The 55,768-nt window shown below is 65.6% G+C and carries 56 protein-coding genes, 1 tRNA gene and 1 pseudogene (1 of these 58 only partly in view); 22 read left to right on the forward strand and 36 right to left on the reverse strand.

The window, feature by feature from the left end; translation table 11 throughout:
- Positions 1–96: 96 nt before the first annotated feature.
- Positions 97–453: a hypothetical protein gene (locus Q9R14_RS09875; protein WP_306002254.1), complete on the reverse strand. Its 357-nt coding sequence runs from the start codon at positions 451–453 to the stop codon at positions 97–99.
- A 148-nt stretch (positions 454–601) separates the two neighbouring features.
- Between Q9R14_RS09875 and Q9R14_RS09880 the strand changes: the two genes are divergently transcribed.
- Positions 602–1,282 carry a bifunctional 4-hydroxy-2-oxoglutarate aldolase/2-dehydro-3-deoxy-phosphogluconate aldolase gene (locus Q9R14_RS09880; RefSeq protein WP_306002255.1) on the forward strand — a complete coding sequence of 227 codons (681 nt, stop codon included), beginning with the start codon at positions 602–604 and terminating at the stop codon, positions 1,280–1,282.
- A 14-nt stretch (positions 1,283–1,296) separates the two neighbouring features.
- On the opposite strand, the gene Q9R14_RS09885 is transcribed toward Q9R14_RS09880, so the two are convergent.
- The 13 genes from Q9R14_RS09885 to Q9R14_RS09945 all read right to left on the reverse strand — a co-directional run bounded on the left by Q9R14_RS09885 (position 1,297) and on the right by Q9R14_RS09945 (position 15,710).
- The gene (locus tag Q9R14_RS09885) at positions 1,297–1,809 is read right to left on the reverse strand and encodes a periplasmic heavy metal sensor (protein WP_306002256.1); all 513 of its coding nucleotides are present in this window, start codon (positions 1,807–1,809) and stop codon (positions 1,297–1,299) included.
- Positions 1,806–2,207 (reverse strand): hypothetical protein, encoded by a 402-nt coding sequence (locus Q9R14_RS09890; protein ID WP_017504386.1) that lies wholly within the window; start codon positions 2,205–2,207, stop codon positions 1,806–1,808. The genes Q9R14_RS09885 and Q9R14_RS09890 overlap by 4 nt, the downstream gene beginning before the upstream one ends.
- Positions 2,204–2,776 (reverse strand): RNA polymerase sigma factor, encoded by a 573-nt coding sequence (locus Q9R14_RS09895; RefSeq protein WP_017504385.1) that lies wholly within the window; start codon positions 2,774–2,776, stop codon positions 2,204–2,206. Before Q9R14_RS09895 ends, Q9R14_RS09890 begins: the two co-directional genes overlap by 4 nt.
- Before the next feature lie 65 nt (positions 2,777–2,841).
- On the reverse strand, positions 2,842–3,480 hold the full coding sequence (locus tag Q9R14_RS09900) for an EF-hand domain-containing protein (RefSeq protein WP_306002257.1): 639 nt from the start codon (positions 3,478–3,480) through the stop codon (positions 2,842–2,844).
- A 47-nt stretch (positions 3,481–3,527) separates the two neighbouring features.
- Complete coding sequence (locus tag Q9R14_RS09905; protein WP_306002258.1) at positions 3,528–6,452, reverse strand: bifunctional [glutamine synthetase] adenylyltransferase/[glutamine synthetase]-adenylyl-L-tyrosine phosphorylase; 2,925 nt, start codon at positions 6,450–6,452, stop codon at positions 3,528–3,530.
- A gap of 4 nt (positions 6,453–6,456) precedes the next feature.
- Positions 6,457–7,884, reverse strand: coding sequence for an ATP-binding protein (locus Q9R14_RS09910; RefSeq protein WP_306002259.1), 1,428 nt, complete (start codon positions 7,882–7,884; stop codon positions 6,457–6,459).
- 139 nt (positions 7,885–8,023) lie between these two features.
- Positions 8,024–8,695 carry a response regulator transcription factor gene (locus Q9R14_RS09915; RefSeq protein WP_066552560.1) on the reverse strand — a complete coding sequence of 224 codons (672 nt, stop codon included), beginning with the start codon at positions 8,693–8,695 and terminating at the stop codon, positions 8,024–8,026.
- A gap of 84 nt (positions 8,696–8,779) precedes the next feature.
- The gene (locus Q9R14_RS09920) at positions 8,780–10,318 is read right to left on the reverse strand and encodes a Do family serine endopeptidase (protein ID WP_066552562.1); all 1,539 of its coding nucleotides are present in this window, start codon (positions 10,316–10,318) and stop codon (positions 8,780–8,782) included.
- Between the two features lie 108 nt (positions 10,319–10,426).
- On the reverse strand, positions 10,427–10,933 hold the full coding sequence (locus Q9R14_RS09925; protein WP_306002260.1) for a cytochrome c-type biogenesis protein CcmH: 507 nt from the start codon (positions 10,931–10,933) through the stop codon (positions 10,427–10,429).
- Positions 10,930–12,918, reverse strand: coding sequence for a heme lyase CcmF/NrfE family subunit (locus Q9R14_RS09930; protein ID WP_306002261.1), 1,989 nt, complete (start codon positions 12,916–12,918; stop codon positions 10,930–10,932). The genes Q9R14_RS09925 and Q9R14_RS09930 overlap by 4 nt, the downstream gene beginning before the upstream one ends.
- Positions 12,915–13,421 (reverse strand): cytochrome c maturation protein CcmE, encoded by a 507-nt coding sequence (gene ccmE / locus Q9R14_RS09935; protein WP_306002262.1) that lies wholly within the window; start codon positions 13,419–13,421, stop codon positions 12,915–12,917. The genes Q9R14_RS09930 and ccmE overlap by 4 nt, the downstream gene beginning before the upstream one ends.
- A gap of 70 nt (positions 13,422–13,491) precedes the next feature.
- Positions 13,492–14,310 carry a c-type cytochrome biogenesis protein CcmI gene (gene ccmI / locus Q9R14_RS09940; protein ID WP_306002263.1) on the reverse strand — a complete coding sequence of 273 codons (819 nt, stop codon included), beginning with the start codon at positions 14,308–14,310 and terminating at the stop codon, positions 13,492–13,494.
- 44 nt (positions 14,311–14,354) lie between these two features.
- Positions 14,355–15,710: a hypothetical protein gene (locus tag Q9R14_RS09945; protein ID WP_284877218.1), complete on the reverse strand. Its 1,356-nt coding sequence runs from the start codon at positions 15,708–15,710 to the stop codon at positions 14,355–14,357.
- A 165-nt stretch (positions 15,711–15,875) separates the two neighbouring features.
- Here Q9R14_RS09945 and Q9R14_RS09950 point away from each other — a divergent pair, with 165 nt between their 5' ends.
- From Q9R14_RS09950 to Q9R14_RS09970, 5 genes are read left to right on the forward strand one after another with little or no spacing between them, the layout of a single operon-like run.
- Positions 15,876–16,808 (forward strand): ABC transporter ATP-binding protein, encoded by a 933-nt coding sequence (locus tag Q9R14_RS09950; RefSeq protein ID WP_055752805.1) that lies wholly within the window; start codon positions 15,876–15,878, stop codon positions 16,806–16,808.
- Entirely contained in the window at positions 16,805–17,572 is a 768-nt protein-coding gene (locus tag Q9R14_RS09955; RefSeq protein ID WP_055752804.1) for an ABC transporter permease, read from the forward strand. The genes Q9R14_RS09950 and Q9R14_RS09955 overlap by 4 nt, the downstream gene beginning before the upstream one ends.
- Positions 17,573–17,614: 42 nt before the next feature.
- On the forward strand, positions 17,615–18,679 hold the full coding sequence (locus Q9R14_RS09960) for a hypothetical protein (protein WP_306002264.1): 1,065 nt from the start codon (positions 17,615–17,617) through the stop codon (positions 18,677–18,679).
- A gap of 59 nt (positions 18,680–18,738) precedes the next feature.
- Positions 18,739–20,169 carry a metalloprotease TldD gene (gene tldD, locus Q9R14_RS09965; RefSeq protein WP_306002265.1) on the forward strand — a complete coding sequence of 477 codons (1,431 nt, stop codon included), beginning with the start codon at positions 18,739–18,741 and terminating at the stop codon, positions 20,167–20,169.
- 59 nt (positions 20,170–20,228) lie between these two features.
- A complete protein-coding gene (locus Q9R14_RS09970) occupies positions 20,229–20,519 on the forward strand; it encodes a hypothetical protein (RefSeq protein ID WP_306002266.1) in 291 nt (96 codons plus the stop codon).
- Positions 20,520–20,522: 3 nt separating this feature from the next.
- On the opposite strand, the gene Q9R14_RS09975 is transcribed toward Q9R14_RS09970, so the two are convergent.
- A complete protein-coding gene (locus Q9R14_RS09975) occupies positions 20,523–21,434 on the reverse strand; it encodes a TraB/GumN family protein (protein ID WP_306002267.1) in 912 nt (303 codons plus the stop codon).
- 187 nt (positions 21,435–21,621) lie between these two features.
- Here Q9R14_RS09975 and Q9R14_RS09980 point away from each other — a divergent pair, with 187 nt between their 5' ends.
- A complete protein-coding gene (locus Q9R14_RS09980; RefSeq protein WP_306002268.1) occupies positions 21,622–23,691 on the forward strand; it encodes a TonB-dependent receptor in 2,070 nt (689 codons plus the stop codon).
- A gap of 71 nt (positions 23,692–23,762) precedes the next feature.
- On the opposite strand, the gene Q9R14_RS09985 is transcribed toward Q9R14_RS09980, so the two are convergent.
- Entirely contained in the window at positions 23,763–25,526 is a 1,764-nt protein-coding gene (locus Q9R14_RS09985) for a peptide MFS transporter (protein ID WP_371929714.1), read from the reverse strand.
- A gap of 282 nt (positions 25,527–25,808) precedes the next feature.
- Between Q9R14_RS09985 and Q9R14_RS09995 the strand changes: the two genes are divergently transcribed.
- Complete coding sequence (locus Q9R14_RS09995) at positions 25,809–26,960, forward strand: N-acetyltransferase (protein ID WP_306002269.1); 1,152 nt, start codon at positions 25,809–25,811, stop codon at positions 26,958–26,960.
- On the opposite strand, the gene mscL is transcribed toward Q9R14_RS09995, so the two are convergent.
- The 6 genes from mscL to aroA form a co-directional block, all read right to left on the reverse strand.
- Complete coding sequence (gene mscL, locus Q9R14_RS10000; RefSeq protein ID WP_242077964.1) at positions 26,961–27,383, reverse strand: large-conductance mechanosensitive channel protein MscL; 423 nt, start codon at positions 27,381–27,383, stop codon at positions 26,961–26,963.
- 23 nt (positions 27,384–27,406) lie between these two features.
- Complete coding sequence (locus tag Q9R14_RS10005) at positions 27,407–27,697, reverse strand: integration host factor subunit beta (protein WP_242077963.1); 291 nt, start codon at positions 27,695–27,697, stop codon at positions 27,407–27,409.
- A 272-nt stretch (positions 27,698–27,969) separates the two neighbouring features.
- Positions 27,970–29,673, reverse strand: a complete 1,704-nt coding sequence (gene rpsA, locus Q9R14_RS10010) for a 30S ribosomal protein S1 (protein WP_017504363.1) — start codon at positions 29,671–29,673, stop codon at positions 27,970–27,972.
- A 199-nt stretch (positions 29,674–29,872) separates the two neighbouring features.
- Positions 29,873–30,517 carry a (d)CMP kinase gene (cmk, locus tag Q9R14_RS10015; RefSeq protein ID WP_165115386.1) on the reverse strand — a complete coding sequence of 215 codons (645 nt, stop codon included), beginning with the start codon at positions 30,515–30,517 and terminating at the stop codon, positions 29,873–29,875.
- Positions 30,518–30,703: 186 nt separating this feature from the next.
- The gene (locus tag Q9R14_RS10020; protein ID WP_306002270.1) at positions 30,704–30,973 is read right to left on the reverse strand and encodes a hypothetical protein; all 270 of its coding nucleotides are present in this window, start codon (positions 30,971–30,973) and stop codon (positions 30,704–30,706) included.
- Positions 30,970–32,292 (reverse strand): 3-phosphoshikimate 1-carboxyvinyltransferase, encoded by a 1,323-nt coding sequence (gene aroA, locus Q9R14_RS10025; RefSeq protein ID WP_371929787.1) that lies wholly within the window; start codon positions 32,290–32,292, stop codon positions 30,970–30,972. The genes Q9R14_RS10020 and aroA overlap by 4 nt, the downstream gene beginning before the upstream one ends.
- A gap of 122 nt (positions 32,293–32,414) precedes the next feature.
- Here aroA and Q9R14_RS10030 point away from each other — a divergent pair, with 122 nt between their 5' ends.
- Both Q9R14_RS10030 and Q9R14_RS10035 read left to right on the forward strand, forming a co-directional pair.
- Positions 32,415–32,876, forward strand: coding sequence for a TIGR02300 family protein (locus Q9R14_RS10030; protein WP_055752793.1), 462 nt, complete (start codon positions 32,415–32,417; stop codon positions 32,874–32,876).
- A 290-nt stretch (positions 32,877–33,166) separates the two neighbouring features.
- Positions 33,167–33,242 (forward strand) — tRNA-Ala (locus Q9R14_RS10035).
- 165 nt (positions 33,243–33,407) lie between these two features.
- On the opposite strand, the gene Q9R14_RS10040 is transcribed toward Q9R14_RS10035, so the two are convergent.
- Both Q9R14_RS10040 and rsgA read right to left on the reverse strand, forming a co-directional pair.
- Positions 33,408–33,731 (reverse strand): hypothetical protein, encoded by a 324-nt coding sequence (locus Q9R14_RS10040; protein ID WP_055803275.1) that lies wholly within the window; start codon positions 33,729–33,731, stop codon positions 33,408–33,410.
- Positions 33,732–33,811: 80 nt separating this feature from the next.
- On the reverse strand, positions 33,812–34,888 hold the full coding sequence (rsgA, locus tag Q9R14_RS10045; RefSeq protein WP_306002272.1) for a ribosome small subunit-dependent GTPase A: 1,077 nt from the start codon (positions 34,886–34,888) through the stop codon (positions 33,812–33,814).
- 178 nt (positions 34,889–35,066) lie between these two features.
- Here rsgA and Q9R14_RS10050 point away from each other — a divergent pair, with 178 nt between their 5' ends.
- Complete coding sequence (locus tag Q9R14_RS10050; protein WP_055805252.1) at positions 35,067–35,318, forward strand: DUF2171 domain-containing protein; 252 nt, start codon at positions 35,067–35,069, stop codon at positions 35,316–35,318.
- An 18-nt stretch (positions 35,319–35,336) separates the two neighbouring features.
- Here the strand turns inward: Q9R14_RS10050 and Q9R14_RS10055 are convergent, their stop codons facing one another.
- Entirely contained in the window at positions 35,337–35,990 is a 654-nt protein-coding gene (locus tag Q9R14_RS10055; protein WP_306002273.1) for a DUF1345 domain-containing protein, read from the reverse strand.
- Positions 35,991–36,137: 147 nt separating this feature from the next.
- On the opposite strand from Q9R14_RS10055, the gene Q9R14_RS10060 reads away from it, so the two are divergent.
- From Q9R14_RS10060 to Q9R14_RS10070, 3 genes are all read left to right on the forward strand, one after another.
- Entirely contained in the window at positions 36,138–36,281 is a 144-nt protein-coding gene (locus Q9R14_RS10060; protein ID WP_306002274.1) for a hypothetical protein, read from the forward strand.
- A 161-nt stretch (positions 36,282–36,442) separates the two neighbouring features.
- The gene (locus tag Q9R14_RS10065; protein ID WP_306002275.1) at positions 36,443–37,132 is read left to right on the forward strand and encodes a DNA polymerase III subunit epsilon; all 690 of its coding nucleotides are present in this window, start codon (positions 36,443–36,445) and stop codon (positions 37,130–37,132) included.
- Positions 37,133–37,329: 197 nt separating this feature from the next.
- Positions 37,330–37,608 (forward strand): hypothetical protein, encoded by a 279-nt coding sequence (locus Q9R14_RS10070; RefSeq protein ID WP_306002276.1) that lies wholly within the window; start codon positions 37,330–37,332, stop codon positions 37,606–37,608.
- On the opposite strand, the gene Q9R14_RS10075 is transcribed toward Q9R14_RS10070, so the two are convergent.
- The 3 genes from Q9R14_RS10075 to Q9R14_RS10085 all read right to left on the reverse strand — a co-directional run bounded on the left by Q9R14_RS10075 (position 37,605) and on the right by Q9R14_RS10085 (position 39,071).
- Positions 37,605–38,243 carry a recombinase family protein gene (locus Q9R14_RS10075; protein ID WP_306004142.1) on the reverse strand — a complete coding sequence of 213 codons (639 nt, stop codon included), beginning with the start codon at positions 38,241–38,243 and terminating at the stop codon, positions 37,605–37,607. The two genes, Q9R14_RS10070 and Q9R14_RS10075, sit on opposite strands and share 4 nt — an antisense overlap.
- Positions 38,244–38,329: 86 nt before the next feature.
- Positions 38,330–38,803, reverse strand: coding sequence for a GNAT family N-acetyltransferase (locus Q9R14_RS10080; protein ID WP_306002278.1), 474 nt, complete (start codon positions 38,801–38,803; stop codon positions 38,330–38,332).
- Positions 38,804–38,834: 31 nt separating this feature from the next.
- Positions 38,835–39,071: a hypothetical protein gene (locus Q9R14_RS10085; RefSeq protein WP_306002279.1), complete on the reverse strand. Its 237-nt coding sequence runs from the start codon at positions 39,069–39,071 to the stop codon at positions 38,835–38,837.
- A gap of 548 nt (positions 39,072–39,619) precedes the next feature.
- Here Q9R14_RS10085 and Q9R14_RS10090 point away from each other — a divergent pair.
- Entirely contained in the window at positions 39,620–41,074 is a 1,455-nt protein-coding gene (locus Q9R14_RS10090) for a hypothetical protein (RefSeq protein WP_306002280.1), read from the forward strand.
- Between the two features lie 15 nt (positions 41,075–41,089).
- Here Q9R14_RS10090 and Q9R14_RS10095 read toward each other — a convergent pair.
- Positions 41,090–42,025, reverse strand: a pseudogene (locus tag Q9R14_RS10095) (IS3 family transposase); the annotation flags it as partial.
- Complete coding sequence (locus Q9R14_RS10100) at positions 42,010–42,276, reverse strand: IS3 family transposase (protein WP_003170335.1); 267 nt, start codon at positions 42,274–42,276, stop codon at positions 42,010–42,012. The gene Q9R14_RS10100 and the pseudogene Q9R14_RS10095, both read right to left, overlap by 16 nt.
- Before the next feature lie 65 nt (positions 42,277–42,341).
- On the opposite strand from Q9R14_RS10100, the gene Q9R14_RS10105 reads away from it, so the two are divergent.
- Positions 42,342–43,805 (forward strand): hypothetical protein, encoded by a 1,464-nt coding sequence (locus Q9R14_RS10105; protein WP_306002281.1) that lies wholly within the window; start codon positions 42,342–42,344, stop codon positions 43,803–43,805.
- Positions 43,806–43,843: 38 nt separating this feature from the next.
- Here Q9R14_RS10105 and Q9R14_RS10110 read toward each other — a convergent pair whose 3' ends face one another.
- Both Q9R14_RS10110 and Q9R14_RS10115 read right to left on the reverse strand, forming a co-directional pair.
- Entirely contained in the window at positions 43,844–45,082 is a 1,239-nt protein-coding gene (locus Q9R14_RS10110; protein WP_306002282.1) for a Y-family DNA polymerase, read from the reverse strand.
- Positions 45,082–45,456: a S24 family peptidase gene (locus Q9R14_RS10115; protein ID WP_306002283.1), complete on the reverse strand. Its 375-nt coding sequence runs from the start codon at positions 45,454–45,456 to the stop codon at positions 45,082–45,084. The genes Q9R14_RS10110 and Q9R14_RS10115 overlap by 1 nt, the downstream gene beginning before the upstream one ends.
- A 78-nt stretch (positions 45,457–45,534) precedes the next feature.
- On the opposite strand from Q9R14_RS10115, the gene Q9R14_RS10120 reads away from it, so the two are divergent.
- The 5 genes from Q9R14_RS10120 (at position 45,535) to Q9R14_RS10140 (ending at position 49,120) form a co-directional block, all read left to right on the forward strand.
- A complete protein-coding gene (locus Q9R14_RS10120; protein ID WP_306002284.1) occupies positions 45,535–45,798 on the forward strand; it encodes a hypothetical protein in 264 nt (87 codons plus the stop codon).
- 3 nt (positions 45,799–45,801) lie between these two features.
- On the forward strand, positions 45,802–46,659 hold the full coding sequence (locus Q9R14_RS10125; RefSeq protein WP_306002285.1) for a hypothetical protein: 858 nt from the start codon (positions 45,802–45,804) through the stop codon (positions 46,657–46,659).
- A 100-nt stretch (positions 46,660–46,759) separates the two neighbouring features.
- Positions 46,760–47,134 carry a hypothetical protein gene (locus tag Q9R14_RS10130; protein WP_306002286.1) on the forward strand — a complete coding sequence of 125 codons (375 nt, stop codon included), beginning with the start codon at positions 46,760–46,762 and terminating at the stop codon, positions 47,132–47,134.
- Positions 47,135–47,168: 34 nt separating this feature from the next.
- A complete protein-coding gene (locus Q9R14_RS10135) occupies positions 47,169–48,119 on the forward strand; it encodes a hypothetical protein (RefSeq protein WP_306002287.1) in 951 nt (316 codons plus the stop codon).
- Between the two features lie 263 nt (positions 48,120–48,382).
- Positions 48,383–49,120 carry an HNH endonuclease gene (locus Q9R14_RS10140; protein WP_306002288.1) on the forward strand — a complete coding sequence of 246 codons (738 nt, stop codon included), beginning with the start codon at positions 48,383–48,385 and terminating at the stop codon, positions 49,118–49,120.
- Positions 49,121–49,142: 22 nt separating this feature from the next.
- Here Q9R14_RS10140 and Q9R14_RS10145 read toward each other — a convergent pair whose 3' ends face one another.
- The 4 genes from Q9R14_RS10145 to Q9R14_RS10160 are packed head-to-tail and all read right to left on the reverse strand — an operon-like array spanning position 49,143 to position 55,579.
- Positions 49,143–49,883: a SprT family zinc-dependent metalloprotease gene (locus tag Q9R14_RS10145; protein ID WP_306002289.1), complete on the reverse strand. Its 741-nt coding sequence runs from the start codon at positions 49,881–49,883 to the stop codon at positions 49,143–49,145.
- On the reverse strand, positions 49,883–52,930 hold the full coding sequence (locus Q9R14_RS10150) for a type I restriction endonuclease subunit R (protein ID WP_306002290.1): 3,048 nt from the start codon (positions 52,928–52,930) through the stop codon (positions 49,883–49,885). The genes Q9R14_RS10145 and Q9R14_RS10150 overlap by 1 nt, the downstream gene beginning before the upstream one ends.
- Entirely contained in the window at positions 52,927–54,090 is a 1,164-nt protein-coding gene (locus tag Q9R14_RS10155; RefSeq protein ID WP_371929715.1) for a restriction endonuclease subunit S, read from the reverse strand. The genes Q9R14_RS10150 and Q9R14_RS10155 overlap by 4 nt, the downstream gene beginning before the upstream one ends.
- Positions 54,080–55,579, reverse strand: coding sequence for a class I SAM-dependent DNA methyltransferase (locus tag Q9R14_RS10160; RefSeq protein WP_306002292.1), 1,500 nt, complete (start codon positions 55,577–55,579; stop codon positions 54,080–54,082). Before Q9R14_RS10160 ends, Q9R14_RS10155 begins: the two co-directional genes overlap by 11 nt.
- Before the next feature lie 82 nt (positions 55,580–55,661).
- Here Q9R14_RS10160 and Q9R14_RS10165 point away from each other — a divergent pair, with 82 nt between their 5' ends.
- Positions 55,662–55,768, forward strand: partial view of a hypothetical protein gene (locus Q9R14_RS10165; protein ID WP_306002293.1) — the 5' end (the start) only. Its footprint extends 490 nt past the window's final position; the window shows 107 of its 597 coding nt (coding positions 1–107); its start codon is at positions 55,662–55,664; the stop codon falls past the right edge of the window.

Below are 55,768 nucleotides of genomic sequence, written 5' to 3' on the forward strand. Positions count from 1 at the left end.
AATCAGACCCGGCGGCGAAAAATGGAGTCTAATTCGTCTAATTCGTATGAAATCCCCCGCTCCCCTCCCTGACAGATGGGCTTGAGCGGCGAGGCTTCAAGAGGGGCGGTCGGCGCGCCAGATGAAGACGAAGTTGCGGTGTTCGGCCCAGGTCTGACCCTCGACATGATCGCCCGCAAGGCAGGCCGCCGTGTGATAGGGGCCTGCGCCGTCGGTCGTTCGGAACGAGACGCACAGCCGGCCGTGCTGGCGCTTCCATCGACCCGCCTCAATCCGGCTGTTGTAGAAGTCGCCCGTCACGACGCCGTCGGGTTGGAGCGTCAGGTTCATGGGCTGGCGATAGGGCTGGGCCGGATCGGTCGCCAGATCGACGGACCAGACGCCGTCCATGTCGGCGGCGGGCGGCGGGTCCTGAACGGTCAGAAGGACGACGACGGCGAGGGCGGCGAACATCCCGCTTCTCCAAAAGAGGAATGAGCGAACAACGGTCCGCCTTTCGTCACACGCCGTCAAGAGAACACCCGCGCTAACGCGGTTTGACTTGACCTTGCGTCCGCGACAGCGGAGGTCGGACGCGAACCTATCGCAGAGGAACCCGTCCATGGCCCATGATCGCGTCAGCGTGCTTCAGGCGCTTCAGACCCAGGGCGTGTGCCCGGTCTTCTATCATCCCGACGCCGAGGTCAGCCTGAACGTCATCCGCGCCTGCGCGCGCGGCGGGGCGCCGGTGGTCGAGTTCACCAATCGCGGCGACTTCGCCTGTGACCTGTTCGGCGAGATCAATCGCGAACTGATCAAAACCGACCCCAACGTCGTCCTGGGCATCGGTTCGGTCGTCGATGCGGGCACGGCCTCGCTTTATCTGAACCGGGGCGCGCGGTTTGTGGTCAGCCCCTGCCTGATCCCCGACGTGGCCAAGGTCTGCAACCGCCGCATGGTCGCCTATTTCCCCGGCTGCGGGTCGGTGACCGACATCGGCGAGGCGCACGAACTGGGCTGCGACATCGTCAAACTGTTCCCCGGCTCGTCGGTCGGCGGACCGGACTTCGTCAAGGCGGTCAAGGGCCCGATGCCCTGGGTCAAGATCATGCCCACCGGCGGCGTCGATCCGGACGAGGCGTCGATCGCCAAATGGTTCGGCGCGGGCATCGTCGCGGCGGGCATGGGCTTCAAGCTGGTGACCGATGACGCCGTGAAGTCGGGCGACTGGGCCGCCATCGAGGCGTCGGTGCGCTCGGCGGTGAACGCCGTCGCCGCCTTCCGCGCGTCCAGGAAGGGCTGAGCGCCCAAGCGCCGTCAGCGGGGCGCGCGGTCGTCCGGCTGACGGTGATCCGGCCCGTGGGCCGCGGCGCGACGAGCATTGCCCTTACGCTGAAGAATCGGGGCCAAAGCCTTGCGCTCCTCGGGCGTCAGCGTCGCCAGCACGGCGACCGCGCCGCTTTCCAGGCGGGTGCGGCCCCGCATCTCGGCGGCTCTGGACTGTTCCAGCAGGCTTTCGACCCGGGCTGCGTCCAGGGTCGGCTGACCGGCGATGTCGATGGCCTCGCGCCGGGCGGCGCGGGCCGCCTCGAAATCAGGACGCGCCGCCAGGGCCGATTCTCGCAGCGCGGTGCGCACGCGCTGGCGCACGGCCGGATCCAGATCGGCGAGAACCTCGGCCAACGGTCCCTCGCGGCCCGGACGGCGTTGATCCTCGATCCGACGTTCGATCCGGTCGCGATTGACGACATAGGTGACCCCGCCCGCCACGGCGAACAGGTTCAGGGCCACCGAGACGGCCAGGGCGATCTTCAGGCTTTTGGACGTCATCCCAGCAGTTCCGTGTCATCCACGCCCGTCAGCGAGGATTGGTAAAGCACCGCATCGGCGCGCGCGTCGGCGGTCAGATGGGTTGTCAGGCCGACACCGGCGACCACGCCCGCACAGGCCGCGGCGGCCCAGCCGGCGCCCAGATACCAGATGGCCTTGCCCAGACGGCTTTTCGCCCGGGGCGCAGCCGCAAGGATGCGCGCGGTCAGGGCCGCGGACGGGACAGGTCTGGGCGCGGCGTCGAGCAGAGCGTCCAGCGCGGCCGCGTGATCCAGCACCGCCTTCAACGACAAATCGGCGGCGATCAGGCTTTCGGCGAAGGCGCGCTCGGACGCGGGCCACCGACGCAGGTCGGCGCCATAGGCGTCCGCCAGTTCGTGCAACCGTTCCGTCTTCATCGTCCGTCTCCTTTAATCGACCTCGGACCGATGTCCGAAAGGGCCAGACGCAATGCGCGACGACCGCGCGACAACAAACTCTCCAGCGCCTCGACGCTGATCTCCATCAGGGCCGCCGCATCGATATTCGACAGCTCCTGATAATGGCACAGGACGATGGCCTCGCGCTGTCGGTCCGGCAGCCGTTTCAGGGCCGCCGTGACCCGCACGCCCGTCTCGGCCGCCAACAGACCGCGATCCGGCGCCGGGCCTTCGTCTGGACGATCCGGCGGCGTGTCGGTCGGGATTTCGCGCCGACGCCTCAGACGATCGTAACAGAGATTCAGCGCGACCCGGTGCAGCCAGGTGTCGAACCGGGCCTTGCCGGGCGTCCATCTGGGCGCCTGACGCCAGGCCTTGAGCATCGTCTCCTGGGCCACGTCCTCGGCCTCGACGGCGTCGCCCAGCATGCGCTGCGCCAGAGACAGGATGCGCGGCAGCTTGCGCGAGACGAGCGTCTGCGCCGCCGCCGGGTCGCCCTGCCCCACGCGCCGCACCAGATCCTCGTCGGGGTCGACGATCGCGACCAAACCTGCCTCTTCCGCTGCTGACGAAAGGGACCGGTGCGTTCACGACGGCCGACCCCGACACCGTCTTACTCCGAAGCCGGGACGGGGGAAGCGGGTTGTTGCGCCGGACGCTGAGCCTGGCGGGCCGCTCGGCGTTCCTGCCGTTGCTCACGCTGCGCGGCCATGGCCGCCCGGCGCTCGTCGGCGGAGATCACGCCGTCGCGGTCAGCGTCCATCTTGTCGAACCGCTCGCCCAGCTTGGCGGAGGCTTCGGCGATCACCACCGGCCTGCGTTCGCGGCCTTGTCCGCGCATGGCGTGATGTGCGCCGCCGCGACGACCCTCACGATGACCGGCGCGTTCGGCGCGCGGACCGCGATCCGGGCGTGCGGCATGGCCTGCGTCGAACTCGGCGCGGCTGATGGAACCGTCGCCGTTCGCATCCAGCTTGGCGAAGCGGTCGCCCGCCCGCTCGGCGCGACGGGCCTGCATGGCGGCGGCGCGTTCTTCGGGGCTGACGACGCCGTCGCGGTTCGTATCGAGCGCGGTCAGGCGCGCGATGCGCGCATCGACGAACTCGGCGCGGGTGATCTGGCGGTTCGGATCCGCACGCGCATGATGCGGCGCAGGCGCGCCGGCGGCGGGGGCCGGGGGAACCTGGGCGGTCGCGGCGCCAGCGGCGGCCAGAGCGATGACGCCCAGGCCGGTCAGAAAGGTGTTTCTCATCTCGATCATCTCCACGGGCGCGTCTGGCGCCCTTTGACATTGCCCTGTCAGGAGATTGAACGCGGCGTTGCGGATTCTCCGTCGCGGCCTGCTGGAACCGCACGCTCGAAGGCCTTTCGCGCCCGCGCGCGCAGGTCGGTCAGCTCGGTCTTCAGCGTGTCGAAGTCCGGCGCGCCGGCGGCCTCGGCCAGGCGCAGCTGGAAGACGCCGGGTTCGCCCTCCGGATCGACCCGCCCCTCGAAGGCGGCGGCCAGAAGGTGGGCCAGCCGCTGCTGCACGCGCCAGGCCTCGGCCAGGACCGGGTCGTCGTGAAGGGCCTCAAGCGTCGACAGGGTCAAGGGCTCGCCGATGGCGGCGGCCTGAAGCTGGCGGAACTGGGCGGCGAACTCGGCGTCCACCTGCCCGCCGGGCGACAGCTTCAAGTCCCAGAAGCCGTGCGGGCGACGCTCGCGATCCATCAGGCTACGCATCTTTCGGACATCGGCGGCGATATCGACGCCGGGACGCGGGCGACGCAGGGCGACCTCGATGGCGGCCGAAACCTGGGCGCCGAACTTGGGATCGCTGGCCCAGACCACGCGGGCGCGGGTCAGGACCATGAACTCCCAGGTCTCGGCCTCCTTGGCGTAATAGGCGTCGAACGCCTTCAGCCGCACCGACACCGGCCCCTTGGATCCGGTGGGGCGCAAGCGCATGTCCACCTCATAGAGGCCGCCTTCCGCCGTATGCGCCGACAGGGCCGCGATCAGCCGCTGGGTGAAGCGGGCGTAGAAGACGTCGGCGGTCCAGCCCTTGATCTCGGAGGTCGCCTCGGGCGGCGCCTCGTACAGCGTCATCAGATCGAGATCCGATCCGGCCGTCATTTCGCGCGAGCCGGCCTTGCCCAAGGCGACCACCGCGACTGCGCCGGGGAAGGCGCCGCCCAGCCGTTCGGTCTCGGCCAGGGCGGCGGGCGACAGGGTGCGCATGGCGGCGTCGGCCAGGGCGGCGTAGGCGCGACCCGCCGTCTCGGCCCCCGCCCGGCCGGTCAGGGCGTGGATGCCCATGCGGAACATCTGCTCGCGGTGCAGGCGGCGCACGGCGTTCATGGCCCCTTCGAAATCTTCGGTCTCGCCGGCCTCGCGCAGCATCTGTTCGGTCAGACCGGTCTCTTCGGACAGATCGACCAGGAAGCGGGCGTCCAGCACGCCGTCCAGCGCCGCCGGTTGCCGGCCAAGCGTCCGCGCGAGACGCGGCGCGAAGGCCATGACGCCCAGCACCATCTCGAACAGTTTGGGCTGGTTCAGGAACAGGGCCTGGACCTGCACGCCCGCCGCCAGCCCGGAGAAGAAGACGGCGAAACGCCGGAACGCCTCGTCGGGCGCACCGGATCGCGCCAGGGCCTCCAGCAGGCGCGGCGCCAGGCGGGTGAACAGTTCGCGGCCCCGCGCCGTGCGCGTCGCGGGGATGCGGCCGTGGTGCCAGCTGCGGATCGTGTCAGCGACCGACGGCGCCTCGGAAAAGCCCATGCGACGCAGGGTTTCCAGCGTCTCGGGATCATTCTCGACCCCGGTGAAGACCAGGCTGCCGTAGCTGGAGTCCAGATCTTCGCCGCCCTCGAACAGTTCGCCATAGCGGGCGTTGACCCGCGCCAGCAGGGCCTCGACCCGGGCGTCGAAGGCGGCCAGATCGTTCGAACCGGCCAGGGCTGCGACGGCGGCGCGGCGCTCGGCGTCCTCGGGCAGGCGGTGGGTCTGCTCGTCGTCGAGCATCTGCACGCGGTGCTCCAGCCCGCGCAGCTCGACATAGGCGGCGGACAATTCCTCGCAGACCGCCAGGGGCACATGGCGCGCGTCGGCCAGGGCCTTCAACGCCTCCAGCGTGCGCTGTTTGCGCAAGGCCGGATCGCGGCCGCCCAGGATCAGCTGCTGGGTCTGGGCGTAGAATTCGATCTCGCGGATGCCGCCGCGACCCAGCTTCAGATTGGCCCCGGCGGCCTGCAGTCCCTCGCCCGTCTTGTGGACGTGGATCTGTTTCTTGATCGACTGGATGTCGAGCACGGCCGCGTAATCCAGGCTGCGCCGCCAGATGAAGGGGATCATGGCCTTCAGGAACCGGCCCGCCGCGCGCATGTCGCCCAGGACCGGCCGCGCCTTGATGAAGGCCGCCCGCTCCCAGTTCTGACCCACGCTTTCATAATAGGCCAGGGCCATCGGCCCGGCGACGACGGGCGGGGTCGAGGACGGGTCGGGCCGCAGCCGCAGATCGACGCGGAAGACATAGCCGTCGCCCGTCCGCTCGGTCAGCAGGGTGGCGATCCCCTTGCCGACGCGATTGGCGAAGTCCTGCATCTCCTCGCCCTCGCGCAGGGCCAGGCCCATCAGGCGCGGCTCGAAGAAGAGGGAGATGTCGATGTCGGAAGAATAGTTCAGTTCATTGGCGCCGTGCTTGCCCATCGCCAGGCCGAAAAGGCCGGGGATGGGGCCGCGCGGATCGCCGGGCGGCGAGATCAGCCGGCCGCGCGCCCTCTGTTCGGCGGCGACGGCGCGCAGGGCCGCCCGGCAAGAGGCGTCGGCGAACCGGGACAGGGCGTCGGTGACCTGGTCCAGATCCCAAACCCCGCCCAGATCGGCCAGGGCGGTCAGCAGGTGCAGGTCGGCCTTCAGCACGCGTAGCGGAGCACGGACCGCGTCCGGCTCGGCGTCCAGCGCGTCCGTGTCACGAATGATCCGCTCCAGCGCTTCGACCGGATCGGCTTCCAGCAGGTTTCTCAGATGGGCGGGGCGACGCCGCATCAGACCGGCGAGATAGGGCGAGGCGCCGGCGACGGGGGCCAGGGCGGGCCAGGCGGCGTCCAAAGTCTCGCGCCAGCCGTCGGCGTCGGCGGCTTGGATCAGGGCTTCACGCAGGCGGTCGGCGGCGGCGATGTTTGTGACCGTACCGGCGGGCGTGAGGCTGTCAGCCAACGGGATCAAGGTTTCTGGATGGGCCATCACATCATCCGCTCATCCCGGTCGAGGCCGGCGGCAGCACTAACGCCACCCGCAACCCCGGTCCGAAGTCGCCGTAGGCGCCGGGGCCCTCATCCAGCACCACCCGCCCGCCGTGGGCCTCCGCCACCGCCGTCACCAGTGAAAGCCCAAGGCCCGAGCCGGGTTCGGTGCGGCTGTTGTCCAGGCGCACGAACCGTTGGACCACCCGCTCGCGGTCCTCTTCCGGCACGCCAGGGCCGGTGTCGGTGACGGAATATTCGATCTCGCCCGACGAGCGGCGGCGCGCGCGCAGCTTCACCGCCCCGCCGGCGGGGGTGTATTTGATGGCGTTGTCGATGAGGTTGGCCAGGGCCTGGGCCAGGAAGGGCTGGTTGCCCTCGATCATCAGCCCCTTTTCGACCTCGGACGAAAAGTCAATGTCCTTGTCCTCGGCCGCCGGTTCGTAAAGCTCGGCCATGTCGGCGGCGAGGTCAGCGGCGTCCATGACCTTGGGATCGGGCGCCCCGCCAGCCTGCAGCCGCGCGATGGCCAAAACGGTGTTGAACGTCTTCAGCAGATGGTCGGCCTCGTCCAGGGCGATGCCCAGGGCGTCGACCCCGTCGATCTTGCCGGCTTCGGCGTCGATCAGAGCGACTTCCAGCTTGGCCCGCATCCGCGTCAGGGGCGAGCGCAGGTCGTGGGCGATAGCGTCGCCGGCGTGGCGGATCGAGGCCATGGACGCCTCCAGCCGATCCAGCATGGTGTTCAGCCCCTGGCCCAGTTCGTCCAGTTCGTCGCCGGTGTGGCGTACGGGCGCACGGACCTTGAGGTCGCCGTCCTGCACCGACTGAACGACCTGGTTCAGCCCGGCCATCGACTTTTCCACCCGCCGGCTGATGTAGAGACCGCCCGCCAGGCCCAGCAGCATGACCAGGGCCATGGCGCCCCACAGGGCCTGGGTCAGGCGCGCGAGGTAGGCCTCGATGTCGCCGATGTCCTGACCGACGAATAGATGTTCGCCGCCGGCCAGGGTGGTGATCACCCCGATGGAGCGACGCCGCTGCACCTTACCCTGGGCGTCCGTGTCGGTCAGGCGGAAGGTCTCCCAGTCGCTGGCGCCGGCCGGCAGGCTGAGGTCGATGTCGATGGGGGATTCGGTGATGTTGCCGGTGATCGTCTTTCCGGCCTTGTCGGTCAGCAGATACAGATAAGGCCCGCCCCGGATGGAGCGTTCGACTAAGGCCTGGTTCAGGGCGTCGATACCGCGCGTGCGGTGGATCGCCGTCAGGGCGCCCAGCTCGATCTCCACATCCGCCCTGGCCCGCCCCTGAGCCTCCGACGCCGAGGCGAAATAGACATAGGCCAGGATCGCCCCCGCCGCCGCCACGAACAGCGCCAGAAACAGCAGCGTCAGCCGGAAAGGCGTGCGGCGAAGGAGGGAGGGAAGACGCACCTACAATCCTCCCCCGTTCACGGGGGAGGGGGACCACGAAGTGGTGGAGGGGGCGGCTTCAGCGCCGGTGTCTGGGGTCGCCCCCTCCACCGCCGTGCCGGCGGTCCCCCTCCCCCGCATTGCGGGGGAGGATCTCAAGTCACGCCTCCAACCGATACCCCGCCCCGCGCACGGTCTGCAGCATGGCGCGGTCGAAGCCCTTGTCGATCTTGGAGCGCAGGCGGCTGATGTGGACGTCGATGACGTTAGTCTGAGGGTCGAAATGGTATTCCCAGACCTTTTCCAGCAGCATGGTGCGGGTCACCGACTGGCCGGCGTGGCGCATCAGGAACTCGAGCAGCTGGAACTCGCGCGGCTGAAGATCGATCTCTGTCGTGCCGCGATGCACCGTGCGGCCGATCAGGTTCATCTCCAGGTCGCCGACTTTGAGCACGGTCTGCACCCCGCCGGTCTCGCGACGACGCGCCAGGGCCTCGACCCGCGCGATCAGTTCGGCGAAGGCGTAGGGTTTGACCAGATAATCGTCGGCGCCGGCCTTCAGCCCCGTGACCCGGTCCTCAACCTCGCCCAAGGCCGACAGGAACAGGACAGGCGTCTGATCGCCTCCCTTTCGTACCATCTCGACCATGCCGACGCCGTCCAGTCGCGGCATCATCCGGTCCACCACATAGACGTCGTAGCCGCCCTTCTGCGATTCCAGCAGGCCAAAGGCGCCATCCACGGCGTGGGTGACCTCATGCCCGGCTTCGGACAGGCCCCGCACCATGGCGGTCGCCGCCTCGGCATCATCCTCGACCACCAGAATCCGCATCGAAACCCCTCCCGGAATCAAAATCGCCGCCGATGGTAGCGCATCGGCGGCGATTGACGAGTTAAGGCTTGGTCAGAATGCCGATCATTCGCCGGCGGCGAACTTCAACGGCACCGGGCTGGTGCCCTGCGGCGTGCGCACGAACAGCAGGATGCTGGGACGACCCGCCTGTTTGGCCGCCGCCACCGCTGCGCGCAGATCGGCGGCGGACGTGATGTTGCGATCATTGGCGCGGGTGATGACGAAGCCCGGCTGGAAGCCGAGGCGCGCCGCAGCCGAACCCTGTTCGACGTTGGTGATCACGACGCCGTTGACGCTGGCCGGCAGGCTGAAGCGCGAACGCGCGGCCGGCGTGATCGCGGTGACGGCGAGCCCTTCGATCGTGTCGCCCTGACCAGGCTGGCTCTGCCCCGGATTGGCGCTTCCGCCCTCTTCCGACGCAGCGAGCTCCTCTTCCGAAGGACGGGTGCCTGAGCGCACGTTCAGCGTCTGGCGACGACCGTCACGAATCACTTCCAGGCGAATGGTGTCGCCCGGCTTGGCCGCGCCGACCCGACGGGTGGCTTCCTGGCTGTTCGCCACCGCCTGGCCGTTCACGCCCACCAGAAGGTCTCCGACCTGGACGCCGGCGCGCGAGGCCGGGCCGTCCTCGGTCACGCTTTCGATCAGAGCGCCCTTGAAATCCTTGGGCTGGCCCAAGGCTTCCCAACCGTCGGGGCTGAGGGTGCGAAGACCCAGGCCCACATAGCCGCGCTCGATCGACTGACCGCGCATCAGGCGTTCGGTGATCGTCTTGGCGGTGTCCGCCGGAATGGCGAAGCCGATGCCGACCGAGCCGCCCGTGGGCGAATAGATGGCCGAGTTCACGCCGATGACGCGGCCGTGGATGTCGAAGGTCGGGCCGCCCGAGTTGCCCCGGTTGATGGCGGCGTCGATCTGGATATAGTCGTTGTAGCCCGACGGATCGATGTCGCGGGCCTTGGCCGAGACGATGCCCGCCGTGGCGGTGCCGCCCAGGCCGAAGGGGTTGCCGATGGCGATGACCCAGTCGCCCACGCGCGGCTCGGCCGTCTCTTCGAAGCTGACGTATTTGAAGTCGTTGCCCTCGACCTTGATCACCGCCAGGTCGGTGCCGGGATCGCGGCCGATCAGGCGGGCCGGCAGTTCGCGGCCGTCCGACATCTTGACCTTGATCTCGGTCGCGTCGGCGACGACGTGGTTGTTGGTGACGATGAAGCCGTCCTGCGAGATGAAGAAGCCCGAGCCGGCGCCCTGTGTCGTCTGCGGCTCATCATTGCCCTGACCGCCGCGGCCTTGCGGCGGCACGAACTGGAACGGCAGGCCGGGGATCTGGAAGGCGCCGCCCTGGGGCTGGTCCACCTTGACCGTTACGTCGATCTGAACGACGGCGGGCGAGACCTGGTCGAAGATGGTCGCGAAGCTGCTGGGCGCGCCCGGCGGGGGCGTGAAGGCGTCGCCGTTGGCCGGGACCGGGGTGATCCGGTTCACCGCCTGCGGTTCCGCGTGCGCGCCGGGCCAGTTGATGACGCCGCCGGCGGTCGCCGCCGCCGCCAGGGTCAGGCCGGCCGCGGCCCCGAGAATGAACTCCTTGCGCTTCAGCATCGTGGTCCTTGCGATCCTCTTGTCCAGCGCCAGACGGGCGCCGGTTTCGCGATTGATATAGGCCGAACCGGCTTTGCGCCAATCCCGACCGCCGATCGTTGATCTCGACTAGCGCCCGTCGTGAGGCGAGGTTGCGTCAGGATCGCGGCGAAGCTTCTCATTTCGTAGAACTTCGTCCAGCCGGCGTTCCTCTTCGGGTGTCAGGAGAACGGCCTCGACCGGACGACGACGTGCGCGCAAGGCCAGAACGGCGACGGCCAGCAGCAACAGAGCGAACGGGCCGAACCACAGCAGCCAGGTCCCCGCCCGAACCGGCGGGGTGAACAGCACATAGTCGCCGAAGCGCCGCACCAGATCGTCACGCACGGCCTGATCCGAGGCCCCGGCCGCGATCTCCTCGCGGATCAGGCGGCGCATGTCGCCGGCGACGCCCGCCGGGCTGTCGGCGATGGCCTCGTGCTGGCAGACGACGCAGCGCACTTCCTTGAACAGGGCCTGGGCGCGGGCCTCCTGGCTCGCATCCGCCAAGGGGCGGTCCGGTGCGGCGGGCGGTTCGGCCGCCGTCAGCATCAGCGCCAGGATGGGCGCGGCCAGCAGGATTGCCAGGCGCCTCATGCGGTCTTGCGTCGGCGCGCGCCGATCCCGAGCCGGAGACGGCGATCCAGCAGCGACAGCACCCCGCCCAAGGCCATGATCATCGGCCCCAGGAAGATCAGTCGCGCCCAAGGATTCCAGTACAGACGCACGACCCAGGCCGGCTGTTCGGGACTGCCCGCGCGTTCGCCGATCACGACATAGACGTCGTCCAGGCCACGGAAATCGAGGCCGACCTCGGTGGTGGTCTGGCCGCCGGCGGGGAAGAAGCGGCGCTCGGCCGTGACGGTGCTGGCGCGGCCCTGATCGTTCATGGCGCGCACGGTCAGTCGGCCCTGTTCGGCCAGATAGTTCGGTCCCTCGACGACGCGGACGTCGTCCAGGGTCACCGTCCAGGGGCCGGCGGCAACGCTCTGGCCCAGTGAGACGGCACGGGCGGCCTCGGCCTTGAAACCGGTCTCGACCACCGCCCCCAGGATGAAGACGCCCAGACCCAGATGCGCCAGGGTCATGCCCCAAGCGCCCAGCGGCAGCCCCTTCAGTCGGCGCAGCGTCTCGGCCATCGAGGCGCGGAACAGGCGGGCGCGTTCGGCGACTTCCGACAGCGATCCCAGGATCAGCCACAGGCCCAGGCCGATGCCGGCGGCGGCGAAGGCCTTCCTAGGCTCCCACAGGGCGTAGGCCGCCAGGGCGCCGACGATCGCCAGACCCGCCGCGACGGCCAGGCGCTGCATCGCGCCGGGCAGGTCGCCCCGCTTCCAGGCCAGCAGCGGCCCGGCCGGCAGGATCAGGAAGGCGACCATCATCAGCGGGGTGAAGGTGGCGGCGAAATAGGGCGGGCCGACCGAGATGGTCGCGCCGGACGCCGCTTCCAGGATCAGCGGATAGAGGGTGCCCAGCAATACGGTTGCAGCCGCCGCCGTCAGGAACAGGTTGTTCAGCACCAACGCCCCCTCGCGGCTGACCGGCGCGAACAGGCCCCCGCCCTTCAGCTGCGGCGCGCGCCAAGCGAACAGGGCGAAGGCGGCGCCGGCCGTGATCCCGAGGATGGCCAGCAGCATCAGCCCGCGCTGGGGATCGACGGCGAAGGCATGGACGGATGTCAGCACGCCCGACCGCACCAGAAAGGCGCCCAGCATCGAGAAGGTGAAGGCCAAAAGGGCCAGGAACACGGTCCAGCCCGCCAGCGCGCCGCGCCGCTCGGTCACAACTGCGCTGTGCAACAGGGCCGCGCCCGCAAGCCAGGGCATGAAGGAGGCGTTCTCGACCGGGTCCCAAAACCACCAACCGCCCCAGCCCAGCTCATAATAGGCCCAGAACGACCCCAGGGTGATGCCGACGGTCAGGAAGGCCCAGCTGGCCAAAGCCCAGGGTCGGACCCAGCGCCCCCAGGCAGGCCAGAAGGCGGTCTGCGCCCGCCCCTCAATCAACGCTGCGACGGCCAGCGAAAAGCAGACCGAAAACCCGACGTAGCCGGCGTAGAGCAGCGGTGGATGCACGGCCAAGGCCGGATCCTGCAACAAGGGGTTCAGCGATGCGCCCTGGAACGGCGCAGGGTCAAGGCGGGTGAAGGGGCTGGAGGTGAAGACGGCGAAGGCCAGGAACAGCGACCCCAGCGCGCCCTGCACCGCCACGGCCGAGGCCTTCAGCCCGAACGGCAGGCCGCGCGCCCGCGCCAGCGCCCCGCCGAAGACGGTCAGCACCAGACACCACAGCAGAAGCGAGCCTTCGTGGCTGCCCCAGGCGCCGGCGACCTTGTAGAGCATCGGCTTGTCGGTGTGGCTGTTGGCCGCGACGTTGGAGACCGAAAAGTCGGAGACGACGAAGGCGTAGATCAGGGCTGCGAAACTGAGCGCGACCGCCGCGGCCGCTGCCAATGCCGCGCCCTGGGCGGCCCCGGCCAGGACCGGGCTACGCCGCGCGCGCCCAGCCGCCGAAAGCCCCGTCTGCAGGATCGACAGCGCCAGCGCCAGCGCCAGGGCGAAGGCCCCAAGCTCGGCGATCATAAGCGCGTCGGTGCGCTATCGGCCTGCGGCCTGCTTGAGCGCGTTTCGGAGCCGTCCGGCCGCCACTCGCCCTTTTCCTTCAGACGGTCGGCGACCTCGCGCGGCATATAGTTCTCGTCGTGCTTGGCCAGGACCTGGCTGGCGTGGAAGGTGCGGTCGGCGCCGAAGGCCCCTTGCGCCACGATCCCCTGCCCTTCGCGGAACAGGTCGGGCAGGTCGCCGTGATAGACGACGCGGGTCGTGGCGGCGTTGTCGGTGACGACGAAGGCAACCACGCCATCGCCGGTCTTTTGCACGCTGCCGGGCTCGACCAGACCGCCCAGGCGGATGTTGCGCCCCTCCGGCGCCTTGTCGGCGGTGGCTTCGGACGGCGAATAGAAGAAGGTCACGCTGTCCTGCATCGCCCACAGCGACAGGCCGACCGCCAGCGCCAGGATCGGCGCCACGGCGGCGACGACCGACAGGCGGCGACGCGCCTTCGGCGATTTGGGCAGCCAGCTCATGCGACGGACATTCCGGATTCCAGGGACGGACCGGCGGCATATACCGCCGTCGTCGCGCAGGACCAACGCGTCATTGCGCGCTGTCCTTCGGCAGTCGGCGTTCCAGATCCAGACGGCGCGGATCGGCCGGGTCGAGCGCGGCGATCAGAGGCGTCCACAGGGTGCGGGCCTCGACGGCGTCGCCGCGCCGCAACGCGGCCTCGCCCAGGAAGAAGCGCGCGCCGAGTTGGTCGGGGTCCAGTTTCAAGGCCTCGCGGAAGGCGGCCTCGGCGTCGCCGCCGATCTGGTTGTCGTTGGCGACGACCAGGCTTTCGCCCAGCCTCGCCCAGGCCTGCGCGTCGCGGGGGTCCAGGGCGATCAGGCGGCGAAAGGCGGAGGCGGCGCCCAGCGGATCGCCGGCGGCGAAGCGGGCCGCGCCCAGCATGGCCAGCGCCTGCCGATCGTTTGGCCGTTCCTGAACGACCCGCGCGGTCACCGCCGCCAGTTGCGCCGGCTCCAGCCGATCCAGATTGGCGGCCCAGTCGTCGACACGCCGCTCATAGGCCTGATCCGGCAGGCCGGGCGAGCCGGTGAAAACATAGAGGCCGAGAGCGGCCGCGACCGTCACGCCGATCCCGCCCAGCACCCAGAACCGATCGCGAGCGCCGGCCACCGGGGTCGTGGTCGCCGAAACGGCGAGAAGCCGCCGCCCCGCCTCGGCGCGCGCGCCCACATAGGCCGCCTCGTCCAGCAGGCCGCGCGCCTTCAACCGATCCAGTTCCTCGATCTCGCGCGAGCCGGCCCGGGTTTCGGCTCCGGCCGCCGGATCGGCGCCGCGTCGCGCGCCGGTCAGCACCAGCAGGGCGGCCAGGGCCGCCGCCAGTCCCGTCATTATCCAGAACACGATCATCTTCGCCGTCTAACCCATCCGCGAACGTCGGGCGAGGCGTCGTTTCAGCCCAGCCGCGCCATTTCCGCTGAGGCTGCGCGTCGCCTGACCGCGCGCGCCGCCTCCAGCGCCTCGATCACGGTCAGGAACCGCGCCGCGACCCCGATCAGACGCAGCACATGGTCGGGATTTTCGGCCTCGCCGTCCGACAGACTGTTCAGCGCCTCGTCGGACCAGGTGGAGAGGTAGTCGGTCAGGTCGGCCTTCAGTCCCGAGCGATCGGCTTCGCAGCCGAAGGTGACGGCCGCGCCGCGCAGGGCCGCCACCGCCGCCAGCAGGGCCGCCGCCGCCTCGATCGGTTCGCCCTCGGCCGGCGCCTCCAGCCAGGGCGACATACGCGTCATGCGTCCGGTGATGACCTGACGCTTCATCGGCAGGGCGGCGTGGACGGCGCTGGAGGCGGACTTCATCAGACCCGAAAGCTGGCCCGACACCTGGACCCGCGCCATCCGCGCCGCCTTGCCCCAGCTGGAATCGGGCCGCACCTGCAGGCTGAGGTCCATCTCGGCCAGCACGCCCGCGCACCAGTTCACGTCGTCCACCACGCCCAGCATCGCCGTCTCGCCCAATGACGAACGGACCACGGCGGCGATCTTTTGCACCCGCGCCTGAACGGAGGTCAGCAGCCGCTCGACGAAGACGCCCATCTCGGAATGGCTGAGGGTGATTTCACGGTCGGCGAGCCGGCTGGTCCGCGTCACGACCCGCAGCATCCGCTCGGCGTCCGCCACATGGGCGAACAGGATGTCGATCATGCGCCGCCCGCCGTCCGGCGACATCGCCAGACAGTCCTGGATCAGCAGCCTCAGCCCCGCGAGTTGATTGTCGTCGGGACGCTCCAGCCAGACCGGCAGGCGCGGCAGGGCGCTGCGGGCCAGAGGCGTCAGGTCGAAACAGCCGGCCAGTTCGACCGGAGTGGATGGGGGCTGGCCGTCGGCGGGACGCTGAAACTCGGGCCAGACGTCGCGCGGCCGGTCGCGCAGCACAGCGGCCGCCTTTGCGCACAGCCGATCGGCGGCCAGGGTCCATTCGCCGTCCACGGCCACAGCCCTGTCCAGCAGCGGCACGAAGTCCTCCTCGCCCTGCACCGCCTGGCGCCACACCCGTTTCAAGACCTGAGCCGGAAAGACCAGGGCGGGCACGCCGTCGGCGCGCGGCTGGAACAGTGGCAGCAGGGGCGCAAACGCCGTGCCGCGACGGGCGCGATCGCGCGCCTCTGTGGCGACGATGTTCGCCAGTTCGGCCGCCTTGTCGCCCTTCAGCGCCGCCACGGCTGCGCCCAGCATCCCCAGCGATGCGTCGGGACAGGCCTCGACGATCGCCGTCAGAGCGGCGTGGTGGGCGGCGGACAGGGACGGCACGAAAGCTCCTGCCAAAACTCAACTCAGGCCGGCACCGTGCGACAATCGGGTTAACAACGACTTGGCGTCTATTGAGACGGCGCCGCCACTTGAGTCAGGCGTCAGGCACGCCATATTGCCGCCACACCCGGCCCGCGCCGCCGCGCGCGCCGGAAAGGAAAGCCCATGCCCGTAATCGAGATCGACGGCCTGACCAAGACCTACAAGTCGGGGCATCAGGCGCTGAAGCGCATCGACCTGACGATCAACAAGGGCGAGATTTTCGCCCTGCTGGGACCGAACGGCGCGGGCAAGACCACGCTGATCTCCATCGTCTGCGGCATCGTCACGCCCACGACCGGGACCGTGGTCGCCGACGGCCATGACATCCAATCCGATTTCCGCGCCGCCCGCACCAAGATCGGTCTGGTGCCGCAGGAGCTGACCACCGACGCCTTCGAGACCGTGCTGGCCACCGTCACCTTCAGTCGGGGCCTGTTCGGCAAGGCGCCGAACCCCGCCTTCATCGAGGGCGTGCTGAAGGACCTTTCGCTGTGGGACAAGCGTGACGCCAAGATCATGACCCTGTCGGGCGGGATGAAGCGGCGGGTGATGATCGCCAAGGCCCTGAGCCACGAACCTGACATCCTTTTCCTGGACGAGCCGACCGCCGGGGTCGATGTCGAGCTGCGCCGCGACATGTGGGCCATGGTCAGAAAGCTGCGCGAGCGCGGCGTCACCATCATCCTGACGACCCACTACATCGAGGAGGCCGAGGAAATGGCCGACCGGGTGGGCGTGATCCTGAAGGGCGAACTGATCCTAGTCGAGGAAAAGTCGGCTCTGATGAAGAAGCTGGGCAAGAAGACCCTGACGCTGAACCTGATCGAGCCGTTGGCGGCCCTGCCCGCCGACCTGTCCGACTGGGACCTGACGCTAAAGAACGAGGGCGGCGAACTGGAGTACAGTTTCGACGCCAACGCCGATGACACAGGCGTGCCGTCGCTGATCCGCCGGCTTGAGGCGCTGAACATCGGCTTCAAGGACTTGAACACCCGCCAGAGCTCGCTGGAAGACATCTTCGTCAGCCTGGTCCACCAGAACGGAGCAGCGGCATGACCTTCAACGGATACGGCGTCTGGGCCATCTATCGCTTCGAGATGGCGCGGGCGCTGCGCACCCTATGGCAGAGCGTGGTCACCCCGGTGATCACCACGGCCCTGTATTTCGTCGTCTTCGGCGGCGCGATCGGCAGCCGGATGCAGCAAGTGGACGGCGTGCCGTACGGCGCCTTCATCGTGCCAGGCCTGATCATGCTCAGCCTGTTCACACAGTCGATCTTCAACGCCTCATTCGGCATCTACTTCCCCAAGTTCACGGGAACGATCTACGAAATCCTGTCGGCGCCGGTGTCGTCGCTGGAGATCGTGCTGGCCTATGTCGGCGCGGCGGCGACCAAGTCGGCGGTGCTGGGGCTGATCATTCTGGCGACGGCGGCCTTCTTCGTGCCGCTGCAGATCCTGCATCCGGTCTGGATGATGGCCTTCTTAATCCTGATTTCGGTGACCTTCAGCCTGTTCGGCTTCATCATCGGGGTCTGGGCCAATGGGTTCGAGCAGCTTCAGATGATTCCAATGCTGGTCGTGACACCCCTGACCTTCCTGGGCGGCGCCTTCTATTCCATCGACATGCTGCCGGACGGCTGGCGCACGGTGACCCTGTTCAACCCTGTGGTCTATCTGATCTCGGGCTTCCGCTGGGCCTTCTATGGTCAGGGCGATGTGGCCATCGGCGTCAGCGTCGCCGCCACCCTGGCCTTCTTCGCCGTCTGCCTGGGCATCGTCATGTGGATGTTCAAGACCGGCTACCGGCTCAAGAACTGATCCGTCACGAAACGGGCCAGATCGCCAGCGATTGAGAAGACCATGTCCGACGACCAGAAGACCCCGCCCCAGCCCTTCGCCCGCAAGCCGGTGACCTGGGGGCGTATGCCCGCGACGACCTTCCACGTCGGGCCGGTGCCGGTCGCGCCCAATCCGCTGGACCGCATTCCCAATCCGCCGCCGCGCAAGCCCACGCCGCAACAGCAGCAGGCCTCGATCCACACCCAGAGCCTGGCCTCCGGCGTCGCGCCGGCCAAGGGTCAGACGACGCCCGCCAATCCCGCCCCGCGTCCCGCGCCCCGTCCGCAGGGGGCAAGCATCCTGGGCGGGTCGCTGATCCCGACGGCGCGCCCGGCCCAGGCCCAGCCTCAACCCCAGGCTCCAACGCCGCCGCAGCCCATGCCGCAGCCGGCGCCGGCCGCTCAACCCGATCTGACCGTGCGGCCCCTGCCCGCGCCCGAGACGACGCCCGCCCCTGCGCCGAAGCTGGTCGCGGCCGAAGCCGTCGCCGCCGCGCCAGCGGTCGCGGCCAGACCCGCCATCGCGCCTGCGGCTGCGCCGATCACGCCCAGCTTCGCCAGTGCCCCCGCCAAAACCTCGCGCCTCCCGCTCTATATCGGGGTCGGGGTCGTCGCCCTTCTGGTCGCCGGAGGCGGCCTGTGGTTCGCGATGCGTCCCGCCTCGACCCCGGCGACGTCCACGCCCGCCGTCGCCGCCGATGCGCCTCTGACCGCCCCGCCAGCCGATACGATTCCTGCCGACGCCGCACCCGTCGTCGCGACCCAACAGCCCGCCCCCGCCACGACGATCACAGCGACGCCGTCAGCCCCCGCCGCTTCCGCGCCGGCAACGACGACGCCGCGCGCGACGACGGCCGCGCCCCGCACGCAGACGCCGACCCAGACCCAGGCGCCGGCCGCAACGACGCAACCGACGACGCGTGCGCCGACGACGGCCACCCCGGCGCCGTCCACGCCGGCTCCGACCGTCACGACCGAGCCGCTGGTGATCGTGCCGACGGCCCCGACGCCCGCCCCGACCGCTGCACGTCCGTCGAGCAGCGATCCCGACGGTCCGGTAGTGACGCGGCCCCAGCCGCTGGACTGATCGGCGGTTTCGCGCGCCGGGCAGGTGACGAAACGGCCTTCAGCCCCTACCTACAGGCCATGACCGTTCACGCTTCCCCGCCGCCCATCCTCGACGCTGCCGGCGTCGATACCGATGAAGCCCTGTCGATCCTGAAGACGGCCCTGGCCGGCGCCGACGACGGCGAACTGTTCCTTGAGCGGTCCGAGAGCGAGAGCCTGGTGTTCGACGATGGCCGGCTGAAGTCCGCCGCCTATGACGCGACCGAGGGCTTCGGCCTGCGGGTCGTGGCGGGCGAGACGGCCGGTTACGCCCACGCCAACGAAATCTCGGCCTCCGCCATGCGGCGCGCCGCCGACAGCGCCGCCCTGGCCAAACAGGGGCATGAGGCCCGGGTCGCCGAAGGGCCCCGCGCCACCAATCAGAAACTGTACGGCGAGGTCGATCCCCTCGCCTCGCCCGCCTTCTCCGACAAGATCGCCTTGCTGGCCGAGATCGACGCCTGGGCTCGCGCCCGCGATCCGCGCGTCGTTCAGGTGTCCGCCTCGCTGATCGGCGAACGTCGCGCTATCGAGATCCTGCGCGCCGACGAGAGGGCGGTGCGCGATGTTCGCCCCCTCGTCCGGCTAAACGTCTCCGTCACCGTGGAACAGAACGGCAAGCGCGAGAGCGCCTCGTCCGGCGCCGGCGGCCGAGCAGGCTTCGAGGCCTGGGTCGCGCCCGAACGCTGGCAGGCCCAGGTGGACGAGGCCCTGCGTCAGGCCCTGGTCAATCTGGACGCCGTCGACTGCCCGGCGGGCGAGATGGACGTGGTCCTGGGCGCCGGCTGGCCCGGCGTCCTGCTGCACGAGGCCATCGGCCACGGCTTCGAGGGCGACTTCCACCGTAAGGGCTCGTCGGTCTTCAACGGCATGATGGGCCAGCGCGTCGCCGCCCCCGGCGTCACCGTGGTCGATGACGGCTCGATCGCCGGACGGCGTGGATCGCTGTCCGTGGATGACGAGGGCACGCCCACATCGCGCACCGTGCTGATCGAGGACGGGATCATGGTCGGGTTGATGCACGACCGGTTGTCAGCGCGGCAGCTGGGCGTAACCGCGACCGGCAACGGCCGGCGCCAGTCCTTCGCCCATATGCCGATGCCGCGCATGACCAACACCTTCATGGAGGGCGGCAAGGATTCCAAGGCCGACATGATCGCCAATACGAAGCGCGGCCTCTACGCCGCCAACTTCTCAGGCGGCCAGGTGGACATCACCAACGGCAAGTTCGTGTTCCAGTGCAATGAGGCCTATCTGATCGAGGACGGGGTGATTACCGCACCCGTCCGCGGCGCGACCCTGATCGGCGACGGGGCCACCGCCCTGACCAAGATTCAGATGGTCGGCGACGACTTCTCCTTTGATCCGGGCGTCGGCGTCTGCGGCAAGGCCGGACAAGGCGTGCCCGTCGGCATTGGCCAGCCCAGCCTCAAGATCGGCGGCCTGACGGTCGGCGGCACCGCCGTATAGGCGAGCGGAACCGTATCGCCATCAAGGGTGTTTCCCCGCCACACTGGAGAGGAAACACCATGCCCACCGAACGCGAAGTCCAACATCCCGATGGCCGGGTTGAACGTATCACTGAAACCAGCGCCGCCCCCACGACAGTTGTTGAGCGCCGCAGCGGCAGCGGCATGGGCGCCATCGTCGCCCTGATCGTCGGCCTCCTGGCCGTGCTCGTGATCGGCTACTTCCTGATGAACATGAACCGCAGCGACGCGGTGAAGGACAACGCCATCGCCGGCGCGGCCGAGAGCGTCGGCAACGCCGCCGACAACATTGGCGAAGCCGCGCGAGATGCCGTTCCGGAACGCAAGTAAGCTCTAGCGCGCCGATTGAGCGGGGGCGGAGGGGTGCCATTCGGGACCGATCGGTTCTAGCCCCTCCGCCTCCAGCCGATCCAATACGCCGTTCGGCTCGGCCAACAGCCGCAAAGGCGCAATGGCGAAGGTGACTCCGTCCTCGGCCAGCGCCTTGTCCACCGCCGTATTCCATATCCGACGCAGATCGTCCGCTTGGGCCATCACCGACCAGTAGGAACAGGCCGTGGCCGCCTTTTCCAGGGGCGAATCCAACACCGCCGGGATCCGGCGCAGACGCCAGTTCTCCGCACGTTGCGCGCCCGCCTCGACCCCGGCCTCGGCCGCCGTCGCCGCCGCGTTAATGCAGTCGAGATAACGTTCGGGCGGCGTCGTCAGAACCTTTTCGATCAGCTCGTCACCCCTGAAGATGCCGACGGGTTCAGCGGGCGTGCGGTTGGCGCGCGTCGCCTGACGAACCAGGCCGGACACCGGACGCCCTCCACTGCTGTAGCCGCCCAGTTCCATCAGATCGCCCGACAGGATCAGCATGCTGTCGCGGGTCGGACCTTCGCCTGTCAGGCTTTCGACCCGGGCCTCAAGGTCCGGTGACAGATAGTCGGCGCTGGTGCGCCCGTTCGGCAAACGGGTCAGCGTCCGAAAGCGCCAGATCAGCCGGCCCACATCGGCCAGCGAGGCCCGCCCCTCGACGGGAAACAGAACGCGGTCCGCACGATCAACCGCCGAGATGAGAGCGTCGGTGCGCCACTCCATCTTTCTGGGCAGGCCGTCGATCGATCCGACCAGGATCAGGACGCTGTCGCCGCGCCGCACCTCCCACATCGCCGCCTCGATCCGGCGGGCGGTGACGACGATATCCTCGACGGCGTCCGACGGCGCGTCCTGCGCGACGGCAGGCGCGGTCGTCAGCGTCATCGCGGCAAGTAAAAGCAATAGAGAAGAAGAGCGTCTGATCATTACACCGCTGTAAACTTCATTACTGTCACTGGTTTAATGAAATCGCTGTAATGATGTCGTGGATTTAATCCACCTTGCGGCCTTGTAACTGGAGATGAATGCGCCGGATCGGCACACCTCTCGCCAACACCCGAGGGGAAGACCAATGACAAAGACCCTGCTGCTGGCCAGCACCGCCCTGCTTTTCACCGCCGGCGCCGCATTCGCCGGCGACAAGCCCCAAGTCGCCGAGGCCCCCGTGCCGACCGGCCCGACCAACCAGGCGCCCCTGGCCGACGCCAGCCAGCGCGGCGTGCTGGTCTTTACGCCGGACTTCTTCGCCGCCCAGCGCCCCAATACGGCGCTCGACATGGTCAACCGGGTCCCCGGCTTCTCCATCGACAACGGATCGGGCGCGCGCGGTTTCGAAGGGGCGGTCGGCAATGTGCTGATCAACAACAACCGTCCCGCCTCAAAGAACGATTCGGGTTCGAACGTCCTGGGCCGGACCCTGGCCAATCAGGTCGAGCGCATCGAACTGATCCGGGGCGGTGCGCCGGGCATCGACATGCAGGGCTATTCCGTCGTCGTGAACGTCATCCTGAAGACGACCGACAGCCGCCAATCGATCCTGACCTGGAACGCCATGCTGTTCGAAGGCGGCCATGACATCTATGGCGGCTCCTATCAGTTCACTCAGAACAAGGGCGATCGCAGCTGGGGCGTGACCCTGTCGGACGGCATGGGCTCCAGCGATTCCAACGGCGTCGGCCGGTCGATCCGTCGCAACGCCGCCGGCGATGTCATCCGCGACGAGCGGTACGAGAACGACGGATGGGGCGGCGGCCAGGGTATTCGCGGCAACTACACAGGCCCGTTGTTCGGCGGAAAGCTGGAAGGCACCGCCCGTTATGGTCTGAATGACTATCAGAACTGGACCGAGCTTTCGTCGCCCATGTCGCTGCGGCGTAGCGATTATGCCGAAGACGGCGATTCCGGCGAGCTGGGCCTGACCTGGACCCGCACCCTGAACCCGCGCTGGACCCTGGAGACGCGTCTGATCCACGAGTTCTCCAGCTTTGACAGCGTCTCGGGCAGCAACGAGACGCTCAACGGCACGGCCGCGCCGGAGCAGCAGTTCAAGTCCAACGGCGACTCGTCGGAATCCATCCTGCGCGCCTTGGTGCGTCACGAACGCTCGCCCGCCCTGACAGTCGAGGCCGGCGCCGAGATCGCCTACAATATGCTGGACGTGAACCAGGCCTTCACCATCGGCGGCGTCGGCGTTCCCCTGCCCAGCGCCTCGGTCAAGGTCGAGGAGACGCGCGGCGAGGCCTTCAGCAAGGCGACCTGGCGGATCAATCCGAAGCTGACGCTGGAAGGCGGCGTGCGCTTGGAAGCCTCCACCATCAGCCAGTCGGGCGATGCGGATCAGGAAAAGAGCTTCTTCTTCGCCAAGCCGCGGCTACTGGCGACCTGGACGCCGATGGCCGACAACCAGCTGCGTTTCCGCTTCGAGCGCGAACTGGGTCAGTTGGACTTTGGCGACTTCGCCGCCTCGGCTGAGCTGAGCGACGGCACGGTGTTCGGCGGCAACGTCGATCTGGAGCCGGAACAGCGCTGGATTTCCGAGCTGTCCTATGAGCGCCGCTTCTGGGGCGAGGGCGTGGTCTCGATCGGCTATCGCCACGACCGCATCATCGACGTGATTGACCGCCTTCCCTTGCCCGGTGGCCTGTCGGCGACCGGCAACATCGGCGACGGAACGCTGGATCAGCTGTCGCTGAATGTCGTGGTGCCGCTGGACAAGGTCGGGATTTCGGGCGCCCGGTTCACCTTTAGGAACGATTGGAACAAGACCAGCGTCACCGACCCGACCACGGGCGAGGACCGCCGCATCTCGGGCGTGCGTCCCAGCCAGGCCAATGTCGGCTTCCAGCAGGACATCACCTCTTGGAAGACCCAGTGGGGGATCAACTGGCTGCCGCGTCTGGGCCAGGCGACCTACGATCCGGACCAGACCTTCGCCTGGCGCGGCGCGGACTATCTGGAGGCCTTCGTCGAATACAAGCCCAGCGCGACCCTGTCGCTGCGCGCCCAGCTGAACCTGTGGGACGACTTCACCCAGCAGCGCACGGTCTACGCCACACGCAATCCGCGCACCGTGGCCTTCGTCGAGGAGCGCTCCATCGACCCGCGCACCTTCGTCTCGTTGCGGGTCCGCAAGACCTTCTGATGTCGCGCTTCACGTAGCAAAAAGCCCCGGCGGATCGCTCCGCCGGGGCTTTTCCGTTGGTCGGGTGCGGATCAGTGGATCCCGGCCATGCCCTTCTTCAGGAGGGGCGAGATCAGCAGCAGGAAGACGCCGACGCCGACGCCCGTCCAGCCGATGGTGCCAAAGATCGAGCCGTAGGTCTGAAGCGCCAGTTCGGGGCTGGTGACGACCCCGGCGACCGTGTCGGTCGCCGTCGCCTTGGCGATTATGCCGGCGACGATGTGGGCGACCGAGCTGGACAGGAACCAGACACCCATCATCATGCCGACCACACGCGCCACCGATAGTTTGGTGATCATCGAAAGGCCGACCGGCGACAGGCACAGCTCGCCGATCGTGTGGAAGAAGTAGGTCAGGAACAGGAAGATCAACGGCACGCGGAAGGCGTCGTTGGCTTGACTTGTCGCAGCCCAGGTCAGAACGAGGAAGCCGAAGCCGACGAAGACCAGACCAAACGAGAACTTCACCGGCGTGGACGGCTCAAGCTTGCGCTTGGCCAGCCAGACCCAAAGCGCGGCCATGATCGGGCCGCCGATGACGATGATGCCCGGGTTGAACATCTGGGTGTAGCCAGCGTTGAACCAGCTCGGCATCTGGGTCGATTGGTCCGCGAACAGAGTCAGCGAAGAGCCGGCCTGTTCGAAAAGAGCCCAGAACAGCACCGAGAAGAAGATCAGCACCTGGGCGACCAGCATACGGCTCCGCTCGGAACCCTTCAGACGGAAGACGGTAAAGCCGACAACGGCGGCGAAGATGACGCCGGCGATCCACGGAAGCGCTGTCTCGATGATCTCGTGACGCTGCATCAGCATCCAGGTCGGGATGACGGCGATCAGGCCGGCGATCCAGAAGAAGGGCACCAGCGGAACGCCCACAATCGAACGTCCCTGGATCGGAACAGGCGGTCCGCCACGGCCTTCGAGCCAGGACTGTCCCAGGACGAAGGTGAGCAGACCCAACAGCATGCCGATGCCTGCAAGGCCGAAACCGTAGGCCCAGCCATAGTTGAAGCCCAGATAGGAGCAGGCGGCCGTGGCCAGGAACGATCCGAGGTTGATGCCGACATAGAAGATGGTGAAGCCCCCGTCGCGACGGGGGTCATTCTCTTCGTAAAGGGCGCCGACGACAGTCGAGATGTTGGCCTTCAGGAAGCCGACACCGACGATGATGAGAGCCAGGGCCAGGAACAGGACGGGTTCGCCGAGCTTCAGATCGCGCTCGGTTTCCAAAGTGTAGCCGCCCGTTGCAGTAAAGGCGGGGAAGCCGGCGGCGGCGGCGGCTTGCGGCGCAGCCTGTGTCGCGGGATCCAAGGCGCCGGTCGGGGGCGTGCCCATACCCGTGCCCACGGCCGCAGCGGCGGCGTCGGCGGCGTTCGCGGCAGACGGTTCGGCGCCAACCGTGGAGACGCCCTCGGGAGAGATCGCGATCTGGACGCGCTCATCGCCATTGACGGCGAACATCTTGCGGTTCTGATCGCGTCCTTCAACCTGGATTTGATAGGTCGTGTCGCCGATGGTCAGGCTTTCGCGTCCACCCGTGCCTTCGAAGGCCATGGTGAAGTGGCCGAGCACCAAAAGAACTGCGCCAATGATGACCGCCTTGCGTGATCCGAGATAGCGGTCAGCAATCAGACCTCCAAGAACCGGCATCAGATAGACGAGGGCGGCGTAGGCGGCGTAGATGCCTTGAGCCTCGGCCGGTCCAAACAGGAAGTGCTGCGTCAGATACAGGACCAGCAGGGCGCGCATGCCGTAGTAGGAAAAGCGCTCCCACATTTCCGTGAAGAACAGGATCACCAGCCCCCGAGGGTGTCCCAAGAAAGTCTTGCGAGGCGCGAGCGCCCCCCCATCCGTCGCTGTCAACGGCTCACTCCCAACTGCCGCGCCGCTTATAGGGCGCGCGAAAGGCGCATACCCAGCACAGAGGGCGAATCCGAACAAGTGTTAAGGCTGTCGCGGGGGCGGCCAGGCGACGCGTGAAGGAAGCGAAAGACAACCCTGAGTGATGTCTGGTGGCGTATATCCTGCTAGGTCGTTCGTCAGAAACGCACACGGTTTCATAATGGGAAGGAGCGCCAGATGTCTGTCAGACCGATCGACGCTCCCGACCATGCGGCGCTGAACCGGCTGCATCGTCAGGTCGGCTGGCCCGAGCGGTCGCCGGCCGGATGGCGTTGGCTCGAAGCCAATCCGGCGCGAATAGCGATGGGCGCGCCCGCGGGATGGGTCGTGGCCGACGAGGATGACCAGGCCGTCGCCATGCTGGGGAACTTCATCCAGCGGTTTCGATACGGCGTCCAGGACCACTTCGGCGCCACCGGCTTTTCGATCATCGTACCGCCCAGCCAGAAGGGCGCCAGCCGGCCGCTGATCCGCACCTTCTTGAACCAGCAAGGGCTGTTCGCCCGCTACACCTTCAACGCCAATGCGCGCTCGGCGCCGCTGTACGGCCTGTTCGACATGAAGTCTTGGCCGGCCCAAACCCATGGGCTGAAGCTTTCGTGGATCACCGATCGTCTGGCCTGCGCGCAGGGTCGAGGTCTGCGCCTGCTGCTGGGCCGCACCTCCGCCGAGACCGCCGCGCGACTGGGCGAACGGCTGATGAACGGGCGCGTGTTTCGCCGAACGCCGCTGGTGCTGCCGGCTGGGGTGACGGTGCTGCGCGACTTGTCGGACGCCTCGCCCTATGCGGACTTCTGGCGCCGGCTGTCGCAAGAAGATCGTCTGCTGGCGGATCGCAGTCCGGACATCCTGCGCTGGCGGTTGGCGGACCCCGACCTGACCCTGCCGCCGGTCATGCTGGCCTGCGTCAGGGACAGCCGAATCGTCGGGATGGCCATGGCGCAGATGACCAAGACCAGCCTGATCGAGTCGCCCTATCTGGATATTCTCGATCTGATTGCGCTGGAGACGGCGCCCGAGGCGATTGGGCTTCTGACCCAGGCGCTAATCGACAACGCCCGCGCGCTGGGGGCCGCCAAGGTGCGGCTGCAGGTGGTGACGCCGCGCCTGCTGGCGCAGTTGGGCGATCTGGCGAAGACGGCGCGGCGCGAAGGCGGCTGGGGACACTGCCACGCCATCATCGACGATCCTGCGCTGGCGGCCGCCTGGGCGCCGACGCCGTTCGACGGCGACTACGGCATCTGTTCGCGCTCGCCGCCGATGCCCAAACCCTTGGCTGACGCCGCAATCACGCGCCCGACCTTGGGCGGGCGCGTGTCCAAGGCCTGATCAGGCGTTGGGGCGGGCCTTCAGCTCGTCGCGGATCTCGGCCAACAAGGCTTCGGTCGCCGTCGGCGCTGCCGGCGCCGGATCGGGCTTGGCGGCTTCCTGACGACGCAGGGCGTTGATGCCCTTGACCACAAGGAACACGACCCAGGCCACGATCAGGAACTGGATCACCGTGTTCAGGAAGGCGCCATACTGGATCGACACCTTCTCGACCGCCTCGGTCGCCGGGTTTTCGGCCCTCAGCACCCATTCCAGCTTGGAGAAGTCGATACCGCCGGTCAGCAGACCGATGGGCGGCATGACCACCTGATCGACCAGGCTTTTGACGATGCCGTTGAAGGCCGCGCCAATGATCACGCCGACCGCCAGGTCCACGACATTGCCCTTGACCGCGAACTCGCGAAACTCCGACAGCAGGCTCATGAGATTTCCTTGAGAAAGTTGGATCAGGCGTCGCCCGAGGCGTTCAGCCGCTCGCGCAGTTCCTTGCCGCTCTTAAAGAAGGGGACGGCCTTGGCAGGCACCTCGACGGTTTCGCCGGTGCGCGGATTGCGACCCGAACGCGCAGGGCGCGATCGCACGGAAAGGGCGCCGAAACCGCGCAACTCGACCCGGCCGCCTTCGGACAGGGCCGAGGTCATGGTGGTGAGGATCACATTGACCAGCCGCTCGACCTCGGCGTGGGTCAGGTGGGTGTTTTCCGCTGCAAGCTTCTCGATCAGTTCGGACTTGATCATCTGCGCCCCCGCCAGCTCGTTTAGACAGGCCGTCTCGCCTGCCGTCGATCCAGAGCCGCACCCTAACCTTCGACAGGCTTTGTAAAAAGCCCTTATCCGACAATGATGCGCGCCATTCGCAAGAAATATGTCCGGAAGTGCACACAGCAGTGTGCCAGACAGAGAAAAGGGCGACGGGATTGCTCCCGCCGCCCTCATTCTTTTGTCGCTATCGCAGAGCGCGCGGCGCTCCGCTGCTTGAGCGAAGCGCCTGACGCTCTTTGGATGAGCGCTTAGTCCTTAGTGCCGGCGTTCTTCAGCGCGGCGCCCAGGATGTCGCCCAGCGAAGCGCCCGAATCGGACGATCCGAACTGTTCGATGGCTTCCTGCTCGTCCTTCATTTCCAGCGCCTTGATCGACACCGAGACGCGGCGCGAGGCCTTGTCCACGGCGGTGATCATGGCGTCGACGCGGTCGCCGACGGCGAAGCGTTCCGGACGTTGCTCGTTGCGGTCGCGCGACAGGTCCGACTTGCGAACGAAGGCCGTGACCGGCGCGTCGTCTTCACCGAACTTGACCTCGATGCCGCCCGACTCGATCGCCGTCACGGTGACGGTGATCTGCTGGCCGCGACGATAGGTGTCGCCCTCGCCGATCGGATCGCCGCCCAGCTGCTTGATGCCCAGCGAGACGCGTTCCTTCTCGACGTCGACGTCCAGGACCTTGGCCTTGACCATCTCGCCCTTGCGGTAGCGCTGGATGGCTTCTTCACCCGACACCGACCAGTCGAGGTCGGACAGGTGCACCATGCCGTCGATGTCGTTGTCCAGGCCGATGAACAGGCCGAACTCGGTGGCGTTCTTGACTTCGCCCTCGACGGTCGAACCGATCGGGTTGTTGGCGACGAAGGCGTCCCACGGATTGTCCTGAGCCTGCTTCAGGCCCAGCGAGATGCGGCGCTTGGAGGCGTCGACATCCAGAACCACGACGTCGACTTCCTGCGAGGTCGAGACGATCTTGCCGGGGTGGACGTTCTTCTTGGTCCAGGACATTTCCGAGACGTGCACCAGGCCCTCGACACCGGCTTCCAGCTCCACGAAGGCGCCGTAGTCGGTGATGTTGGTGATGCGGCCCGTGTACTTGGCGCCGACCGGATACTTGGCTTCCACGCCGTCCCAGGGGTCCGACTGCAGTTGCTTCATGCCCAGCGAGATACGCTGGGTGTCCGGGTTGATCTTGACGATCTGGACCTTGACGGTGTCGCCGACGGCCAGAACCTGGCTCGGGTGCGAAACGCGCTTCCACGACATGTCGGTGACGTGCAGCAGGCCGTCGATGCCGCCCAGGTCGACGAACGCGCCGTAGTCGGTGATGTTCTTGACGACGCCTTCGCGGACTTCACCCTCGGCCAGTTGACCGACCAGTTCCGTGCGCTGTTCGGCGCGGGCTTCTTCCAGGATGGCGCGACGCGACACGACGATGTTGCCGCGCGGACGGTCCATCTTCAGGATGGCGAAGGGCTGTTCCTTGCCCATCAGCGGGCCGACGTCGCGGACCGGACGAATGTCGACTTGCGAACCGGGCAGGAAGGCCGAGGCGCCGCCCAGGTCGACGGTGAAGCCGCCCTTGACGCGACCGACGATGGCGCCGTTGACCGGCTGGCCTTCGGCGAACACGACTTCCAGACGGGTCCAGGCTTCTTCGCGACGGGCCTTGTCGCGGCTGATGACGGCTTCGCCCAGGGCGTTCTCGACGCGCTCCAGGTAAACCTCGACGTTGTCGCCGACCTTGGGCAGGGCGCCGTCGTCGCCTTGGCCGAATTCGCGCATGGCGATGCGGCCTTCGGTCTTCAGACCAACGTCGATGATGACGATGTCTTTTTCGATGCCGACGACGCGGCCGTGGACGACCTGGCCTTCGCCGAAGTCGCGACCCGACAGTTGTTCGTCGAGCAGCGCCGAGAAGTCGTCGCGCGTGGGGTTGAGAGTATCAGACATGAAGCTCTGGTGTTTCCAGTGGGGCTATGGCGCGTGACCGAAGGACGATCCCGCGCGAGGTGGACCCCTGACGCAGCGAAAGGCGGCGCGCGGGGCGATGGGAAAAGATGGAATCAGGTCGTCGGGATGCGAGACCGTTCAGAACGATCAAAACGCCCGCGGAGACCGAGGGTGGGAGCGTTGGATTTGCGAGGGCAGGTCAGAGACCGTGTTTCGCGCGCGCCGCCTCGACGATACGGCGGGCCGCATCGAAGGCGGCCTCTATACCCAGATCGGTCGTATCCAGCAAGACCGCGTCGTCGGCCTGGACCATCGGGGCCGCCCCGCGCCCGGCGTCACGCTCGTCGCGGCGCTGGATGTCGGCCAGCATGGCGTCAAAGGCGATGTCCGAACCGCGCGCCGTCAGCTGCTTCCAGCGGCGCGTGGCCCGCACCTCGGGCGTCGCGGTGACGAACAATTTGGCCTGAGCGTTCGGCGCAATCACCGTGCCGATGTCGCGTCCGTCGAGAACCGCGCCGCCCGCCTGGGCCGCGAACGCCTGCTGCAGCTCCAGCAGAGCCGCGCGAACGCCTGCGAAGCTGGCGACACGGCTGGCAGCCTCGCCCGCCTCACCTGTCGTCAGGCGCGGATCGTCCGACAGACCCGCCGCGTCGAGGCCCCGCGCCGCCTGCGTCGCTGCGGCTTCGTCATCCAGCGATCCGCCGTCCGCCAGCACCTTTGCGCCCACGGCCCGGTACAGCAGCCCCGTATCCAGATGCGGCAGGCCATAGGTCTGGGCCAGACGCGCGGCGATGGTCCCCTTGCCAGAGGCGGCCGGTCCGTCGACGGCGATGATCAGGGTCAAGCAGGTCTCCGCAGCGCGTGGCGCATTTCAATCTCGATCCCAAACGCACGGGAGGCCGAACCTGATAGCGAGGATCGCCCGACCAATCCAGCCGAAGCCCTCAGTCCCGGCGTCCGACCAAATCACGAATTGCAAGGGGCGCCATCGTCAGGATCGGCTTGATCCAGCCCGACAGCCCCGGCCGGTTCACGACCATGCCTTCCAACGCGCCAGAACCACGACCGCGAAGGCTGCCAGACCTAGCCACACCAGACAGGCGACACCGTTCAGCACCACGCTCGAATAGAAGAAGGCGTCGCCCTCGGCCCTCAGATGCACGGTGCCATGTTTGCCCGAGACCTGGCCTGTCGTCACCCCTTGCCAGACGATCCAGGCCGTCCAGCCGGCTCCGCCCAGACAGGTCAAAAGACCGAGGACCGCGATGCCTCGACCGAGGACGCCGCGCGCGGGCTTCACGCGATCCGCCCGCCCAGCCCGTTCATCATCTCGACGAAGCCGGGGAAGCTGGTGGCGATCATCCCAGGCTCGTCGACCGAGACCGGCTGTTCGGCGGCCAGGCCCAGGACCAGATGGCTCATGGCGATGCGGTGGTCGTGGGCGGTGTGGACCAGGCCGCCGCCGCGCACCGACTCGCCCTGGCCGGCGCCGGTGACGATGAAGCCTTCCGGCTCCTCCTCGACCTGAATGCCGCAGGCGCGCAGCCCCTCGACCATCAGCGAAATCCGGTCGCTTTCCTTGACCCGCATTTCACCCACGCCGCGCATGACGGTGACGCCGTCCGCAAAGGCCGCCGTCGCCGCCAGGATCGGATATTCGTCGATCATCGAGGCGGCGCGATCCTCGGGCACGACCACGCCCTTCAGGGACGAGTGACGGGCGGTGATGTCGCCGACCTCTTCGCCCCCGGCCTCACGCCGGTTGGTGATGGTCAGGTCGGCGCCCATCTCGATCCAGGTGTCGAACAGGCCGGTGCGAAGCGGGTTCAGCATCACGCCCTCGACCGTGACCTCAGACCCCGGCACGATCAGACCGGCCGCCAGGGGAAACGCCGCCGAGGACGGATCGCCCGGCACGGCGACGAAGGTCCCGGTCAGGGCCTGTCCGCCCTTCAGCGTCACCTTCCAGCCCTCGCCCCTCTCCTCGACGCCCACCTCGGCGCCGAAGGCCCGCAGCATCCGCTCGGTGTGGTCGCGGCTCTTTTCCGGCTCGACCACGGAGGTGACGCCCTCGGCGTTCAGACCCGCCAGCAGGATGGCCGACTTCACCTGGGCCGAGGCCACCGTCTGCACATAGTCGATGGCCTTCAGCGCGCCGCCGGTCAGGGCCACCGGAAGCCGATCCTCGGCCGCCTGCCAGTCGAACGCCGCACCCATGTCCGCCAGGGGTCCCGTGACCCGCTTCATCGGCCGCTTTCTCAGCGAGCCGTCGCCATCGAAGGTCGCCGTTAGCGGATAGCCGGCCGCCGCGCCCATCAGCAGGCGCACCCCGGTCCCGGCGTTGCCGCAGTCGATCATCGAAGCCGGCGTCTTAAAGCCCCCCGCCCCCTCGATCCGCCATCTGCCGTCGCCGGTCCGCTCGACCTTGGCGCCGAAGGCTTCGACCGCGCGGGCGGTGGCCAGGACGTCGTCGCCTTCCAGGAGACCCTCGACCTCAGTCACGCCCGACGCCATTCCGCCCAGGATCATCGACCGGTGCGACATCGACTTGTCGCCCGGTGCGCGGACCTTTCCGGTCAGGGCGGATGCGCGGCGCGAAGTCAGTTGGGACGGCATGATCACCCGCTTCAGGCTGTATTGTGCGAAGGGCCGCGCGGGCGGCGCGAAAGACAGCTTTTGACAGCGGGTCAAAGGGGTGGCAAGGGACCGCCCCGAATTCAACCCGTTGAAAGCATCCAAACGTGGCCAATCCCGAACTGGGCGCCAAACAGGTCTGCCCCAACTGCCAGGCGAAGTTTTACGACCTGAACCGTCGCCCCGCACACTGCCCCAAATGCGGAACCGACTTCGATCCCGAAGAGGCGATGAAGCTGCGCAGCCGCCGCGCCCGTCCCGGCTATCCGTCCGACGATGAGGACACGGAAGATCAGGTCAAGGACAAGAAGGTCGACGGCGACGAGGACGAGGAAGACGACGTCAAGACGCCGGAAATCGATGAGGAAGGCCACGAGCCGATCCTGACCCCGGACGACGAGGACGAAGACTCCCCGGCTGACGCCTCGGAAGAAGCCGGCATGGGCTCGACCGACGGCGACGACGATCTGCTGGCCGACGACGATGACGACTCCGTGCCGTTCATCGAGGACGAAGACGACGACTCGATCGACGACGAGATCGCCAAGCCGTCGCGCGACGACGACTAAATTCTTAAGCCTATTGCGCATCGCGCGACTTGAGGCCCGACTTGCTGCGGGCTTATCGCGATCTGGCTCAGATTCTTGTTGCACCCGCCGCATTTCCCGTTAGGGAGACGCGGCGGGACAGCAGGCCTTTCACACCTTTCGGTTTGAAAAACCTGCGTATTTTCACCCTTGGGAACGCGGTGAAAATAAATCTCGAAACGGGCTTGATCACAGAAAAAGCCTGACCTAGTTTCCGCCGCCTCGCCGGGGGCCATCGCAAGATGAACCGGGCGATCCAGACCGACAGGTCCGGGGCTTTAGCTCAGTTGGTAGAGCGCTTGCATGGCATGCAAGAGGTCAGCGGTTCGACTCCGCTAAGCTCCACCATCGTCACCTCCGAGCACCGCAAGGTGTTCGGAGGGACGGCCATCCTCCCCCACATTTTCGATCTGCAGAAATCGCCATTCGGCGCGCCACTAGGCGCGCGTTTCTCGTTCGATGACAGATGCGGCAGGCGGCTCGATCCGAACCTCCTGCCGCGATAGCCGCCGATCAGTTCTCGACTTCGGTCGACCCTTGCCGGAACTCTTCGGCCGGCACGAAGGCCGAGCCTTCTTCATCCAACACCCAGACGCCGATCAGCGCGGGGTGATCCGGGGTGACGTCTTCGTCCAGCAGGTCGCCCTCATAGACGCCGACATTGCTGTAATCGAAATCCAGCAGCAGCTGATCGGCCATGTCGATCATTTCGTCGGCCATGCGGCGTGCATAACCCACCGCCTCGCTGGCGTCGGAAAAGTCGTCGGTCAGCGTGTTGACCTCTGCGGCCTCGCTGCCCTGAACGGCGCTGGTGGTGACGATGGTGAATGCGGACATGGTGATCTTTCTTAAGTCTAAGGACTTCACCTAGCCCGTTTGGCCCCGCAACACGTCGAAATTCGGTGGCGCCATCGACGCTACCGATCGGCCCCGCCCCGATCGTTGCGCTTCGTCGCGCGATAGACCTTCTGCAGGCCGCCCAGCCGCCGACGTTCCGCAGCCCCGGCGATCCGCTCCGCCTTGTCCCCCGCCGCCTCCAATTCCGACTTCAGCTTCTGGAAATGCGTCCAGCGCGATCCCTCCAGCGTGCCGTCCGCCAGGGCCGCCTGGACAGCGCATCCCGGCTCGCTCACATGGCCGCAGTTGGTGAAGCGGCACGCCTGCATCAGGTGTTCGATGTCGTCGAAGACCGCTTCCACACCCTCTTCGGCGTCGATCAGACCCACTTCGCGGATGCCGGGCGTGTCGATGATGAGACCGCCGCCGGGCAGCGGGATCAGCTGGCGGTGGCTGGTGGTATGCCGTCCCTGGTCGTCGGATGCGCGGATCGCCTGGGTCGCCATCCGATCCTCGTTCAGGAAGGCGTTGACCAAGGTGGACTTGCCGACACCCGAGGAACCGATCAGGACGCAGGTCTCGCCCGGCTTCACCTGAAGACGCAGCGCCTCAAGGCCGACACCTTCGCGCGCCGAAACGGTCAGGACCAGGGTCTGCGTCTCCAGCGCCCCCACCTGAGCGGCCTCGGCTTGGGGATCCGCGCTCAGATCCGACTTCGTCAGAACGAGAACAGGCCGGGCTCCGCTGTCCATCGCTGCAGCCAGGAAACGCTGTATCCGGCGCGGATTTAGATCCGCATTCATCGAGGTGACGACGAAGGCCACGTCGATATTGGCCGCCAGAATCTGGGTTCGACGCGCGCTGTCCGCCGCCCGCCGCATGAAGGCCGTGCGGCGGGGCAAGACGGCGTGGATGGTGGCGGCGCCGTCGTGCGGGTTCGGTGACAGCGCCACCCAGTCGCCGACGGCAGGCGGCCCAGTCTCCTGGGCTTCGTGCCGCAGTCGGCCGGACGCCTTGGCCTGAAGCTCGCCCGCATCCGTAACGACCAGATAGCCGTTGCGATGCTGGAGGATGACGCGGCCCGGCGTGTGACCGGCATGGGCATGCGGCGCAAACGCCGTCGCCCAGACCTCGGACCATCCATACTGTTCGATCAAGTCAACGGCATCCCTGTCGCTCGCGCTCCTCAGCCGGCTTGTGCTGAACACTCTCCCAAAGCCTTGCCAGTCGGCGGGGCCGCGAACAAGCACGCTCGCCGTCGCATCGCCTCGGGAACGAAATGCCGGTCGGCGGCGCTCCGCTATCGACACGATGTTCAGCGAGGAAAGAACGGCGATGAGCGAGATCAAGGAAGGCATGGAAGTCATCGGAGCCGACGGCGTGCACGTCGGCGTCGTGGACCGGGTCGAGAGCGACCGGATCAAGCTGACACGGCGCGAGAACACCGGCGCCCACGCCGATCACCACCACTATATCGAGAACGGCTTCGTCGCCGGCGTCGAGGGCGACAAGGTGCGCCTGTCGGCCAATGCCGACGTCGCCGTCACCCTTGAGGAAGAAGAGTCCGGCCGCCCGGTCGATCTCTGACCGAACGGCTGCGCGTGCCTAAAGCAACGTGGCGGCCAGATTGACCGTCAGCGCCAGGATAACGGCGTTGAAGAACCAGGCGATCAGGCTGTGAAATGTCGCCAGGCCGCGCAGCTTGCGGCTGGAGATTTGCACATCGGCCGTTTGGTTCGCCACGCCGATGATCAGGGCGAAGTGTAGAAAATCCCAGTAGTCCGCGTCCTCCTCGCCAGGAAAGATCAGCCCCCCCTGATCGCCCTTGCCATCGTCGCGCGGGGCGTAGAAGCCGTGGGCGTAATGCAGGGCGAAGATGATGTGCACGTACAGCCACGACAGGCCGACGGTGCATACTGAAAAGGCCGCCTGCCCGACGGTCGGCTTGCCGTCGCTGGCCACCATGGCGAGGACGAGGACCACGACGCTGGCCACGGCCGCCGCCATGCTGAGCGGCAGGACCAGAACGCCCGCCTGGTCCAGTTCCGCCGCGCGGCGTCGCACCGCCTCCTGAGAACGCGCGCGAAAGATCCGCGCAAAGGTCGCGACGAGAAAGGTGGCGACGCCTGCGTCCCAGCCGGCCGCCAATCGCATCGGCCAGCCGAGGCTGGTCGGCGCCAGCGCCGATACGGCCGCCAGCACCAGCAGCCCGAGCCATAACGACAAATGTAGACGGAACAGGCGCGCGACAGATCCCATGCCGCGAGATTGCGCATTCCTGGTCGCACGTCCAGCGACCGCGCGGCCTGCGCAGCGGCGGCGACCAAAAAGCTTTCCGTCTCATTGAGGGACACGACTGCCGGCGACGTCATAGAAGTGTCGCTTATCGTTTCGGGGGAAACGTAAATGCTGGTGTCGATCGTGATCGGCGAGGCTCTTTATCTGGCGCATCGCTGTCGGCGGGCGTTGATCGCCTCGGCCGTGGTGCTGGACGGTCTGTGGGCCGTGATGACCGTCATGCCGCACGGGTCGATCCGTCTGCCGAACTGACGAGAAGCTGTCGGCGGTCTTTCCAGGCGCCGGACCGAATCCGGCGCCCCAGGCGTTGTCAGGTGTGAACCCACGCCGAGGACGCCCTGACCGATTTCACGCCATCACCCCAGCGCATCCGCGTCATCGACCTGGAGACGGCAGGGTCCGGCCCTCATGACGTGTGCGAGATCGGCTGGCAGGACGTGGTGCGTGACGGGGCCGGCCCATGGCGTCTGGATGCGACGCGCGGCGCCCGTTTTGTAAATCCCGGTCGGCCGATTTCGCCCGACACCATGGCGATCCACCACATTCGGGACGAGTGGGTTCAGGACGCCGGCTATTGGAAGGCTGTCGCGCCGCTCATCCTTCGTCCCGAGGCGGGCGTGATCGCCCTGGCGGCTCACCGCGCCAGCTTCGAGCAGCGGTATTGCACCCCTGCCCTGTCAGGCGGCGCAAAGTGGATCTGCACCTGGAAATGCGCCCTGCGGCTGTGGCCCGACCTGCCGCGCTTCTCCAACCAGATGCTGCGCTATCTGCGCCGGCCCGAGGGATTGGTGCATGAACTGGGCCTGCCGGCGCATCGCGCCCTGCCCGACGCCTATGTCACCGCTCATCATCTTCGCGACATGCTGAACCAGACGACCGTCGAGCAGCTGCTGGCCTGGAGCCGCGAACCGGGACTGCTGCCCCGCGTGCCCGCCGGCCCCGAGCGCGGCAAGGCGTGGAGCGCGGTCGATGCCGACCGCCTTCAGGTCCTGGCGTCGGGACGCGACATCGACATCGCCTTCACCGCCGCGACCGAGCTTCGCCGCCGCGGCCTGATGACGGACACGGCCGTCCGGACGTCGGATCAGGGACGACTGCTCTAGCGCGCAACGCCAGCCAGCGCTTATGGCGACTGATCTGAAAAGAAAGAGAAATGGTGGACGCGACAGGGGACGCTCCTGCCACGCTTTCCGGTGAGCGTTCCGAAGCGTCTTGATCGTCGATGTCGTCCATGAGAGCGGCTCTGCGGCTGGCGATGAGAGAGTCGCCGAGGCTCTGATCGGACGGGGAGAAGGTCAACGTGTGGAAGCTGGATCACGTCGTCTCTGCGTCCGATGTTGACGCCGAGGAGCAGCGGCTCGCCGAGGTGCTGGCCAAGGCGGGCTACGATGTCGGGAAGCTGTCGCTGAACGCGCTGGCCCAGCAGGTTCTGGCCGAGCGGGCGAAGGCGGTAGTGATGTCTATCGGCATCGAGCCGTCGAACTGGCCGCACTACCCGCTGGGTAATGGGGGCGTCGAGGTGCGCTTCCAGTTCAGCCGCGAGGAAGATCAGGTGAACGCGAAGCTGGCTTTGGCTTAAGCCGGGACGCTCTCCATCGACCGCTTGATGGCGGTCACGGTCATGGGCGACGCACGATGCAGCCGGGCGGTGGCGCGGATGCCCTGACCGTCTCGCAACGATTTCCTGATCGCTTCCACACGGTCGTCGGGCATGGGCTTGCGACCGCTCTTCTTCGTCGTCCGCCGGAGGCCCGAGAACACGCGCTCCCTGTGAATGGCCCTTTCGAATTCGGCAAAAACGCCAAGCATCGAGAACATCATCCGGCCGGAAGGCGTCGAGGTGTCGAGGCCCTGCGTGTGAACGTAGAGGTCTACGTTCTTGGTCTGGATGTCGCCGAGGAAGTGAATCAGGTCAGGCAGGGATCGGCCGATCCGGCAGACCGAGAAGCAAGCGATCAGATCGAACTCTCTGCGTGCGACCCCTTTCAGCAAAGCGTCGAAGCCCGGTCGTTTGTCTCGTCCCTTGGCGCCGGATATGCCCTCGTCGAGGAACGTCGCCACGATCTCCCAGTCCTGCCTCTGGGCCACGGCTCGCAGATCACGAAGCTGGTTCTCGACGGTCTGGTTTTTGTCCGCCGTGCTCACACGGCAATACAACGCCACACGCTTGGTCAGGGTGTTCTCCGATCCGGTGATTGGAGAACAGGCTCTCATGGATCGGTAGGCCGTCAACCAGATCGGCCCCGACCTATTCGCCGCAGATTTTGCGGTGAATAGCGGCCGTAATCACCGCACGGGCGTCAGAGGCTCTTGCCCATGCGGTAGTTGCGGAAGGTCTCGCCCCGGAGTTCGACGTCCTGCGCCTCGATCACCTCGAAGCCGTTGCGTTCGAAGAACGGGCGGGCGGTGATGCTGGCCTCGGTGAACAGCCGGTCGATGCCGTGTCGGTTCGCATGGTCGTGGATGTGATCCAGCAGGGCACGCGCGACGCCTTGGCCTTGGTGGTCTGCATGGACGAACATCATGTCGATGTGGCCATCTGGCTCCAGATCGCTGAAGCCCGCGATTTCTCCGGCGACTTCCGCCACGAAGGTCGGTCGGCCGCCGAGGCGCGTCGCCCACTGCTCTCGGTTCACCGCGACCGGCGCCCATGCGTCGATCTGGGTCGGGCTGTAATCTCGTCTGGCCACCCTCCGAACTGATCCGGCGAACAGGTCGATCAGCACATCGAGGTCTTCTGCGCGGTAGGCGCGGATGCGGATGTCGTTGTTCATGGCGTCGTCGGATATCGGAGGGGCGACGCCTTTAGCCGGGCGAGGAGATGTCTTCCAAGGGCATGACGAACATCTGGCTGTAGCCTTGGTGGCCATCGCTGGTCGTGAAGACGACGAACTCCTCGCCCGCCTGTTCTGCCGCCTCGCGCACGATGTTGCTGAACTCGTCGATGTGGTCAGGCTTGCCGATCAGCGTGAAGCCGTCCCGCTCGACCTTTACGTCGTAGGCGGGGGCGCCGCGCTTCAGCTTGTCGAGGAGCCGTCCCATGGCTGAAGCAGAACATGGCTCTGCGAGGGGCACAAGCTGATCCCTCAAACAGATGGAAGCGGGCACAAAAAATCGACTACGCCAACACTGGGTTTGCGGGCCGTGAAACACAGCGATTTCCACCCCTGTTTTCGAGAACAGTCGTGGCGGGATTATCGTGCGATCTTCCAGCCGACGATCCCACGATCAGGCTGAAGCCTCTGTCAGGATCGTAGCCGACCTCGCTCCGACTATGCCGCCATCTTCCCGACCGATCTGGCGGCGGCACCCTTGGGCACAGGGAGGGAGGACTTTCCCCCTTTATCGGCTCTCCTAATAAGACCTCTATTAGCAAAGCCATTAATGGGGGAAAGTTCGGCCGAAAGACGAAGTGGTCGCTCCGCTCCTTCCAGAACCCTCTCTTCCCACGTCGATTAATATGGCCGCCGCCAGTTCTCGACGGTTATAAGTAAGGTAAGGTGGCGGACACCGTTGGAGGTCATGTTCCAACGAGGATCAGCAGGTCGATCACGTCCGCCATCACAACCCTGACCTGACACGACCTTACCATGACCATCTACGAACCCATCTGGGCGAAGTATTACGCCCCAAAGCTGTCCGCGCGCGAGATCAGCCAGTTCCGCCGAGCGGAAACACGAAACCCGTCGCTGCTTCTCACCGACGTTATCCAACCAGAATCTTTCGATCCCAAGACCCGTCGCTACATGGCTGTCGCAAACCGAAAAAAGGTCGGGGGCAGAAATCACTTTCTGCGTGCCGAACTGGAAGACAGTCGAGCAGAATGGGAACTGCAATGCCTCTTCACGAACGCCTTGCAAATGTCCTTCCCGTGGGAGGGCGACTTCAGCCATCCGTCAGATCGCGTGGAGATCGCCCCCCATCACATCCTCACCATCGAATTCGATTCGATGAGCCTTGCATTCTTCAAGCAGCAACTTGCTTGGTTCCGCTTCGGAAAAAAGCCGACTGACAGCCCCATCGGCAAATTCGTTCGTCATCTGCGCGACAAGTATGCCGACGTCGCGGGTCTGAACGTCACCTATTCCGGCAACAAGAGCTTCCACTACCACTTCATCGTCGAGACCTCCTTGATCTCGGGGGCTGTGTCAGAGCCGTCGAGCGCGCGGCTCGGCTTCCAGAAGGCGTGGGATCGTTTGCGAGACGAGTTCGTCAACTCCCCCGATCTCATGGTTCCATCAACCGAACGACCGGATGAGAACCTTCGGAACCCGGAAAATTTTCGACGTCTCCCCAACGGCGTGCGTCTGAACGACAAAAAAGATCACTTCTTCGGCGTGCCGGTTGGCGATGTGCTGATGCAGGTCGTGATGTGGGAGCACCTGACGCTCCAGCGAAGCCGAGGCGGTAGTCAGACGCTTCTCGTTCCTGCCGATTTCTCGATGGCGGCCTCAACATCCTGCAAGGCGCCTCGGGCAGGTGGCGCACAAGTTCAGACCACGATCCAGCCGGGCGAAGAGGCATACTGCGCCGCCAAGCTCGAAGCGATCTTCAATGGCGTTGAGGCTTGGCCGAAGTTCGCGGGCTTCGACCGTTCACATGGCGATCTGCGGGCGCAGTTCTTCAACTCGCCCGACGACAAGAACCCGACGTCGATGATGCGATCCGACTTCGCGACCGTGTTGGTGCAAGGCGCCAATCCCGATGGCCTCACGAATGTCGAGGATGCGGGAGGAACTCTGATGCCCCGACTTCCGCGCCCACTCGGCGAGATGATGGAACTCTGGTCCGAGGAGCACCGGCAGCGTCAGCTTGGCCCCGGCGGTCGGGTGCGGGTGCCGGTTGAACAGCAGTTCGCAGACTCTGCCACTACAAAGGTCGCTGCCACCAGCGCGCTCGGCGAGGTGATCCACGACCTCATCCCCAGCAAGATCACCCGACCGGGCGTCGATCTGCTGTGTGCTCCAGAGGGCATCAGCAAGTCGGGCACCTTGCTCGCGAACCTGCCTCGCTATCACCGGCTTCTTTCCGGCCATGGCTTGTGACGTGCCCCTGAGTTTTCATCCAGCGGCGACCAGAGTCCTTGGGTTAGTTACGCCTCGCAGCGTGGGGTGAGCAACAGGCCGGGCCGCGCAGCTTTCATCCTGCGCAGCGGGTCGGCCTGTTGCGGTCAGACTGGCGGCAAAAGCCTCCGGGGTGAGGTAGCCGATCGACGAGTGCGGCCGGCGGGTGTTGTAGTCCAGCGCCCAGGCGGCGACCTTCTGGCGGGCGTGATCCAGGCTGAAGAACAGGCTCTCGTTGAGCAGTTCGTCGCGCATCCGGCCGTTGAAGGATTCCACAAACCCGTTCTGGGTCGGCTTGCCCGGCGCGATGTAGTGCCAGTCGACGCCATGATCCTGCGCCCAGGCCAGGATGGCGGTGGACGTGAACTCCGTGCCGTTGTCGCTGACGATCATGGCGGGACGGCCCCGCCGAGCGATCAGCGCTGTCAGCTCTCGCGCGACGCGGCGTCCCGAGATCGAGGTGTCGGGGATCGCCGCCAGGCACTCGCGGGTGACGTCGTCGACCACGTTGAGAATGCGGAAGCGGCGGCCCGTGGCGAACTGGTCGTGCACAAAGTCCAGCGACCAGCGGGCGTTCGGCCTGGCCTCGACCAGGATCGGCGCGCGCGTGCCCATGGCGCGACGACGTGAGCGGCGCTTGCGCACCGTCAGGCCTTCCTCGCGATAGAGCCGGTAGATCCGGTTCTTGCCCGAGGGTTCTCCCTCACGCCGCAGCAGCACGAACAGCCGCCGATAGCCGAACCGTCGCCGCTCGACAGCCAGGGCGCGCAGCCGCTCCCGCAGCGCCGTGTCCGGCTGTCGGCAGGAGCGATAGCGCACCGACTTACGGTCCGCCTTGATGATGGAGCAGGCCCGTCGCTCGCTGACGCCGAACGCCGCCTTCAGATGGGCGACGGCCTGGCGCAGCGCCGCGGGCCCTACCACTTTTTTGACAGCAGATCGTTCAACGCGGCTTTGTCGAGCATGGCGTCGGCCAGCAGGCGCTTCAGCTTTCCGTTCTCGTCTTCCAGGGCCCGGAGGCGCTGGGCGTCCGACACGCTCATCCCGCCGAACTTGGCCTTCCAGGCGTAGATCGTGCCCTCCGACACGCCGTGCTTGCGCGCCAGCTCGCCCGCTTTGGCGCCGGCCTCGTTCTCCCGCAGGATCCCGATGATCTGCTCTTCCGTGAATCTCGCTCGTTTCATTCCGTCCGTCCTTTCAAGGGCCGGACTCTAGCTCCGCGTGGAGGAAATTCTCAGGGGCACGTCACTTGCCGCCGTGGATGATGTTCGCGTCACCGACTTACGACGGCGCAGAGGAAAAGTCGCAAGCCTTTAACGACAGGATGGGGACCGCCGACAAGGGTCAGTTCGCCGCTGTCGTGCTGCCCTCTTTCTCCAGAATCTACGAGGAGGAGTTCGGTGGCCGGGGGACAGGCTACATCAGCCATACCGAAGCCGCTCGGTCGGGTTTCTCGTCTCGCTTCGACGCTATTGGCAAACTCCAGCCGAGGATCATGGAGCGCATTCGGAGCCGTTATGCGGCTCTGCATGGTTCCTACGAGGGCCGACACCCCGTCTTCTTCACCGTCCATCCGGTGGCCCAATCGTGGGGCAGCGGCCCTGACAGCCGCTTGCTGCTCTCGCCGACCTTTTGGGAAAACCCGTCAGAACGCGGCGCGCTCCGATCAAGGCTGATGGAAGATACCCGCTTGGGTTTCCTGATCCACGACGAGATCGACGCCAAGAGCATCGTCGATTTGCACCCTGCCGAGACGGTCGCGACGGTGCGCGCTTTGGCTGATGGTGCTGGCTGGACATCGAAGACGGCGAAGGCTGACAAGTTCCGTGACCATGAGCGGTTTATGGGTCAGCTTCCACACTCGCAGTTCGTGGCCTTCGAAGATGCATGCCGCATTGCCGAGACGGCAGAAACGGAGTGGGACGTCATCGCGGCTCGGCCCGCCGGTGAGTATGGTCCGCGCTCCAACGGCTTCGAGAATATCTACGATCAGGCTGATGAGCGTCACTGGTGCTTCCGCACCCGCAACTGGGCGAACATCGCCGCCCATAAGACGCTCATCCTCACGACCGAGGCGGTGCCTGTCGCATTGGCCGAACGAGCCGGTCAGTGGAACATCACCGCGCTCGACACTCCCTTGATCGAGAAAGATCGGGTGGAAACGCACCCTATGCGATCCTTGAAATCATCGACGGCCGCCGAGCACGTCGCTGACCGCGCGAAGGACGCTAAAGAAGCCGGATGCGAGCTTTTCGCGATTGGCAACAAGCTCGACGCCCTCGAAAACACCCGCTCGCACATCGCCGCGAAAGGTTCGAACGAACTCATCGGCAAGGACATCATCCAGACGATGACCCTGATGACCCCGGACGAGTATGCGCGGTATCAGGCCCTCAATGCGTGGACGGGTCGAGATGACCTCGCCCGCCTCAAGCACATCGACGACATCAACCAGTCTGCGGGGCGCAACCTCGGCTTCCGCGCGCCCCCAACCGGGCCGAAACCCAACCACACGCTGCTGATCAACCGACGTCTGTTCGGCTGCCTCGTCCCCTTGTTCAGTCACCTGCGCTACGATCTGATTGACGCGACGGCGCCGCAGTCGCGGAAGAATGCTCGAAAACGCGGCCAGAAGGTTCTGCATCCGCTCCCGACCAGCGGAAACCGTCAACTCCAACGGATTAGGACTGCACTGGCCGACCTCGCCGCCTGACATCACAGCATGTGGGCAAACCTCGGCTCGCTTCTCGGTTAGGACCGCACTTCCATCAGTTCGTCGATGCGCGTGGTGTATCTGGGTGATCGGTTATTGGCTCGCGTGGACCAAGGCGTCACCTGACGTATCCCGCCGGGTCGTAGCGTTCCTCGGCCGAAGCGGGCGTTCACTGCATCCAGTGCAGTCATCAACTTCTCCGACCTGACGGGATCGACTGTCGGCAGCAGATCGCGGGGTGCGTCCTGTCGGGCTTGTAGGTCCAGCAGGATCACGCCCGCCTTGGCGTAGCGCGTGTCTGGTTTCCACATCGACCGCCCGGCCGCGACAGCCTGACTGATGATCGCGAAGCTGTCGGCGGTTGGCTCGATCTCGAACGACCTCTGCCCGTGATACCAAGGGTCGCCGTTGTGCGGATGTGTGTGGAAGAAGACCTGCATCGCGCTGGCGACCAGACCGTGCTGGCGACATTTCTCGGCAGCGCGACCGGCGTGGACGGCCAGAGCCTCTCGCATGTCTGTCCACGTCTCGACCGGTCGTCCGAACATCCGCGTCACCGCAGCCGTCTGCTTCTGATCCGGCGCAAGCGTGAGAGGCAGACACGACACGCCATTCAACTCGGCATGAGTCCTCTGCCCTGTGACCGTCATCAGCTTCCGCACGCTCGCTGATGGTAGCGCGGCAAACTGCTCGACAGTGAAGACGCCGAGGTTGTTGAGCTTCGTCTGGTTGGCTCGGCCGACCCCCCAGATTTCGTCGATAGGCATGGTGGCGAACGCTTCGCGCCGGATGTCGATGTCGCCGAAGTCGGAGACGCCGGTTGCAGTCTTGGCGTGCTTGTTCGCCAGCTTCGCCAACGTCTTGGTCGGCCCAATACCGACGCATGTCGGAATCTTGGTGATGCGGCGCACCCGGTCTCGAACCCGGCGGCAGTAATCCACCCTCGCGAAGGCGGTCAGGTCCAGAAACATCTCGTCGATGCTGTAGGGTTCGACCCGCGCGAAATGGTCGGAGAGAACCTCGAAAACCCTCCGGCTCATGTCGCCGTAGAGGGCGTAGTTCGAGGACTTCGCGATTACGTCTCGGTATTCCGGCTTGCGCTTCGACAGGTGCCAGACCTCGCCCATCTTGATCCCGAGAGCCTTCGCTTCGGCCGATCTGGCGATGGCGCAGCCGTCGTTGTTCGACAGCACGATCACCGGCTTGCCGGTCAGGCTGGGATCGAAGGCCCGCTCGCACGAGACATAGAAGTTGTTGCCGTCGATCAGGCCGAACATCAGACATCGGTCCTGACCAGTGCGGCGATCATGGCCCAGACCTCCGTCTCGTCAGACACCGGCTGCGGCGCATCATTCGAGGGTTCGAGCCACCACTGCCCATCCTTCTCGGTCAGGATCGCGAGGACGACATCGCCGTGCAGGAAGGCGACGCAGACTTTCCCCGAGCGTGGCTCGGCATCGGTGTTGACCACGAGGATGTCGCCGCCATGGATGCCGCGCTTCCGCAGCCCCTCGCCCTTGACCCTGACCGCATATCTCTGGGGCCGACGTAGCTCCAGCAATTCGGCCAGATCGGGCACGGCCTCGACATGATCCTGCGCCGGGGACTGGAACCCCGTCGTCTCGTCACCTCTGTAAACGGCTGCACCCATCCAGCCTCAATGTTCTCTTTATGTTCTCAATTCAAGGCGGCTTGGAGAGTCGATCCACAGCCGCTACCAATCACTGTTATGAACGAAGCCGAAAAAGCCCACGAGCGGACAAACAACAAACTGTTCTACGGGTTTATCGTCGTGGCCCTTCTGGTCGTGGCCGTCGTCATGATGAACCGCGATCCGGCGGACGCCCAGCGAAGCTCCGACCGGAAGGAAGCGGTGAAAGCCTGCTCGGAGCGTGGGATGAACAGAGCCTACCACCAAGGCTATTCGCCTAACGACGAAGACATCGAACGCATCGTCGTCAACTGCATGAATGCTCACCCGCGCGAGCGTTAAGGCATGGCCTATTCCGACATCGACCAAGAGGTTGTGATCCTCAAGGCAGCAACAGAAATGCTGCAAGGGATGGTCAATCACTCCCTGCTGATGCCGCTGTCGCAGGTCGAGGACACGAACGTCCAGTTCAAGACTGACACCGCAGCGACCCTTTTCAACATCCTGCTCGTGGACTTCCTGTCGCCGGTCACGGGTAAGGATCGACCCTATGATCTTCGGCGCCAGCCGGAAGAGCAGGGCTTCGTCAAAACCGCCGACACCACGTTCCTGTTCTACCTTCGGCAGGTGATCGCGAACCCACTGACGGGTCACGACGTGACCTCGTTAAAGCACCATGTCGAAGCCTTCGCGTCATGGCTGGAAGACTCATCGCACATCGAGCGTATGAACCTACCGTCCGCTCAAATGACGGAAGCTCCATTCGCCATCCAACGGATGCGCTACCTCAAGCTATGCGGCAACATCGCCAAGCACAGCTTCGCTCGCTTGGGAAAGGATCAAGCGAACCTGCTCGACGCGCTCGCCACCAACGGTGTGACCGTGAAGGAGGGGCATATCACCCCCGTCCTTGAAGAGTTCTTCGCGTGGTTTCACCACGACCTGTTCCTCTATCACGCCAGCACCATCGTCGAGTTTCTGAACAACATTCGGTGGGCGATCTACGACTATCTCCGACTGGCGCACCTACTTTCCGAGACCGAGATAGAGGTCGGGACTTACAAGTTCCCCAGCTACAATCCGCCGCCCGGTGTCAGCCACGACCTCGCGAAAGAACTATGGTGGGGCATGATGTGGCAGCACCATCGCAAGCCGTTCTTCCCCCGGTTCTCCGTCGATCCAATCATGAAGCGACGGTCTTGAACCCTTACCGCGCTTGCCGCGCCAGCGGTTTCACTCTGCGATCTGGTTGACGATCCCGACTTTCATGAGACCCTGAAACTCCACAGCAAATGGAGGTCAGTTGGCGCCGTTCGAAGAGCCGCTGCGATGTCTCGCGGTCAGTGCAGTCCTTAACGAGGCTGGCGAGGTCGATGGCATCGAACTCGAAGCATTCCTGAACCACGTCGCGGGCCGACATCAGTGGCTTTCAACCACGGAATGGCTTTTCGTCGAACCTCCTGCCGAGGCTGAAGGGCACATCACGGTGCCCGTGGTGATGCCGGAAGAGCGGGCAGTTCAGGCAATCTTGAATGATCTGACCAACGAACCGCAGCGGATCATCTTCGACCTGCCGACAACCCCGGCCGAAACGCGGAAGTGGCGGTGGGTCGCGTTCCAGAGCGCGCCGAACAATCAAGGGCAAGGCCGTTTCCCATGGGAGGCCGTCCATGCGTGATGGAGGCTTGCTCGGATGGTGCACAGAAGCTCTGGTGAAACTGGATGACACCGCTCCCGGTGTTCTGGCCCGCGTGCTGACGGCGGCGCCCGCCCGACGAAAGGCGATCTTTGCCGCATTGGCCACGCAGGAAGAAAAGGTCGGCCTTTACGATTCCGGTGACGATCTGCTCCCGATGTCGTTCGCGGAGGTGATCCGCCATGGCCGTCCCGGCGACATCCTGCGCCGGGCGTTCCGCGAAGTCCCCGAGGGCCTGTCCGGTGTGCTCGCACAGATCGGCGAACGACCTCTGCCGCGTCCCAGAGATTATATCGCTCTTCACGACCTCCTCGGCGATGAGGATACGCGAGCAGCGGATGCGCTGCGCGGTTTAGGTCGGATTACCTGTCGGAAGCTTGATGTCCTCAACGCGCTCGATCCACGCTGGCGGCATGCCAACACGCTGGAGCGGATCGACAGCGGTGGCGAAGCCCTGATGTTCAATCAGGCCATCGGCTTCATCCAGTCGCTGAACTCGAAAGCGACCGATGAGGTGGTAGCAGGAGCTATCGCCGTGATGCGTCCGACCTCCACTCTGGCCCGGCTGTTGGACCGGTTCCTGCAACGTGCGGATCGACTGTCCTCGCACCCCATTGCCTCGGGCGACAACGAACTGCGGCCGCTTCTCACGATAAGGGACGTGCTGGACGCTGGCCGACGATATCGGAACTGCCTTCGTCACCGCCTAGCCGATGTGGCGGTTGGGCGCATGGCTCTGGCCGAATTCAGAGAGGAATGCCTCGTGGAATTTCGCCCTCTGACAGCCGGGGCGGGCTGGCTTCTTCGGGATGTCCACATTGAAAGGAATCGGCCGGTGCCGTTGAGCTTGTTCGCCGACGTCGAGGCGAAATGCGACGAGATGGGCATTCCCCGGATCAATGAGGCGGGAGGCGGCGATGGTCGGTCAAGCTACCGGCACTTCACGAAGGAACTGGAGTGGGGATAACAGGCTCCACGCCGTTTCTCTCACATGCCATTTCAACGCCGTGCGGCAGATCGTAGTCTGGCTATCAATTTACAGGATAGGCCGTGCCAAAATTCGCAGACATCATTGCCGGTCCTGACCTGTTGATGGGGGTAAAGGCAGTTTGGGGAGAGAGCCGCGCTCCGATCATGTGCTTTGGGTCGCGGGGCGACCCAGATGACAGTCCGAACAAGCACTTTCAGGCTGCGAAGTCTGTCGCAGATCGAGCGACGAGAACCCCATTTATGGTGACGCTGGGCGGCGGTCGCAAAGTGCCGGATCGTCTCGATGGAAGGGTAGTCGAAATTGCTCGCGCGACTGGCGTATGGGGCGAAACCAAAGCCTTCGTTGGCGGAACCAGCATCTACCCGGACTTGGAAGAGTGGCCTGTCGCAGTGGTCTTATCCGAGGTCTATCGGATCGAGGGTGAGCCACATCTCAATCGCGACCTCGGGTTTGCTGATCGCGACATCCTAACGAACGCATTCGACGGTGTGATCCGACGCGAAAAGCACATCGACGCGCTCTGGCGCGCGCTTGCGGACTACAACGTAGAACAGCGACGCGACCTGCTGGTCCTTTCCGGTTTCGTTGATCCCGGCAAAGTCGTCCGCGTCGGCAGTCTATATCCGAAGGTCGCTCCCGGCTCACTGGAAGGGAAGGAGATTTGGAAGAAGGTCAAACTACGCGAGCGCGATCCGCGCCTACGAGCAGCCGCAATAGCTGAAAACCGCAGTCTGAACGGCGGGCGGATCAAATGCGAGGCGTGCGATTTTGTCGATGAAGCGTCAGCAGTTTTTGATGCCCATCACCTGACCCCGCTTGCGGTGGGCCTACGAGAAACGAGGGTCGATGATTTGGCGGTCCTGTGTCCCATCTGTCACCGACTTGCCCATTTGCTGGCCCCTGATCGACTTAACCCGCTAACTCCGTCGGCCGTCCGTGACGCCCGCCTAAAGCGATCTATCCTCACCGCACATTGAGAACTAACCGCTGCGTGGTCGTTCATCCGATCTCCAAGAAAGTCGCGTCCAGCGCGCCTTGATGCGTGTCGAGCCAGCCCTTCGGCCGCTCGTAGTCAGGCATCAGCGTAGCCATGTGCGCCCAGAAATCTGGGCCGTGCGAGCGGACGGTCAGGTGCGCCAGTTCATGAGCCACGACGTATTCCAGCACGGCCTTCGGCGCGAACACGAGCGTCCAGTTGATCAGGATGGAGCCGGTCGGGCCACAGGCGCCCCAGCCGGTCTTCATGTCGGCGACACGGATCGCGCGCGGTTTCAAATCGAACCGGCGGCGATAGGCGGCGGCGATGTCCATGACGTCCCGACGCACGCGACGCTTCAGCCACAGCTTGATCTCGGTGGCGACGATGGCGTCCTGATCCGCGTCGCGGACCCATGATGGAAGATCGACCAGAAAGCCGTTGCAATAGTCGATCTCGATGTGCGCGCCGTCGTGACGGCGCACGGTCAGTCGGGCCATGCGACCACGATAGGGAATCTTTGAGCCGGTCATGAACCGGGGCACGACCGCGCGCTTCGACGTCTTCCTCTCAAGCTCCCGCAGCGTGTTAAACAGCCATTGCCGCTTGCGGTCGAGGAAGGCGTCAATCTCGGCCTGATCGTCAGTTGTCAGGGCCAACACCTCGACATGGCCGGGCGTGACCGTGATCCGCCGTTCAGATGCAGCAGCGGATCGCCGAAGCTCGTAGGCAACCTCGGTCTGGCCGATGCGGACAACGCCCATCAACGGCCCTCGGCGTAGGCGTGGACGGCATAGTCCTCGATCTCATCACGCACGGCGTTGGCGTCGTCCAGTCCGAGCGGTCGCAGCAGTTTGCGGACCTCGCGACGAAGCTCCTTTTTGTAGCCGTCCATGAAGAACCAAGACGGCTGGCTGGCCTGTGCTCCGGCGTAGAGATCGCCTACCTCGACGGCGACGCTCTGTAGCGCGGCGTGGTCTGTCTCCGACGCATGCGGCTCCATGATCCGCAGGATAGCGAAGGCGCGCTCGTCCATACCCAGTTCTTCATGGGCACCCGCTTCCGCGTCGATGCCGCCGGTCAGGTCTTCGAAGTCCTTGAGGCCCTCGGCGGCGGCGATCTGGCCTTCCTCAAAACGACGGATGATCTCCAGCACCCGTTCGGAGAAGCGGCCGTATTGAGCCGGGTTCTTATCGACCAGTTCGCGGGTCACGCGCTTCAGTTCGGCGGCCTTCCGCACGAACGCTTCGTAAAGCTCCTCCTCGGATTTCTCCTCGGTCTGGAAGTCGTCCTTAAAGTCGGGATCGGTGATGTTGCGGAGGCGGACGGTCGTGGTCAGGCCGGTTGCCCGAACGTGCTCTTCCAGCATGTCCCTGATCTTGCCGGAGTAGGTCAGGTGATCGAGGCTCTCGTCCTTGGTGATCGCCTGTTGGGCCAATCGCAGGAAGGTCGCGGCCCACTTCATGTCCTCGGTGAAGTCGAGGATCGCCGGATCGGGCGACAAGTCGCCATAGGTCCGCACGAAGTGGCGGCCCAGTCGCTGGAGTTCGAACCAGTCGTCCTCGCGGCCATCGGCCACGAGCTTCTCGATGGCGTAGGCGGCGGCCTTCTCCTCCATGCCATCGAGGCCCAGCAGCCGAAGCTGACGTTTGAACTCGGCGTGGGTCTTCCGCAGGTCGCGGCGCAGCAGGTCGAGGTCGCGTAGCGCGTTCTGAACATCATCGGCGCGATAGGAGGACAGGGCGTCGTCGAGGTGCTGGGTGACGCCGATGTAGTCCACGATCCGACCATGCGGCTTATCAACGGTCGAGCCGTCCGGTCGTTTGATTGAGCAGGTGCGGTTGGTCCGGGCGATGGCCTGAAGCAGCCCATGCTCGCGCAGCGGCTTGTCCAGATACATGACGTGCTCGTTCGGCGCGTCGAACCCAGTCAGCAGCTTGTCGCAGACGATCAGGAAGCTCGGCTCATCGCCGCTGCCCTTGAACGCCTTTTTGGCTGTCTTCTCTCCATCCGCGTCGAGGTAATGGGCAACCAGTTCTGCGCGGACGGCTTGGACTTCCGGGTCTTCGCTCGGTTTGTCGTCCTCTTGGCTCTTGGAGAAAACGCACGCGATCATCCGCTCGGCCTTCGCCGTCGCGTCCGCCTCGGCCATGCCGTCCTTCACCAGATCAGCGGCAATCACCCCGGCCAAGGCCAACCGGTAGAGCACGACCGACTCGCGGTCGATGGCGACGATCTGGGCTTTGAAGCCGTCTGGGCGACAGGTCTGTTTGAAGTGTTCCCAGATGTCGCGCGCGATTAGACGGATGCGCTCCGGGTGCTTGGCGATCAGGGCGAGGCTGACGCCCTTCTGCTTCAGCTTCTCGCGCTTCTCGTCGGACAGATCGACGAACCAGCGGTCGAACAGGATGTCGATCTCGGCCTCGTTGATCGACCACTCGGTCTTACGTCCCTCGTAGAGGATCGGAACGGTCGCGCCGTCGCGCACGGCATCGTCGATCCCGTATTTGTCGAGGTAGGTTTCGCCCGGCTCGCTGAAGCGGGCGTAGGTGTCCTTATCGGCCTTCTTGATCGGCGTGCCGGTGAAGCCGAAGTAGCGGGCGTCAGGCAGGGTCGCCTGAAGGAAGGCCCCGAGGTCTTTCTCCTGCGTGCGGTGGCACTCGTCCACCAGAACGATCCAATCCTCGGAGTTCGGGATCGGCTCCTTGGAGCCTTGGAACTTGAAGATGGTCGAGAGGAGGATTTGTCCCGATCCGCCGCGCGCAACGGCCTCGCGCAACGCCTTCACGTCGGCCGCCTGTTTCGGGTTCGGCAGACCACAGGCGACGAAGGTCTTCGAAATCTGGTCGTCCAAGTCGATGCGGTCGGTCAGGACGAGGATGTTGGGGTTCTGGAGCGTGGGCGCATCCAGCGTCAGATGGGTCTTCAGCTTCAGGGCGAGGAACACCATGGTCAGGCTCTTGCCCGAGCCTTGGGTGTGCCAGATCAGGCCCTTCTTCTTGGCCCCCTCGGCGACGCGGGTCACCGCCTTGTTGACCGCGCGGAACTGCTGATAGCGGCAGACCTTCTTGATCCGCCGCCCGGTGTCGGGGTCGCTCTCGAAGACGATGAAGTGGGCCAGCAGGTCCAGCAGCCGCGACGGCTCCAGCAGACACCACAGGTCTTTCGTCAGGTCGTCGGCGAACTCGTCGCGAGTGCGAGGCCACGGATCGGGCCAAGGCGCATAGAACTTCGCCGGGGCGCCAGTCGCTCCATACAGCGTCGCCATGCCGTCAGTGACGATGTTGAAGGCGTTGGGATAGAACAGGCGCGGGATGTCGCGCTCATACTGCTTGATCTGCTCGAACGCCTGACCGGAGCGATCCGCCGCCTTCAGCGGGCACTTGGCCTCGATCACGACCAGCGGAATGCCGTTCACGAACACCACCAGATCGGCGATGCGCGACCGCTGCGCTTCCGCCTTGAACTGGCGCACGACGTGGTAGCGGTTTCTGTCAGGCCGCTTGAAGTCGATCAGGGCGACCGGCCGATCCTTGGCTTCACCCTTCAGTCGCCGGGAGTAGGCGCCGCGTAGACGACGCTGCCATTCCTCGTTGTCCGACAGGGTGGACAGGTCGCTATAGATCGCCTCGGCGTCATCGGCGCCCAGTCCTTCGTTCAGAGCCTGAAGGGCCTCGATCAACACCGGCTTTAACAGGACGCGGTTCGCCTCCTGCCGCATCAGCATCGCCGCCTCATGGGGAAGCGCGACGTAGCCCATGGCCGTAAGGGCATCGAGCGCGGGTTTCTCGGCGAGGCGGTATTCGCTCATGCGGGCACCCTGACACGGCCGGAGAGGAGATCAGAACGAAGCGACTCTTTCAGCGCAACGACAGCGTCTTGAGCGCGGCGGGCGAGATCAACTTGACTCTCCAGATCGTCGAGGGTGTCCGCAACCATCTCCTGCTCTTGATATGCAGGCAGGACAAGTTGAGTGGGGAATAAGTCTTCCTTGTTGAAACCAGCTTGGGCAGATCGTCCACTGACGGCGGCGATCCGACGTTGGAAATAATCCGATTTCAGCCAGTGATAGGCATAGCGGCGGTGAACGCGATCAGTGCGAAACACAACCTTGGTCAAAGCGACGTTGTAGGCTCCAGCTTTGCCGGTAAGGATTCTGCCCACAGAAGCTCCATACCGAGCGATCAGGATATCGTCCTCTCTGCATCGGACGCTCGATGCGTTTTCGGCAATGTAGGCGGCTTTATCGTCGCGCTCGAAGTCTCTGATTTGAAGAAGGCGAACGAAGCCGGGATTCGGCTCATAGGCGAAGGTTGACTTGGGTGGTTGCGAACCGCCTTTAATGTCGAAAAGGTCACCAAAACTGCCGAAGGGATGAGGCCCCCCATACTCGGCCGGATCGATAAAATATGCTGACGATAGTCGCTGCCGAACACCGGTAGCCGTTTCCACGACCGCGCCTTGGCTGGCCGTAGCATCATCCAACGACCGCAGCACATCGGCGATCCGCTGCTGCTCGTCGAGCGGGGGGAGAACCGTCTCAAAAGAGAGGATAGATCGAGCATGTGTGCGGGGCATCTTGGTCCCGGCGGAATTAGCCACCGCGTGCTCGATCACGGGGTCTGACGAGAGGACCCTGAATGCGAAATCGGGACTGACATGTGGCTTGGCACGAAAAACTGAAATGTCCGTGGAGCACATACCGTCAAAATCGGGACGGGCTACCTTCCTCAAGTTGGGACGAAGCTTGCCAAACAGAATGTCTCCCGCAGCGAAGCGAGATTTCTGACTGGTTGCATCTCCCGCGCGGCCAATCGACACTACCGTCCCAGTGCCCTGCCCGATGTCCTCCAGCCCCAAGTAGCGCATCTCTGGATCAGCAAAATTTTGCGGATTGATCCGGGTCGTCACCTCGGCGACCAAATCCGAAACGCGGCCTGACCGCCACCCCTCCGGCACCTCACTCGGCATAGCCGAGCCTCTTCAGATGACCGAACATCACCGCTTCGGCCTCGTCTCGCTGGGCGATTAGGTCTTGCAGCTTGGTGACCTCGGCGGCGACATCGACGAACTCTGCGTCCGCACCGGTCTGGACGTAGCGGCTGATGTTCAAGTTGAAGCCGTTGGCCTCGATCTCATTAACCGGCACGACGCGTGCCAGCTTCTCGATGTTGTCGAAGCCATGGAAGGCGTCGGCCAGCGTTCGCACATTAGTGTCGGTCAGATGGTTCTGCGCCTTGCCCGGCGTGAAAGTGGCATCGCCGTTGACGACCAGCACCTTGCCCTTCCGCTCGGCGGGCTTGGTCTTGCGGACGATCAGAATCGCCGCCGGGATGCCCGCGCCATAGAACAGGTTGGGCGCCAGCCCGATCACCGCCTCGATGATGTCGGCCTTAAGCATGGCCTCGCGAATGCGGCCCTCGGCGCCGCCCCGGAACAGAACGCCGTGCGGCACCACCACGCCCAGCATCCCGTCGTCTTTCAGTGAGGCGACCATGTGCTGAACGAAGGCGAGGTCGCCATACCCTTTGGGCGGCACACCATACTCGTCGCGGCCGAACGGATCGCCGTTGGTCCAGACCTCGTGGCCCCAGACCTTCTGTGAGAATGGCGGATTGGCCATCACCCGGTCATAGGCGCCGATGCCCGGCGTGAACTCCTGTGCGCGCGGATCGTATCGCTTCGGATCGAGGATGGTGTCGCCCTTGGCGATGAAGGCGTCGTCGATGTCGTGGAGGAACAAGTTGATCTGGGCAATGGCCCAAGTGTCCAGTTCCTTCTCCTGCCCGTAGAGAGACAGGCTGCGCGGGTCTTGGCCTCTGTCCTTCAGGTGCTGGGCCGCCTCCAGCAGCATGCCACCCGAACCGCAGGTGGGATCATAGATCGACATCCCCGGCTGGGGGTCGAGGCATTCGACGATCAGCTTCACGACCTGCCGGGGCGTGTAGAACTCACCGCCCTTCTTGCCGGCGCCCTCGGCGAACTGCTCGATCAGATACATGTAGGCGTCGCCCAGCATGTCGGGCGGCACGTCGCTGTTCCGCAGCCGATGCTTCTCGAAGTGGGCGAGCAGCCTTTCCAGCCGCGCGTCGGGGAAGCGTTCCTGATTGGCGAAGTCCACATCGCCGAACACGCCGCGCAGACGTAGGTTGGCGTCTTCGATAGCGGCGAAGGCGTTGTTCAGATGCTGGCCGATCTGGGTGGCATGCTTCCTGACCGCGTTCCAGTGGTGCTGCGGCGGGACATGGAAGCGGTGCTCGTCAGGATCGGCGGCCTCCTCGCGGTCGCCGGTCTCGACCAGCAGCACTTCGAATTCCTCGTCCCAGACGTCGCAGAGGCGTCGATAAAACAGCAGGGCGAAGATGTAGTCCTTGAACTTCCCCGCATCGACGTGTCCGCGCAGGATGTCCGCCGCTTGCCAGAGATGCCGTTCGAGTTCCGATTGCGTAAGCGTAGCCACTGAAGCCCCCAGTGCGATGACCGCACGGGATCGTTGAATCGAGGTATGACGGCAGGGTCAAGGTTGGAAGCTGGAGGAAATGATGGTGGTGGATTGGACGAAGCTCTGGCCGTTGATCCTGACCTCTTCGGTCATCGCGGCATTCCTGACCTACGGCCTTGGCCTTTTCAAAGACTGGCTGAACCGAAA

Source organism: Brevundimonas sp. C43, assembly GCF_030732185.1.
GTDB lineage: Bacteria > Pseudomonadota > Alphaproteobacteria > Caulobacterales > Caulobacteraceae > Brevundimonas > Brevundimonas diminuta_C.

Excerpts from the sequence above, each read along its gene's own strand:
- Q9R14_RS09980 (WP_306002268.1), top strand. The coding sequence starts at position 21,622 with ATGACAAAGACCCTGCTGCTGGCCAGCACCGCCCTGCTTTTCACCGCC.
- Q9R14_RS10100 (WP_003170335.1), bottom strand. The coding sequence starts at position 42,276 with ATGAAACGAGCGAGATTCACGGAAGAGCAGATCATCGGGATCCTGCGG.
- Q9R14_RS10055 (WP_306002273.1), bottom strand. The coding sequence starts at position 35,990 with ATGGGATCTGTCGCGCGCCTGTTCCGTCTACATTTGTCGTTATGGCTC.
- Q9R14_RS09950 (WP_055752805.1), top strand. The coding sequence starts at position 15,876 with ATGCCCGTAATCGAGATCGACGGCCTGACCAAGACCTACAAGTCGGGG.
- Q9R14_RS09995 (WP_306002269.1), top strand. The coding sequence starts at position 25,809 with ATGTCTGTCAGACCGATCGACGCTCCCGACCATGCGGCGCTGAACCGG.
- Q9R14_RS10150 (WP_306002290.1), bottom strand. The coding sequence starts at position 52,930 with ATGAGCGAATACCGCCTCGCCGAGAAACCCGCGCTCGATGCCCTTACG.
- Q9R14_RS09890 (WP_017504386.1), bottom strand. The coding sequence starts at position 2,207 with ATGAAGACGGAACGGTTGCACGAACTGGCGGACGCCTATGGCGCCGAC.
- Q9R14_RS10050 (WP_055805252.1), top strand. The coding sequence starts at position 35,067 with ATGAGCGAGATCAAGGAAGGCATGGAAGTCATCGGAGCCGACGGCGTG.
- Q9R14_RS10080 (WP_306002278.1), bottom strand. The coding sequence starts at position 38,803 with ATGAACAACGACATCCGCATCCGCGCCTACCGCGCAGAAGACCTCGAT.
- Q9R14_RS10145 (WP_306002289.1), bottom strand. The coding sequence starts at position 49,883 with ATGGGCGTTGTCCGCATCGGCCAGACCGAGGTTGCCTACGAGCTTCGG.
- Q9R14_RS10110 (WP_306002282.1), bottom strand. The coding sequence starts at position 45,082 with ATGTTCGGCCTGATCGACGGCAACAACTTCTATGTCTCGTGCGAGCGG.
- Q9R14_RS09900 (WP_306002257.1), bottom strand. The coding sequence starts at position 3,480 with ATGAGAAACACCTTTCTGACCGGCCTGGGCGTCATCGCTCTGGCCGCC.
- Q9R14_RS10115 (WP_306002283.1), bottom strand. The coding sequence starts at position 45,456 with ATGGGTGCAGCCGTTTACAGAGGTGACGAGACGACGGGGTTCCAGTCC.
- Q9R14_RS10090 (WP_306002280.1), top strand. The coding sequence starts at position 39,620 with ATGACCATCTACGAACCCATCTGGGCGAAGTATTACGCCCCAAAGCTG.
- Q9R14_RS09925 (WP_306002260.1), bottom strand. The coding sequence starts at position 10,933 with ATGAGGCGCCTGGCAATCCTGCTGGCCGCGCCCATCCTGGCGCTGATG.
- Q9R14_RS09875 (WP_306002254.1), bottom strand. The coding sequence starts at position 453 with ATGTTCGCCGCCCTCGCCGTCGTCGTCCTTCTGACCGTTCAGGACCCG.
- Q9R14_RS10140 (WP_306002288.1), top strand. The coding sequence starts at position 48,383 with ATGGTGACGCTGGGCGGCGGTCGCAAAGTGCCGGATCGTCTCGATGGA.
- Q9R14_RS10155 (WP_371929715.1), bottom strand. The coding sequence starts at position 54,090 with ATGCCGAGTGAGGTGCCGGAGGGGTGGCGGTCAGGCCGCGTTTCGGAT.
- tldD (WP_306002265.1), top strand. The coding sequence starts at position 18,739 with ATGACCGTTCACGCTTCCCCGCCGCCCATCCTCGACGCTGCCGGCGTC.
- ccmE (WP_306002262.1), bottom strand. The coding sequence starts at position 13,421 with ATGAGCTGGCTGCCCAAATCGCCGAAGGCGCGTCGCCGCCTGTCGGTC.
- Q9R14_RS09970 (WP_306002266.1), top strand. The coding sequence starts at position 20,229 with ATGCCCACCGAACGCGAAGTCCAACATCCCGATGGCCGGGTTGAACGT.
- Q9R14_RS09955 (WP_055752804.1), top strand. The coding sequence starts at position 16,805 with ATGACCTTCAACGGATACGGCGTCTGGGCCATCTATCGCTTCGAGATG.
- Q9R14_RS10060 (WP_306002274.1), top strand. The coding sequence starts at position 36,138 with ATGCTGGTGTCGATCGTGATCGGCGAGGCTCTTTATCTGGCGCATCGC.
- Q9R14_RS09920 (WP_066552562.1), bottom strand. The coding sequence starts at position 10,318 with ATGCTGAAGCGCAAGGAGTTCATTCTCGGGGCCGCGGCCGGCCTGACC.
- mscL (WP_242077964.1), bottom strand. The coding sequence starts at position 27,383 with ATGAGCCTGCTGTCGGAGTTTCGCGAGTTCGCGGTCAAGGGCAATGTC.
- Q9R14_RS09885 (WP_306002256.1), bottom strand. The coding sequence starts at position 1,809 with ATGACGTCCAAAAGCCTGAAGATCGCCCTGGCCGTCTCGGTGGCCCTG.
- Q9R14_RS10120 (WP_306002284.1), top strand. The coding sequence starts at position 45,535 with ATGAACGAAGCCGAAAAAGCCCACGAGCGGACAAACAACAAACTGTTC.
- Q9R14_RS10085 (WP_306002279.1), bottom strand. The coding sequence starts at position 39,071 with ATGGGACGGCTCCTCGACAAGCTGAAGCGCGGCGCCCCCGCCTACGAC.
- Q9R14_RS10040 (WP_055803275.1), bottom strand. The coding sequence starts at position 33,731 with ATGTCCGCATTCACCATCGTCACCACCAGCGCCGTTCAGGGCAGCGAG.
- Q9R14_RS10075 (WP_306004142.1), bottom strand. The coding sequence starts at position 38,243 with ATGAGAGCCTGTTCTCCAATCACCGGATCGGAGAACACCCTGACCAAG.
- Q9R14_RS09905 (WP_306002258.1), bottom strand. The coding sequence starts at position 6,452 with ATGGCCCATCCAGAAACCTTGATCCCGTTGGCTGACAGCCTCACGCCC.
- rpsA (WP_017504363.1), bottom strand. The coding sequence starts at position 29,673 with ATGTCTGATACTCTCAACCCCACGCGCGACGACTTCTCGGCGCTGCTC.
- Q9R14_RS09915 (WP_066552560.1), bottom strand. The coding sequence starts at position 8,695 with ATGCGGATTCTGGTGGTCGAGGATGATGCCGAGGCGGCGACCGCCATG.
- Q9R14_RS10005 (WP_242077963.1), bottom strand. The coding sequence starts at position 27,697 with ATGATCAAGTCCGAACTGATCGAGAAGCTTGCAGCGGAAAACACCCAC.
- Q9R14_RS09930 (WP_306002261.1), bottom strand. The coding sequence starts at position 12,918 with ATGATCGCCGAGCTTGGGGCCTTCGCCCTGGCGCTGGCGCTGGCGCTG.
- Q9R14_RS09975 (WP_306002267.1), bottom strand. The coding sequence starts at position 21,434 with ATGACGCTGACGACCGCGCCTGCCGTCGCGCAGGACGCGCCGTCGGAC.
- Q9R14_RS10125 (WP_306002285.1), top strand. The coding sequence starts at position 45,802 with ATGGCCTATTCCGACATCGACCAAGAGGTTGTGATCCTCAAGGCAGCA.
- ccmI (WP_306002263.1), bottom strand. The coding sequence starts at position 14,310 with ATGATCGTGTTCTGGATAATGACGGGACTGGCGGCGGCCCTGGCCGCC.
- Q9R14_RS09960 (WP_306002264.1), top strand. The coding sequence starts at position 17,615 with ATGTCCGACGACCAGAAGACCCCGCCCCAGCCCTTCGCCCGCAAGCCG.
- Q9R14_RS09880 (WP_306002255.1), top strand. The coding sequence starts at position 602 with ATGGCCCATGATCGCGTCAGCGTGCTTCAGGCGCTTCAGACCCAGGGC.